Consider the following 47,104-nt stretch of genomic DNA (forward strand, 5'->3'; position numbering starts at 1 on the left):
CCCTCTTGCGCTACGCTTGGCTCTACAACCACCATCTGCCTCAGACTGCCCTCGATGCCCGCACGCCCATGCAGGCCATGAAGGACTGGTATCGGCGAAGATCGGATTTGTTCCAAAAGCGACCCCACAATCATCCGGGACATGACATATAAGCATGGCGTTGCGGGTGTGCGGGAGGAGCAAGGGTAAGTCGGGCTCAACCATACTGCCCAGTCTTGTCCGGTGGAGCTCAGCAAATATATGTCGCTGGACGTTTTGAGTGCCGCAGCCCGTCCGACCCGGGCGAGTTGATACGCGGCTTCCGCTGCGCTTTCGACCCGCCGTTCTGCCAACATTCTCTGGAAGGACGGGAACGCGACTGTCGCGAGAATGGCTAATACCGCGACCGTTATCATCAGCTCTACCAACGTCAGGCCCCGGAATCGGCCTGACGCCGCACTGGGGGGGGGTGGCGGCAGCCATTATTTCTTCCAACACGATGCCGGCGATGGTGTCGCCGCGGCGCCACTGACAACCATGGTGATGGTTGGGCAATCGGTGTCGCTTGCTTGACTGGTACCAGACGCAGGCGTGGCAGTGACGGTGTATCCCGTGGCAGATTGTCCGCTGATGGCGACGGTGTAATAGCCGTCGGGGGAGGCGTTCGACGTGATGCCCAGCGTGGCGAGGTCGCCGGCATAAGCGGGGTTGTTGGCCCGGTACCTTTCCTGCGCCAGTTGCACGCGTGTGATGGCGGCCACGGCGTCGGCGCGGCGCGCCTCGCGAACATAACGGGTATAAGAAGGATACGCAATCGCCGCCAGAATGCCGATGATGGCCACGACGATCATCACTTCGATCAGCGTAAAGCCACGGGCGCGCGTCGGGCGCTCGGCCCGAGAGGGGGTATGGGGGAATAGGGTCGGTTCCATGGCGCAGTATTTTGGTGATTTCAGCTTACTGCGCGCGCGCCACCGCGCGGTGATCGGCGGACCAGCGGCGCGGGGCGCCCGGCGAACGGTGGCTGCCCCGTCGTCGGACTCGTATCGGCGTGTATCGGTGTACTGGGGGCGCTCAGGAGGCGGGATGCGCGGCCTCCCGCTCCCGCAACCGAAAGCGCTGGATCTTGCCGGTGGCGGTCTTGGGCAGCTCGGGTACGAATTCCACGTACCGTGGGTATTTGTAGGGCGCCAGGTGGGCTTTGCAATGGGCCTGGATGTCTTCGACCGTGGCGTGGGCGCCCGGGCGCAGCACGACGAAGGCCTTGGTCTTGGTCAGGCCGTCGGCGTCGGTTTTGCCGATCACGGCGGCTTCCAGCACGGCGGGGTGGCGCACCAGGGTCGCCTCCACTTCGAACGGCGAGACGTAGATGCCGCTGACTTTGAGCATGTCGTCGTTGCGGCCGGCGTAGATGTAGCGGCCGCTGGCGTCGCGCGTGTATTTGTCGCCGGTGCGCGTCCAGGCGCCCTGGAAGGTCTCGCGCGATTTGTCGCGGTTGTTCCAGTACATCAGCGCGGCGCTGGGGCCGCGCACGTACAGGTCGCCGATGTCGATGGAGCCGTCCGGGTTGGCGGGCAGCGGGCGGCCGTCTTCGCCGCGGATTTCCAGCTCGTAGCCGGGCACCGGGGTGCCGCTGGTGCCGTAGACGACGTCGCCGGGGCGGTTGGAGCAGTAGATGTGCAGCATCTCGGTGGAGCCGATGCCGTCGATGATTTCGGCCCCGAAGTGCGCCGTCCAGCGCTCGCCGATGTCGCGCGGCAGCGCCTCGCCGGCGGAGGAGCACAGGCGCAGTGCCACCTGCTCGCGCGGCGGCAGGTCCGGGTGCGCGAGCATGCCGCCGTAGCCGGTGGGCGCGCCGTAGAACACGGTCGGGCGTTGACCCGCCAGCGTGGGCGTGCGCCCGGTCAGGCGGGCGAACACCGCTGGCGGGGTGGGGCGTTCGGCCATCAACACCGCCGAGGCCCCCACGCTGAGCGGAAACGTCAGCGCGTTGCCCAACCCGTAGGCGAAGAACAGCTTGGCCGCCGAAAACACCCGGTCGTCGGCCGTCAGGCCCAGCACGGGGCGGCCGTACAGCTCGGCCGTCCAGTAAAGGTTGGCATGGGTATGCACCGTGCCCTTGGGGCGGCCGGTGGAGCCGGAGGAGTACAGCCAGAAGGCCGGCTCGTCCGCAGCGGTGTCGGCGGGGGCGCCGTCCGCTGCCTGGTGCGCCAGCCAGGCGGGCCACGGATGACAGGGCACGCCGGCCGCGTCGGCGGGCAGCGGGTCGCCGGGGTGCGAGACGACGATGTGCCGCACCTCGTGCGCACCCGCGTCAAGCGCCTGCGTCAGGGTGGGCAGCAGCGGGGCGGACACCAGCACCGCCTGAGCCCGCGCGTGCCGCAGTTGATAGGCGTAGTCGTCGGCGGTCAGCAGCGTGTTGACGGCCACCGGCACCACGCCAGCGTACAGACAGCCCAGAAAGCCCACGATCCAGTCGGCGCTGTCGTGCATCAGCAGCAGCACGCGCTCTTCGCGCCGCAGATCGAGGGCGCGCAGGCCCGCCGCGCAACGGCGCACGCGCTCGGCGAGTTCGCCGTAGGTCACGGTCTCGTGGTCGTCGATGAGGGCCGTGCGTTCGGGCCACGCGGCATTCAGGGTCAGCAGGTGTGCGGCGAAGTTGAATCGTTCGGGCGGCGCCGGGGGCAGGGTGGCGGACATGGCGGGGTCTCCTCGGTCGTGGGGTGGTTGTGCGGGGCACATGCAGCGGCATGCTGTTCAGGCCCCGGGATTGCGGGTATAACTGCACGATCGTGCCTGTGTCGCAGTATGTACTAAACTGCATGTTGTGGTGGATCGATAGACTTGGGGTTTTCCCGATTCGATGCGGTCGATGGCAGGCCGAGCTGCCGATGCAACCCCACGAGAACGACATGTCGCCCACGTCTGACGCCTTGCGCCCGCCCGAACCCCTGACCGAGGTGCGGCCGGATGCGGTGTTGCAGCTCACCCTGCCCGTGGGCACAGAGCCCGAGGCCGACCCGGCCGGGGGTGAGCCGCGGGTGCCGTTTCTGGTGGCGCTGGGCGAGCGTGTGCGCACTCTGCGCTCGCGCCGCGGCATGACGCGCAAGGCGGTGGCTCTGGCGGCCGATGTGTCGGAGCGGCACCTGGCCAACCTGGAGTACGGAGCGGGCAATGCGTCCATCCTGGTGTTGTTGCAGGTGGCGCGGGCCTTGCAGTGCTCGCTGGCGGAGCTGCTGGGCGATGTCAGCACCTCGTCGCCGGAGTGGTTGCTGATCCGCGAGCTGCTGCAGGGCCGCGACGAGGGCGAGCTGCGGCGCGCGCGCCTGAAGCTCGCCGAGCTGTTCGGCTCCACCGGGGTCGATGCCACGGGTCGCCAGTCGCGCATTGCGCTGATCGGTTTGCGCGGCGCGGGCAAGTCCACGCTGGGCCGGCGGCTGGCCGAGGCGCTTGGCTACCCCTTCATCGAACTGAGCCGCGAGATCGAGCAGTTTGCCGGTTGCAGCATCAGCGAAATCCACAACCTGTACGGCGCGACGGCCTACCGGCGCTACGAGCGCCGGGCGCTGGAGGAGGCGATCCAGATCTATCCCGAGGTGGTGATCGCCACGCCCGGCGGCCTGGTGTCGGACTCGACCAATTTCAATCTGTTGCTGCAGCACTGCACGACGGTGTGGCTGAAGGCCGATCCCGTCGATCACATGCGCCGCGTCGCCGCCCAGGGCGACCTGCGCCCCATGGCCGCCAGCGCCGAGGCGATGGAGGACCTCAAACGCATCTTGGCGGGGCGCTCGGCCTTTTATTCCAAGGCGGATTTGACCGTGGACACCAGCGCCCAGCCGCTGGAGGAAACCTTCGTGCGTCTGCGCGACGGCGTGTACGCGCTGCTGCACCGCGACAGCTGACCGGCTCTACGGGTTTGTCCTAGTCCACGGACGCCATGGCGGGGCTTGTGTGGGCGGGGATATGCACTATGATGCGCATCAGGCATGCAGCGAAATGCATGTTGATGCCCCCCGAATGCAGGACCCCGCCATGACCCAGAATCCCAACACCAACCCGGTCGTCGATTACCAGACGCACCCGACCCAGTACCGCCATGTGCGCCTGAGCGTGGAGGGGGTGATCGCCATCCTGGCGCTCGACATCGACGAGGACGGCGGGCTGCGGCCGGGCTACAAGCTCAAGCTCAACAGCTACGACCTGGGTGTAGACATCGAGTTGCACGATGCGCTCAACCGCATCCGCTTCGAGCACCCGCAGGTGCGCACCGTGGTCGTGACGAGCCTGAAGGACCGGGTGTTCTGCTCCGGTGCCAACATCTTCATGCTCGGGCTGTCCAGCCATGCGTGGAAGGTGAATTTCTGCAAATTCACCAACGAGACGCGCAACGGCATGGAAGACTCCAGCCGCCACGATGGCCTGAAGTTTCTGGCGGCGCTCAACGGCGCCTGCGCGGGGGGCGGCTACGAGCTGGCGCTGGCCTGCGACGAGATCCTGCTGGTGGACGACCGCTCGAGCGCCGTGAGCCTGCCCGAGGTGCCGCTGCTGGGCGTGCTGCCCGGCACGGGCGGGCTGACGCGCGTGACCGACAAGCGCAAGGTGCGCCACGATCTGGCCGATATTTTTTGCACCAGCGTCGAAGGGGTGCGCGGCCAGCGTGCGGTGGACTGGCGGCTGGTGGATGCGGTGGCCAAGCCGGCGGTGTTTGCCCAGGCGGTGCGCGAGCGTGCCGAGCGGCTGGCCGCCCAGAGCGACCGTCCGGCCGACGCGCGCGGGGTGGCCTTGCCGCCGCTGCAGCGCACCTGGGGTGCGGACGGCGTGACCTACCGGCACGTCGAGGTCGCAATCGACCGGGCCCGGCGGGTGGCGACGCTGACCGTGCGCGCGCCGGCCGGGCCGCAGCCCACGGACATCGCGGGCATCGAGGCCGCCGGCGCCGACTGGTGGCCGCTGGCCATGGGACGGGAGCTGGACGACGCCATCCTGCACCTGCGCACCAACGAGCTGACCATCGGCACCTGGGTGCTGCGCACCGAGGGCGATGCGGCGGCGGTGCTGGCCTGCGACGACGCGCTGCAGGCGCATGCGGGCCATTGGTTCGTGCGCGCCACGACCGGCTTGCTGCGGCGCACCCTGGCGCGGCTGGACGTGTCGTCGCGCAGCCTGATCGCTTTGCTGGAGCCCGGGTCGTGCTTTGCCGGCACGCTGGCCGAACTGGCCTTTGCGGCCGACCGCAGCTACATGCTGGTGCTGCCCGACGCGCCCGAGCGCGCCCCGCGCCTGACGCTGCACGACGCCAATTTTGGCCGCTACCCCATGGTCAACGACCAGACCCGGTTGCAGCGCCGCTTTTACGACGAGGCTGCGCCGCTGGCCGCGGCCCAGGCGGCGATCGGCCGCGCGCTGGATGGCGACGAGGCCGCCGCGCTGGGGCTGGTGACCGCCGCGCTGGACGACATCGACTGGGCGGACGAAATCCGCCTGGTGCTGGAGGAGCGCGCGGCCATGTCGCCCGATGCGCTGACCGGCCTGGAGGCCAACCTGCGCTTTGGCGGCCGCGAGACCATGCTCACCCGCATTTTTGGCCGCCTGTCGGCGTGGCAGAACTGGATCTTCCAGCGCCCCAATGCGGTGGGCGACAAGGGCGCGCTGAAGGTGTACGGCAAAGGCGACAAGGCCCAGTTCGATTGGAATCGCGTCTGAGGCGCGAGCGCGTTGTGCGGTGGGTTTCCCGGTGGAGCCAGCCGCAACCGAACGACAGTCCACCGCAGAGATCCGCAGCAGGAGCACACCATGTCGAGCATCAACTACAGCGAAAAAATCCCCAACAACGTCAACCTGGCCGAAGACCGCACCTTGCAGCGCGCGCTGGAGCACTGGCAGCCCAACTACCTGCAGTGGTGGCAGGAGATGGGGCCCGACGGCTCGCAGAACTTTGACGTCTATCTGCGCACGGCCGTCAGCGTGGATCCGCAGGGCTGGGCGCAGTTTGGCTACGTCAAGATGCCGGACTACCGCTGGGGCATCTTCCTGAACCCGGCGGAGCAGGGGCGCAAGATCCACTTTGGCGACCATCTGGGGGAGGACGCTTGGCAGGACGTGCCCGGCGAGCACCGGGCCAATCTGCGCCGCATCATCGTCACCCAGGGCGACACCGAGCCGGCGTCGGTGGAGCAGCAGCGCCACCTGGGCCTGACCTGCCCCAGCCAGTACGACCTGCGCAACCTGTTCCAGGTCAACGTGGAGGAGGGGCGCCACCTGTGGGCCATGGTGTACCTGCTGCACAAATACTTTGGCCGCGACGGCCGCGAGGAGGCCGAGGCGCTGCTGGAGCGCCGCTCGGGCGAGGCGGACAACCCGCGCATCCTGCAGGCCTTCAACGAGAAGACGCCCGACTGGCTGAGCTTCTTCATGTTCACCTACTTCACCGACCGCGACGGCAAGTTCCAGCTCTGCGCGCTGTCCGAATCCGCCTTCGACCCGCTGGCGCGCACCACCAAGTTCATGCTGACCGAGGAAGCCCACCACATGTTCGTGGGCGAGTCGGGCGTGGGCCGCGTGATCCAGCGCACCTGCGAGGTGATGAACCAGCTCAAGACCGATGACGTCGGCCGCATCCGCGCCGCGGGGGTGATCGATCTGCCCACCATCCAGCGCTACCTGAACTTCCACTTCAGCGTCACCATCGACCTGTTTGGCGCCGACCAGTCGAGCAATGCCGCGACGTTCTACAGCGCGGGCCTCAAGGGCCGGTTCGAGGAGGGCAAGCGCACCGACGACCACCGCCTCAAGCACGACACCTACCGCATCCTGGACGTGGTGGACGGTCAGCTCGTCGAGAAAGAGGTGCCGATGCTCAACGCCCTCAACGAGGTGCTGCGCGACGACTACATCAAGGATTCGATGGGCGGCGTCGATCGCTGGAACCGCATCATCGAGAAAGCGGGCATCCCCTTCCGCCTGAAGGTGCCGCACAAGGCCTTCCACCGCAACATCGGTACGTTGGCCGGCGTCAAGGTCAGCCCGGATGGCCGCGTGGTCAGCGACGCCGAGTGGAACGAGCGCGTGGCCGAATGGCTGCCCACCGCGGAGGACCGCGCCTACGTCGCCAGCCTGATGGGCCGCGTGGTGGAGCCGGGCAAGTTTGCCAACTGGATCGCGCCGCCGGTCATGGGCATCAACCGCCAGCCGGTCAACTTCGAATACGTGCGGTTCAACTGATGGACGCCCCCGCCACCGTCGTGCAGCAGCACCTGATCGACCCCGAGATCTGCATCCGCTGCAACACCTGCGAAGCGACGTGTCCGATCGGGGCGATCACGCACGACAGCCGCAACTACGTGGTCGATGCGGACAAATGCAACGCCTGTATGGCGTGCGTGCCCCCGTGCCCGACGGGGGCCATCGACAACTGGCGCGTCGTGCCGCGCGCGCGCACCTACACGCTGGCCGAGCAGCTGGGTTGGGACGAGCTGCCCGCCCCGCTGAGCGAGGAGGCGCTGGCGGCGCTGGGCGGGGACGCCCAAGCCGCCGCGGCCGAGGCGCAGGCAGTGGTGGAGCGCGCGGTCCAGGCGTCCGCGGCTTCGGCCACGGTGGAGCCCCAGGCGGCGGCGTTGACGGGGGCGGCGCTTGGGGCGACGCTTGGGGCGACGCTGCCACCGTGGTCGGCCGCTCACCCCTATACCCATCTGTACGGGCCGCGCGCCGCACGCAAGTCGGTGCGCGCCACCTGCGTCGGCAACCTGCGCGTCACCGAGGTTGGCTCCGACTACGACACGCACCACATCGTGCTGGATTTTGGCGACATGCCGTTTCCGGTGCTGGAGGGGCAGTCGATCGGCATCATCCCGCCGGGCACCGACGCGCAGGGCCGGCCGCACCATCCGCGCCAGTACTCGGTGGCCAGTCCCCGCAACGGCGAGCGCCCGGGGCGCAACAACCTGTCGCTGACGGTCAAGCGCGTGCTGGCCGACCCCCAGGGCCACCCCGTGCGCGGGGTCGCATCCAACTACCTGTGCGATCTGCAGGTCGGTGACACGGTGGAGGTGATCGGCCCGTTTGGCAGCAGCTTCCTGATGCCGAACCATCCGAAGAGCCACCTCGTGATGATCTGCACCGGCACCGGCAGTGCGCCGATGCGGGCCATGACCGAGTGGCGCCGCCGCCTGCGCGCCAGCGGCAAGTTCGAGGGCGGCCGGCTGCTGCTGTTCTTCGGCGCGCGCACGCCGCAGGAGCTGCCGTACTTCGGCCCGCTGCAGAAGCTGCCGCGCGACTTCATCGACATCCACTTCGCATTCAGCCGCGTGCCGGGGCAACCCAAGCGCTACGTGCAGGACGCGATGCGCGAGGCGGCGGCGGAACTGGTGCCGTTGCTGCAGGACCCGGATGCGTATTTCTACGTCTGCGGCCTGCGCGCGATGGAAGAGGGCGTGCTGCTGGCGCTGCGCGACATCGCCACCGGCGCCGGGCTGGACTGGGAGGCGCTGGCCGCCGACCTGCGTGAGCGTGGCCGGCTGCACCTGGAGACGTATTGACCGCGACAGCGTCGGGGGCGGGATTTGCGCTACATTGCGCGGCGTGGAGACCCCCTCGACCTCCGTCAGCGATTCCCCCGATGCGGCTGATCGCCCCAGCCTGCGCACCGGCGTGGTGATGCGCCGCGAGCCGGTCCGCGGCCCGATGGCGCGCTGGCAGCCGTGGCGCTGGGTGCTGGCCGACGTGCAGGTGCTGCAGGCACCCGCGGGCTTGGCGACCGCCACGTGGCCAGTAGCGGCCGACGAGGCCGGCCCGGTGCCTCTGGAATCGGCGGCTGGCGCCGCTGTGCCCGCGGGAGCGCAGCACTGGGGCTTTGCCGGCCTGCCGGTGACGCTGCACCCCGAGGATGCGGAGGGCTACCTGCTCAACGTCACCGCGCCGGCGCCGTGCTTCTGGGTGCTGTGGCGCGAGCCGGAGGCCGACGACGGCCTGCCGCAGCCGCTGATCGTCACGTTGAGCTACCACGACGCCGGCCGCTGGCTGGACGCGCAGGAGCGCGTCGACCAGGTGCCGGCCCCGGCGGACGTGGTGGCGTGGCTGGCCGACTACGCCCACCGCCACCACCGGCCGGAGCCCAAGCGCCGCGCCCGGCCGGCGAGCTTTCAGCCGCTGACCGACCGCTTCGGTCAGCCGGCGCGCATCAGCACCGGCGCGACGCGCCGCGGAGGCCCGGCATGAGCGCCGACGGCGAGGGCTTCCTTTCCCGCTGGTCGCGCCGCAAGGCGCAGGCGCGCGCCGGGGTCGTGCCGCCCGAGCCGCTCGATCCGCCCGACCCGGCGACAGTGGCGCCGGTCTCCGCGCCGGTCGCCGGACACGACGCTGCGTCCGAGGCCCGGCCTGCCGCCGCGCCGCCGGGGGATCAGACGGCCCGCGCCGGCGCGCCGGACGGCGCGGCCGCGCCCGCGAACCTGCCTGGCCCCGCCGAGCCGCTGCCGACGCTGCAGGACGCGCTGCGCCTGACGCCCGAGGCCGATTTCCGCCCGTTCGTGCGCCCCGAAGTGGCGCCCGAGGTGCGCAACGCCGCGCTGCGCCGGCTGTTCGCCGACCCGCACTTCAACCAGATGGACGGGCTGGACGTCTACATCGACGACTATTCCCGGCCCGACCCGCTGCCGGCCGCGCTGGCGCGGCGCATGGTGGCGGCGCAGTTCATGCGGCTGTTCGACGAGCCCAAGGAAGCCGCCGGCGACGGCCCCGCCGTCCTGGCGGCAGCCCCTGCCTTGAATGACGGCACCGCGTCCGACCCCGCCCCCGCCGCGGCGCCCGTCGTGGCGCCGCCGTCCGAGCCTGCCCGATGACGATCCTCGCCTGCACCTGCAACCGCACGCAACCGATCGACGAGGCCGCCCTGGCGCGCGCGCTGGGCGAGCCGGTCGCGCTGCACCACGCGCTGTGCCGGCGCGAGGCGGCGGCGTTCCAGCGCGCCGCGCGCGACGATGCGCCGCTGACGGTGGCCTGCACGCAGGAGCAGCGGCTGTTCGCCGAGCTGGCCGAGGCCACCGAGGGCGTGCCGCCGGCCGACGTGCGGCCGATCCGCTTTGTCAACGTGCGCGAGACCGGCGGCTGGTCGCGCGACGCGCGCCACGCCACGCCGAAGATGGCCGCGCTGCTGGCGGCGGCGCGCCTGCCAGATCCGGAGCCGGTGCCGACGGTGCGTTACGACAGCGGCCGCGCGCGGCTGCTGGTGATCGGCCCGCTGGAGGCGGCGCAGGGGCTGGCCGAGCGGCTGGCCGACGTCTGGCAGGTGACGCTGCTGGGCACCGGCGGCGCGCTGGCGCAGGCGCACCGCTTTCCGGTGCTGGCCGGCCGTGTCATGGGCCTCACCGGGTGGCTGGGCGCCTTCACGCTGCGCTGGGTGGACGACAACCCGATCGCGCTGGACCTGTGCACGCGCTGCAACGCCTGCGTCGCCGCCTGCCCGGACGGCGCCATCGGTCTGGACTACCAGGTCGACCTGAACGCCTGCCGCGCGCACCGCGACTGCGTGCGCGTCTGCGAGGCGCCGGGGGCGATCGACTTCGCCCGCGAGGCCGAGCCGCAGCAGGCCGAGTTCGACGCCGTGCTGGACCTGCGGCCGGCGCCGGCCTTCACGCAGCACGCGCCGCCGCAGGGCTACGTGCACCTGCCGCCGGGGCTGGACGCCGAGGCGCGGCTGGCGCGCCTGTGGGTGCTGCGCGAGCTGGTCGGCACGTTCGACAAGCCCCGCTTCTTCCGCTACCAGCAGCGCCTGTGCGCGCACGCCCGCAACGAGAAGGTCGGCTGCCAGGCGTGCGTGGAGGTGTGCTCGGCCAGCGCGATCCGCAGCGACGCCGAGCGCCAGCGCATCGTCATCGAGCCGCACCTGTGCGTCGGCTGCGGCGCCTGCAGCACCGTGTGCCCGAGCGGCGCGCTGACGTTCGCCTACCCCGACCCGGCGCACCAGGGCCGGGCGCTGAAGACGCTGCTGGCCACCCACCGCGCCGCCGGCGGGCGCGACGCCGCGCTGCTGCTGCACAGCCAGGGCGCCGGCCAGCGGCTGCTGGAGGACTGGGGGCGCGCCGCGCGGCTGGACACCGGCGTGCACGGGGTGCCGGCGCGCGTGATCCCGTGGGCGCTGTGGCACACCGCCAGCACGGGGCTGGAGCTGTGGCTGGCGGCGATCGCCTGGGGCGCGAGCCAGGTGTGGCTGCTGCTGACCGACGAGGAGGCGCCGCAGTACGCCGAGGCGCTGCGCGCGCAGATGGCGGTGGCGCAGGCGATCCTGCACGGGCTCGGCTACCGCGGCGAGCACCTGCGCCTGCTGCAGGCGCGCGACGCGCGCGACCTCGCCGCGCTCGATGCGGAGGTGCGCTCGCTGGCGCCGGCGCAGGGCGTGGCGCAGCCGGCGACGTTTGCGGCGCTGGCCGACAAGCGCGCCACGCTGGAGCTGGCGCTGGAGCACCTGATCGCCCACGCCCCGGTGCGCCCGGCCGACGGCGTGGTGGCGCTGCCCGCGGCCGGCGCGCCGCTGGGCACCCTGCAGGTGAACCCCGACGCCTGCACGCTGTGCATGAGCTGCGTCGGCGCCTGCCCGGCCGGCGCGCTGCAGGACAACCCCGCCGCGCCGCAGCTGCGCTTCATCGAGAAGAACTGCGTGCAGTGCGGCCTGTGCGCGCGCACCTGCCCGGAAAAGGCCATCACCCTGCAGCCGCGCCTGTGGCTGGACGCGCGCCGGCGCGAGCCGCGCGTGCTGCACGAGCAGCCGCCGTTTCACTGCGTCCGCTGCGGCAAGCCGTTCGGCACGCTCAAGGGCGTGGAGACGATGCTGGCGCGCCTGAGTGCCCACCCGATGTTCCAGGGCGCGGCGGCCGAGCGGCTCCGGATGTGCGGCGATTGCCGCGTCATCGACCTCCACACCAGCAGCCACGAAGTCAGGATCACCGACCTGTGACGACCCCTCCCATGGCCGAATCCGCCCTGCCGTTTCCCACCCGCGCCTTCGACGAGGAGACCGCGCGCGCCGAGCTGTACGGCCTGCTGGCCGCGCTGCTGGCCGCCCCGCCGGCCGACGAGCTGCTGGCGCGCCTGCGCGTCGCCGTGACCGAGGCGCCGGCGCGCGGCGGCTTCCTCGAGGCGCCGTGGCAGGCGCTGGTGGCGCAGGCGCGCGCGCAGTCGGCCGAGCAGGTGCGCGACGAGTACGAGGCGCTGTTCGGCGGCGTCGGCAAGCCGGAGGTGGTCCTGTACGCCTCGCATTACCTGAGCGGCTTCCTGAACGACAAGCCGCTGGCGGCGCTGCGCGGGGAACTGGCCGCGCTCGGCCTGGCGCGCGCCGAGGGCGTCAGCGAGCCGGAGGACCACCTCGCTTTCCTGTGCGAGGTGATGCGCTTCCTGATCGCCGGCGACGACGCCGAGGTCTGCAACCTGGCGCGCCAGCACGCCTTCTTCGCCGCCCACCTGCACCCGTGGGTGCCGGCGCTGTGCGACGCGCTGCAGGCGCATCCGGCGGCGCGCTTCTACGCCGCGCTGGCGGAGCTGCTGCGCGCCTTCGTGCAGGTGGAGGCGCAGGCCTTCGAGATGGCGTGAGCGCGGCGGCGCGCGCGGGCGGGCACGGCGATGCACGAGGCGAGCCTGGCCGGCAGCGTGCTGCGCATCGTCGAGCAGGCCGCCGCGCGCGAGGGCTTTGCGCGCGTGCTGCGGCTGCGGCTGGCGGTGGGGGCGCTGGCGGCGGTGGACGAGGGCGCGCTGCGCTTCGCGCTGGCGGCCATCGCGCCGGGCACCGTGCTGGACGGCGCGCAGGTGGACGTGGAGACCGTGCCGGGGCGCGGCCGCTGCGCCGCCTGCGGCGCGGAGGGGCCGCTGCCGGCGCTCGGTGCGGCGTGCGCGGCTTCGACTTCGACGTCGTCATCCACGTCGGCGCCGGGGCCTACGTCTGCGGCGAGGAGTCGGCGCTGATCGAGTCGCTGGAGGGCCGCCGCGGCGTGCCGCGCATCCGGCCACCGTTTCCGGTCGAGCGCGGCTACCTCGGCCGGCCGACGGTCGTCAACAACGTCGAGACCTTCGTCGCCGTGGCGCACATCCTGCGCCGCGGCGGCGCTTGGTGGGCGGCGATCGGCACGCTGCAGTCCACCGGCACCAAGCTGCACAGCGTCAGCGGCGACTGCGCGCGCCCCGGCGTGTACGAGTACCCGCTCGGCACGCCGCTTCAGCGCATCCTGGCCGACTGCGGCGCCGCCGACGCGCAGGCGGTGCAGGTCGGCGGCCCATCCGGCACCTGCGTGCCGGCGGCGCAGTTCGGCCGCGCCATCGCCTTCGAGGACCTGCCCAGCGCCGGCGCGCTGATGGTGTTCGACCGCTCGCGCGACCTGTTCGAGGTGGCGCGCCACTTCGCACGCTTCTTCGCGCACGAGAGCTGCGGCCTGTGCACGCCGTGCCGCGTCGGCACCGAGCTGGTGGTGCGCCGGCTCGACAAGCTGGCGCAGGCGCGAGGCGCCGGGCGCGGCTCGGCGTTCGATGTCGAGCGGCTGCGCGAGCTCGACGCGCTGCTGCACGGCGGCACGCACTGCGGGCTGGGCATGTCGGCCTGCAACCCGCTGCGCGACACGCTGGCGCACTTCGCCGGCGCCTACGCGCAGCGCGCCGTGGCGGCGGACTTTCAGCCCGACCTCGACCTGGACGCGCTGCTGGAGCCGACGCGGCGCGCCGGGCACGAGGTGCCGCACCTGTGCTGGGACGCGCGCGTTTCGCCCAGCGCCTCGTGCCGGCTGTGCACCGTGCTGGCCGACGGCCGGCCGGTGGCCGCCTGCGCAACGCCGGCGCAGCCGGGGCAGCGCGTGCAGTGCCACGTGCCGGTGCTGGCGCAGCAGCGGCTGCGGCTGCTGCAGTTGCTGTTCGTCGAGGGGCACCACTTCTGCCCGGGCTGTGAGAAGAGCGGCGCCTGCCGGCTGCAGGCCGCCGCCGCGCGCGCCGGCATGACCGAGCTGCACTTCGAGGCGCTCGACCCCGACCGCCGCGTCGACGCCAGCCACCCGGACGTCTGGTTCGAGCCGGGCCGCTGCATCCTGTGCCAGCTGTGCGTGCGCGCCAGCGACGAGCTGGACGGCAAGCGCGTGTTCGCCATCGGCGGGCGGGGGCTCGGCGCGCACCTGCTGATCGACAGCCCCAGCGGCCGGCTCGGCGACAGCGCGCTGTCGGTGCACGACGCCGCGGCGCACATCTGCCCGGTGGGCGCGCTGCTGCCCAAGCGCGTCGGCTTCGCGCAGCCGATCGGCCGCCGGCCCTTCGACGATGCGGAGACGCGCGGATGAGCCCGCCGCCGACCTCCACGCCCCCGACCGTCGGTGCCGCGCCGCGCAAGTGGCGCGTGGCCACGGTGTCGCTGGCCGGCTGCTTCGGCTGCCACATGTCGCTGCTGGACATCGACGAGCGGCTGTTCGAGCTGATCGAGCGCGTCGAGTTCGACCGCTCGCCGCTGACCGACCTCAAGACCCTGGCGCCCTGCGACCTCGGGCTGGTGGAGGGCGGCCTGTGCAACGCCGAGAACGTCGAGGTGCTGCGGCGCTTCCGCGCCCAGTGCCGCATCCTGGTGGCGGTGGGGGCGTGCGCGATCACCGGCGGGCTGCCGGCGCTGCGCAACCACCTGGACGTCGGCGAGGTGCTGCGCGCCACGTATGGCGAGCGCGTGCCGGACGACCCGGAGCTGCCGCTGCCGCTGGCGCGCGTGCTGCCGGTGCACGAGGTGGTGCGCATCGACCACGCGCTGCCCGGCTGCCCGCCGCCGGCGGATGCGTTCTGGCAGCTGCTGCAGGACCTGATGGCCGGCCGCGCGCCGGCGCTGCACGGGGGGCTGATCCGCTATGACTGACGGCGCCGCCACCACCCCCACGGGCCTGCGCCGCGTGGCGATCGACCCGCTGACGCGCGTGGAGGGCCACGGCAAGGTCACGCTGCTGCTGGACGAGCAGGGCCGCGTGCAGCAGGCGCGGCTGCACATCGTCGAGTTCCGCGGCTTCGAGCAGTTCATCGTCGGCCGGCCGTACTGGGAGGTGCCGGTGCTGGTGCAGCGGCTGTGCGGCATCTGCCCGGTGTCGCACCACCTGGCGGCGTCCAAGGCGCTGGACCGCGTCGTCGGCGGCTGGCCGGTGCCGCCGGCGGCCGACGCCATCCGCCGCCTGATGCACCACGGCCAGATCGTGCAGAGCCACGCGCTGCACTTCTTCCACCTGGCCTCGCCGGACCTGCTGTTCGGCTTCGACGCCGAGCCGGCGCGGCGCCACATCGCCGCGGTGGCACAGGCCTTCCCGGACACGGCGCGCCAGGGCGTGCTGCTGCGCCGCTTCGGGCAGGAGGTGATCCGCGTCACCGCCGGCAAGCGCGTGCACGGCACCGGCTCGGTGCCCGGCGGCGTCAACCGCACCGTGACGCGGCAGGAGCGCGACGCGCTGCGCGCCGAGCTGCCGCAGGTGCTGGACTGGGCCGAGGCGGCGGTCGATCTGGCGCAGCGGCTCACCACCGCGCTGCCGCCCGAGGAGGCGGCGCTGGCCGAGACGCCGGCGGCGCTGCTGTCGCTGGTGGGGCCGGACGGGGCGCTCGAGCTGTACGACGGCGTGCTGCGCGTGCGCGAGGCCGACGGCCGCCTGGCCGAGGACGGCTGGGAGGACCAGCGCTACCGCGAGCTGATCGACGAGGCCGTGCAGCCGTGGAGCTACATGAAGTTCCCGTACCGCCGCGCGCTCGGCCCGCAGCTCGGCTGGTACCGCGTCGGGCCGCTGGCGCGGCTGCAGAACTGCGACTTCATCCCGACCCCGCGCGCCGAGGCGCGCCGGCAGGCCTTCGTCGCCGCGCACGGCGGGCGGCCGGTGCACCGGGTGCTGGCCACGCACTGGGCGCGCATGATCGAGCTGCTGCACGGCGTGGAGATGGTGGCGCGGCTGCTGGACGACGACGCCATCCTCGGCGGGGGGCCGCTGCGGGCGCAGGGGCCGCGCCGGCGCCGCGGCGTCGGCGTCATCGAGGCGCCGCGCGGCACGCTGATCCACGACTACGAGGTCGGCGACGACGACCTGGTGGCGCGCTGCAACCTGATCGTCTCCACCACGCACAACAACACCGCGATGAACGAGGCGGTGCGCGCGGTGGCGCAGCGCTTCCTCGACGGCCGCGCGCTGACCGAGGGGCTGCTCAACCGCATCGAGGTCGCCATCCGCGCCTACGACCCCTGCCTGTCGTGCGCCACGCACGCGCTCGGGCAGATGCCGCTGGCGGTGACGCTGCGCGACGCGCGCGGCGCGCTGCTGGACCACCTGGTGCGCGCGGCCGACGGCAGGCTCGTGCGCGACGAGCCGGCGCACGCCGCCGACGAGCCGGCGTGAGCGCGCCGGCGCCGCTGCTGGTGCTGGGCTGGGGCAACCCCGGCCGCGGCGACGATGCGCTCGGGCCGCTGCTGGTCGAGCGGCTGCTGGCGCAGGCCGCCGACCTGGCGCAGCGCGGCGTGCTGGAGGGGCTGACCGACTTCCAGCTGCAGATCGAGCACGCGCTGGACGTGGCGGGCCGCGAGCACGTGCTGTTCGTCGACGCGGCGCGCGATCTGGCCGAGCCGTTCGCGGTGCGGCCGCTGGCGCCACGCGCCGCGCCGACGCCGTTCACGCACGCGCTGGCGCCCGAGGCGCTGCTGCACGTGGCCGAGCGGCTGCACGGCCGCGCCCCGCCGGCGACGCTGCTGGCGCTGCGCGCGCACCGCTTCGACTTCGGTGCGCAGCCGTCGGACGTGGCGGCGCAGGCGCTGCAGGCCGGGCTGGCGTGGGCGCTTGCCTGGCTGCGCGCTCAGGCCGCCTCGGGCGGCGGCTGCGGGTCGCGCGGCTCGGCGTAGAGCCGCACGCGAAACACCGCCCCCGGCCCGTCGGCGCGGTTGTCCGCCTCCAGCCGGCCGCCGTAGCGCTCCAGCAGCCCCTGGCTGACCCACAGCCCCAGCCCGTGCCCGTCCGGCTTGGTGGTGAAGAACGGCGTGAACAGCCGCGCGCGCACCTCCGGCGGCAGGCCCGGGCCGCGGTCGCGCACCTCCACCCACGCACCCACCGGCGCGCCGTCCTCGACCCAGTCGCCGCTGGCCAGCTCCACCTCGGCGCCGTCGGGGCTGGCCTGCACCGCGTTGACCAGCAGGTTGATGACGACCTGCTGCAGCTCCTGCCGGTTGCACGCCACCGGGGCGGTGGGGCGGTCGTCGCGGCGCAGCCGGATGCCGCGCTGCTGCAGCAGCCGCTCCACCAGCACGACGCAGTCGTCCAGCACCGCCGGCAGCGCCAGCGGCTCCACGTAGCCGGCGAACTCGGTCGGCCGCGCGTGCTGCAGCAGCCGCGTGACGATCAGCCGGATGCGCTCGACCTGCGCGTCGATCAGCGCCAGCTCCGCCTGCACCGGCGCCGCCGCCGGCCCCAGCGTCTCGCGCAGCAGGTCCAGGTTGCCCTGGATGACGGCGATCGGGTTGTTGATCTCGTGCGCCAGCCCGGCGCTGAGCTGCCCGATGGTGGCCAGCCGCTCGCTGCGGATCAGCTGCTGCTGCGCCTGGCGCAGCGCGGCGTGGCTGGCCTGCAGCTCGCGCGTGCGCTCGGCGACGCGGCGGTCCAGCGTCTCGGCCCAGGCGCGCAGGTGCGCGGTCTGCTCGGCCAGCAGGTCCAGCAGGCGGTCCATGTGCTGCGCCAGCGCGCCCAGCTCGTCGCGCGCCGCCACCGGACCGACGCGCGCCGTGGTGTCGCCGCGTTCGATGCGGCGCATCGTGGCGTCCATGCGCTCCACCGGCTCCACCAGCGCCCGCGCGCGCCGCAGCGTCCAGCGCGCCGCCGCCGCCATCACCAGCCCGAACAGCAGCGCCGTGCCGCCCAGCACCCCCCACTTGACCCAGCGCAGCGGCGCCTCCAGGAAGCCGACGTAGAGCATGCCGATGGGCCGGCCCAGGCTGTCGGTCAGCGGCTCGTAGGCGCTGACGTACCAGTCGCGGACGACGAAGGCGCGGTCCAGCCAGGTGCGGCCCTCGCCGAGCACGGCGTCGCGCACCGCCTGCGACACGCGCGTGCCGATGGCGCGCTCGTCGCCGAACAGGCGCACGTTGGTGCTGATGCGCACGTCGTCGAGGAACAGCGTGGCCGTGCCCTGGCTGCCGAACGGCAGCGATCCCTCCGGGTAGACGATGCGGTTGAGGTGGTCGATGAAGTCCAGGTTGCGGTTGAGCAGCAGGCCGCCGTGCAGCACCCAGCCGGGCAGCGGCGCGTCGTCCGGCAGCGGCGCGCTGGCCAGCATCAGCAGCGCGCGCTCCTCCACCGTGCGCGCGGTGGGGGCGGCGTTGCGCGTCGGCACCAGCGCGATGCCCAGCCGCGGCTGCAGGTGCGACGCGAGCGCGGCCACCTGCGCCGGCTCCCACACCACCAGGCGCGCCGCGCTGCCGCGCGCCTGCGCCGGCGGCGCCACGGGGTCGTGCGGCGGGCGCAGCACCAGCACGTCCAGCCCCAGGCGCTGGCGCTCCTGCTCCAGCCACGCCTGCAGCGGTTCGGCGTCGGGCGCGGCCGCCGCCGGCCGGCGCGGGGCCAGCCGTTGCAGCTGGCGGTGCAGCGCGTGCGACTCGGCCACCTCGCGCGTGCCGCCGCCCACCTCCTGCAGCACCTGCTCGAAGTAGCCGCGCGCCACCGCCAGGTCGGCGCGCACCTTGGTCTGCAGCAGCCGGTCGTAGGCCAGCGTCGTCCACGCCGCCAGCACCAGCAGCAAGCCCGCCAGCGCCAGCAGCAGCGGCGCCAGCGCCAGCGTCAGCAGCTGGGCCCGCACCGAGGCGTCCAGCCGCGCGCGCCAGCGTCGCCAGGCGTTCATCGGCCCCGGCCGTCCTGCGCCGCCCACTCGGCCGCGCGCCGCTCCAGCGTGCGCCGCGACACGCCCAGCAGCTGCGCCGCGCGCGTCTTGTCGCCGCCGACCGAATCCAGCACCGCCTGGATGTGGCGGCGCTGCAGCGTCTCCAGGTCCAGCGGCGCCTCGCCAGGGCTGGCGGCCAACGGCTCGCGCAGCGGCGGGTACAGGGCCGAGACGTTGACCTCGCCGAGGATCAGCGAGCGCTCGACCCAGTTGCGCAGCTCGCGCACGTTGCCGGGCCAGCGGTAGCGCTGCAGCAGCGCCATCGCCTCGGCGTCGATCGCGAGCGGGGCCACGCCCAGCGCCGGCGCCAGCGTCTGCACGAAGTGCTGCACCAGCGCCGGGATGTCCTCGAGCCGCTCGCGCAGCGGCGGCAGCGTCACGTCCACCACGCGCAGGCGGAAGTACAGGTCCTCCCGGAAGCGCCCGGCGGCCACCTCGTCGGCCAGCGGCCGGTTGGTGGCGGCGATCACGCGCACGTCCACCGGGACGGTCTGCTGGCTGCCCACGGGGCGGATCTGCCGCTCCTCCAGCACGCGCAGCAGGCTGGCCTGCACCGGCGGCGGCAGGTCGGCCACCTCGTCGAGGAACAGCGTTCCGCCCTGCGCGTAGACGAACAGCCCGTCGTGCCCGCCGTGGCCGCCGGCGGCGTGGCCGAACAGCTCGCGCGCCAGCTGCTCGGCCGACGGCGTGCCGCACTGCACGGCGACGAACGGCCCGCCGGCGCGCGGGCTGCGCGCGTGCAGCGCGCGCGCCACCAGCTCCTTGCCGGTGCCGGACTCGCCCTGGATCAGCACGGTGCTGGGCATCGGCGCGAGGCGCTCGATCGCCGCGCGCACCGCCTGCGTCGCGGCGGCCTCGCCGATCAGCGGCGTGCCCTCCGAGCGCGACGGCCGCACGTGGCGGCGCAGCACGAAGTTCTCGCGCCGCAGCCGCGCACGCTCGTGGCACTGGCGGATGGCGTTGAGGATCTGCGGCACGCGAAAGGGCTTGAGGATGAAGTCCGACGCGCCGGCGCGCAGCGCCTCGATGGCGGTGTCGAGCGAGGCGAACGCCGTGATCAGGATCACCTCGCCGCCGTAGCCCTGCTCGCGCAGCGCCTGCAGCCACTGCACGCCGCTCGTCCCCGGCAGCGCCACGTCCAGGATCACGAGGTCGAAGCGCTGCGCGCGCATCCAGCGCTCGCCTTCCTCGGCGCTGGCGGCGGCGGCGACGAAGCGGCAGCGCGGCGCCAGCGTCTTGATCAGGAAGTTGCGCATGCCCGGCTCGTCGTCGACGACAAGAATGGCCCCCTCGGGCCAACTGCCCTCCTGCCCAGCGGTGGACGGGGGGTCGGTGGGGAGGGGCTCGCGCAGGTCAGCCATGGCGCACCATTGTAAAAAAGCCCTAGCGTTTTGCTCGACTACTGTCGCGTATGGGACAGATCGGACGTGCGACAGGCTGCGCGGGTCCGCGACAAGTTGTCGCCCCGGTGGAGTCGATGCGTCGCGCGCTCCGGGGCGCCCGGGCATCGATCGAACCGTCTTGCCTTCGTGGTTGCGGTGCAGCAAACATCAGCGCATGGTGATGCGCCGATGGAATGCGGCTTGCTTCCAAAATCCCCTCGGCTTGGCTTGGAACGGTCCGCGCCGGCGTGGTCGGGATGGGGGCGGCGCAGCCCTCTGGTCAGATGCGCCGTGGCGCGTTAACGTAGCGGGCACGTACCCTGGATTCCCGACGCCGAGGAGCCCCCCGATGAAGCACGAGCCGACCCCCGTTCTGCCCGGTCGCCGCCGCTGGTTTGCGGCCGCTGGCGCCGTGGGCGCCGCCGCCGCTGCGGTCAGCGTTCTACCCGTCGCCCCCCGTTCCTCCGTCACCGAGGCGCCCACGCCGACCCCGGCCCCGCGCCGCGGCGGCGGCTATCACGCCAGCGCCCACGTACAGCGCTACTACGACACCACCCGCGTCTGACCGTCCCTTTAGGAGACCGGCCATGCTGCTCACCCGCACTTCGCATCGCCCCGCCGCTGGCTCCCGCGGCGAGGGCGCCTTCGTCGACCGCCTGCGCCACGGCTTGTCGCGCGCGCTGCCCACCGTAGACCGGCGCGCTTTCCTGCGCCGCTCCGGCCTGGGCCTGGGCGTGGGGCTCGCCGCCACCCAGCTGACGCTGGTGCAGCGTGCCAAGGCGGCCGACAAAGCCGCCACCGGCGCCGGCACCGGCAAGGTGGAGGTCAAACGCACCGTCTGCACGCACTGCTCGGTCGGCTGTGCCATCGACGCCGTGGTGGAAAACGGCGTCTGGGTGCGGCAGGAGCCGGTGTTCGACTCGCCGATCAACCTGGGCGCGCACTGCGCCAAGGGCGCCTCGGTCCGCGAGCACGGCCACGGCGAGTACCGCCTGCGCTACCCGATGAAGCTGGTCAACGGCAAGTACCAGCGCATCGGCTGGGATCAGGCGCTGGACGAGATCGCGGCACGCATGAAGCAGCTGCGCGACGAGAGCGGCCCGGATGCGCTGTACTTCGTCGGCTCGTCCAAGCACAGCAACGAGCAGGCCTACCTGCTGCGCAAGTTCGTCAGCTTCTGGGGCACGAACAACTGCGACCACCAGGCGCGCATCTGCCACTCGACCACGGTCGCGGGCGTGGCCAACACCTGGGGCTACGGCGCGATGACCAATTCGTACAACGACATGCAATACAGCAAGGTCGCGTTGTACATTGGCTCCAACGCCGCCGAGGCCCACCCGGTGTCGATGCTGCACATGCTGCACGCCAAGGAGCTGGGCTGCAAGATGATCGTGGTCGACCCGCGCTTCACGCGCACCGCGGCCAAGGCCGACGAGTACGTGCGCATCCGCTCCGGCACCGACATCCCGTTCCTGTTCGGCGTGCTCTACCACATCTTCAAGAACGGCTGGGAGGACAAGGCCTACATCCAGGCGCGCGTCTACGGTATGGACAAGGTGCGCGAGGAGGTGCTGGCCCAATGGACGCCCGACAAGGTCGAGGAGGCCTGCGGTGTCAAAGAGGAGCAGGTCTTCAAAGTGGCCAAGATGCTGCACGAAAACCGCCCCGGCACCATCGTGTGGTGCATGGGGCAGACGCAGCACAGCATCGGCAACGCGATGGTGCGCGCCTCGTGCATCCTGCAGCTGGCGCTGGGCAACATCGGCGTCTCCGGTGGCGGGGCCAACATCTTCCGTGGTCACGACAACGTGCAGGGCGCCACCGATGTCGGCCCCAACCCGGACTCGCTGCCGGGGTACTACGGCTTGGCCGCAGGCGCGTGGAAGCACTTCGCCACCGTGTGGGGCGTGGACTACGAGTGGATCAAGTCGCGCTACGCCGAGGGCATGATGGAAAAACCCGGCATCACGGTGTCGCGCTGGATCGACGGCGTGCTGGAGAAAAACGAACTCATCGACCAGGGGCCCAACCTGCGCGGGGTGTTTTTCTGGGGCCATGCGCCCAACTCCCAGACCCGTGGCCTGGAGATGAAAAAGGCCATGGACAAGCTGGACCTGCTGGTGGTGATCGACCCGTACCCGTCGGCCACCGCGGCGATGGCGGCGATGCCGGGCGATCCGGCCGACCTCAACCCCAACCGCGCGGTCTACCTGCTGCCGGCGACCACGCAGTTCGAGACCAGCGGATCGTGTACGGCGTCCAACCGCTCGATCCAGTGGCGCGAGAAGGTCATCGAGCCGCTGTGGGAGAGCCGCAGCGACCACATGATCATGTATCAGCTGGCGCAGCGGCTGGGCTTTGCCAACGAGCTGGTCAAGAACGTCAAGCTGCAGAAGGTCAACGGCATGGACGAGCCGGTGCCCGAGGACATCCTGCGCGAGATCAACCGCGGGGTGTGGACCATCGGCTACACCGGCCAGAGCCCGGAGCGGCTAAAGGCCCACATGCGCCACATGCAGGCCTTCGACGTCAAGACCCTGCGCTGCAAGGGCAAGGTCGTCGACAAGGAGACGGGCTACGACCTGAGCGGCGACTACTTTGGCCTGCCGTGGCCGTGTTTCGGCACGCCCGAGCTCAAGCACCCGGGCTCGCCCAATCTGTACGACACCTCCAAGCATGTGATGGACGGTGGCGGCAACTTCCGCGCCAACTTCGGCGTCGAGCGCGACGGCGTGAGCCTCCTGGCCGAGGACGGCTCGCACTCCAAGGGCGCCGACATCACCACCGGCTACCCGGAGCTGGACCACATCCTGCTCAAGAAACTCGGTTGGTGGGACGAGCTGACCGAAGAAGAGAAAAAGGCCGCCGAGGGCAAGAACTGGAAGACTGACCTGTCGGGCGGCATGATCCGCGTGTTCATGAAGAACCACGGCTGCCACCCGTTCGGCAACGCCAAAGCGCGCGCCGTGGTGTGGAACTTCCCCGACCCGATCCCGCAGCACCGCGAGCCGATCTACGGCAACCGCCCGGACCTGATCGCCAAGTACCCGACGCACGACGACCAGAAGACGCGCTGGCGTCTGCCGATCCTCTACAAGACGCTGCAGCAGAAGAACGTCGAGGACAAGCTGCACGAGAAATTCCCGCTGGTGATGACCTCGGGCCGCCTGGTCGAGTATGAGGGCGGCGGCGAGGAGACGCGCTCCAACCCGTGGCTCGCGGAGCTGCAGCAGGAGATGTTCGTCGAGATCCACCCGGCCGCCGCCGCGCAGCGCGGCATCCGCAACGGCGACCGCGTGTGGGTGACGACGCCGACCGGCGCGCGCATCAACGTGCAGGCGCTGGTGACGCCGCGGGTGGCCGAGGACCATGTGTTCCTGCCGTTCCACTTCTCGGGCCGCTGGCAGGGGCAGGACATGCTGGCGTACTACCCGCAAGGCGCCGCGCCCCTGGTGCGTGGCGAAGCGGCCAACACCGCCACCACCTACGGCTACGACATCGTGACCATGATGCAAGAGACCAAGACCACGATCTGCAACGTGGAACGCGCCTGAGGAGCAGACCATGGCCCGCATGAAATTCATCTGTGACGCCGAGCGCTGCATCGAGTGCAACGGCTGCGTGACCGCGTGCAAGAACGAGCACGAGGTGCCCTGGGGCGTCAACCGCCGCCGCGTCGTCACGCTCAACGACGGCGTGCCGGGCGAGAAGTCGATCTCGGTCGCCTGCATGCACTGCTCCGACGCGCCGTGCATGGCGGTCTGCCCGGTGCAGTGCTTCTACCGCACCGAGGAAGGCGTCGTCCTGCACGACAAGGACATCTGCATCGGCTGCGGCTACTGCAGCTACGCCTGCCCGTTCGGCGCGCCGCAGTTTCCGGGGCAGGGCACGTTTGGCGTGCGCGGCAAGATGGACAAATGCACCTTCTGCGCCGGCGGCCCCGAGGCCAACGGCAGCCAGGCCGAGTTCGAGAAGTACGGCCGCAACCGCCTGGCCGAAGGCAAACTGCCGGCCTGCGCCGAGATGTGTTCCACCAAGGCGCTGCTGGCCGGCGACGGCGACGTGATCGCCGACATCTTCCGCACCCGCGTGCTGCAGCGCGGCAAGGGCGCCGAGGTGTGGGGCTGGGGCACGGCTTACGGCACGCAATCCAAGGCGGGGGCTTGATCATGCGCACGCGTCCCATCACCCTCACCGCCGGTGCAGTCCTCGCCGCGGCCCTGCTGGCCGGCTGCGAGCGGCCGCAGACCGCCACCGGCATCAAATCCGACCAGCCGCCGTACCGTGGCAGCACGGCGCCCGCCTTTGCCGATTCGGGCTGGCAGGCGGGTGACCGCAACGCCTGGGCGCAGCACCTGCGTGCGCGCGCCCAGTACGGCCAGAACGAGTACAGCCGCCCGCCGGGCGGCGCCGCCCAGTGAAGCCGGAGGTGTGGCCATGAGCACGATCCCGATCCCGGCCGCGCGCGCGCTGGCGCGGCTGGCGGCGCTGGCCGCCTCGCTGACAGTGGCCGCTGCGGCGCTGGCGCAGCAGGCCCCGGCGGCCGCACCCGCTCCCGCAGGGGAACCGCGCACGCTGGTGGATGCGGCCAGCCAGCCCGGCTACGCGACGCAGAACAACGCCGAACGCGCCCAGGTGCAGCCCGGCAACAACGCGCCGATGTGGCGGCAGGTGGGGCAGGGCGTGGAGGGCGTGGTCAACTTCCCGTACCGCGAATACGGCGTGCTGATCCAGCCCACCGTGCAGTACCCCGGTTCGGCCGCCACCAACGCCGGCGAGGCGTGGCGCCAGGTGCGCAACCGCGTCATCCTGCCCTACGGCGGCTCGCTGGTGCTGATCGCACTGCTGGCGGTGGCGATCTTCTACTTCACCAAGGGGCCGCTGAAGCTGCACGCGCCCGAGACCGGGCGCAGGATCGAGCGCTTCACGCCGTTCGAGCGCGCGGCGCACTGGGCCAACGCGGCGGCCTTCGTGCTGCTGGCGGTGTCGGGGCTGGTGATGGCGCTGGGCCAGTACGTGCTGCGGCCGGTCGTCGGCGCCACGCTGTTCGGCTGGCTGACCTACGCGCTGAAGAACGTGCACAACTTCGTCGGGCCGCTGTTCGCGGTGTCGCTGGTCATCATCATCGCCACCTTCGTGCGCGACAACCTGCCGCGGCGCGAGGACTGGGCGTGGTTGACGCGCTTCGGCGGCCTGTTCGGCGACCGCGAGGTGCCGTCGCACCGCTTCAACGCTGGCGAGAAGATCGTGTTCTGGGGCGGCGTGTTCGTGCTCGGGCTGGTGGTGGTCGGCTCCGGCCTGGTGCTGGACAAGCTGGTGCCGGGGCTGGAGTATCTGCGTGCGCACATGCAGCTGGCGCACATGATCCACGCCAGCGCCGCGCTGCTGATGGTGGCGCTGTTCATCGGCCACATCTACATGGGCACGGTCGGCACCGAAGGCGCCTACCGGGCGATGAAGACCGGCTACGTCGACGAGACCTGGGCGCGCGAGCACCACCAGCTCTGGTACGAGGACATCCAGGCCGGCCGCATCCCGGCTGAGCGCAGTGCCCCGGCCGCGCAGCCCGTGGCTCCGGCGCGCGCCACCACCTGAGCATTGCAGGAGGGACCGAACCATGCGATCCATCACCCCGACGTGGCGGCTGGCGCTGTTGACGGCCGCGCTGCTGGGCAGCACCGCCGCTTGGGCCAAACTGCCCGCCCCGACCTTGACCGAAGAACAAAAGGCCGCCGCCGAGCTGGCCAAGGCCAAGGCCGCGCATCAGGCCAAGGTCGATGCGTTCAAGACCTGCAAGGCCGCCGAGCGTGCGGCCGAACATTACTTCAAGCAGCATCCGCAGGCGGCCAAGCCGGCGGGGGCGCCGGCGTGTGCCGACCCGGGCCGGTTTGCCGAACCCGGTGCGCCCGCCGCTCCGGCCGGCCCTGCCGCCGCGCCGGCCAAAAAGTCCTGATCCGCCCACTGCCCCATGTGGTTGTCCGAGCCGTCCTCGTTCGGCGCGCCGCTGTCGGCTGCGCCGTGCCCCCCGCGCCTGTCGGCGGCCGCCGCCCCGCTGACGCGCGCGGTGGAGGTGGTCGATGAATTCGGCCAGCGCCGCACGATCCACATCCCGGCCGAGCGCGACCTCACCGTCTACGTCGACAAGCGCGAACTCGTCACGCTGATGACGCTGGGTGCGTACCCGGAATGGCTGGTGCTGGGCTATCTGCGCAACCAGCGGCTGATCGAGTCGCCGGCGCAGGTGGAGTCGATCACCGTCGATTGGGACGTCGGCGCCGCCGCGGTGCGCACGCGCGCCGGGTTGCCGCAACTGGAGGCGCGCACCGCGCAGCGCATTGTCACCACCGGCTGCGGGCAGGGCAGCGTCTTCGCCAGCGTCATGGAGGCGGCCAACGCCATCCAGCTCGACCCCGACGCCCGGCTGCGCCAGTCGCAGCTCTACGCCATCCTGCGCGCGGTGCGCGAGCAGGACTCGGTCTACAAGCGCGCCGGCTCGGTACACGGCTGCGCGCTGTTCCGGGGCGAGGAGCTGCTGATCTTCGTCGAGGACGTCGGCCGCCACAACGCGGTGGACACCATCGCCGGCTGGACCTGGCTGCAGGGCGGCGCGCTGCTGCGCGGCGACGACAAGGTCTTCTACACCACCGGGCGCCTGACCAGTGAGATGATCCTGAAGGCCGCGCAGATGGGCGTGCCCATCGTCGTGTCGCGCAGCGGCATCACGCAAATGGGGCTGGAGGTGGCCGAGCGGCTGGGCCTGTGCGCCATCGGCCGCGCCACCCACACGCGCTTCCTGTGCTACACCCACCCTGAGCGGCTGGTGTGGGATACTCCGCTGCCATGAGTGAAGCCGCCGAACGTCGAGTCCACGTCATCGATCACCCGCTGGTGCAGCACAAGCTGACACTGATGCGGTGCAAAGACACCAGCACCAAGACCTTTCGCCAGCTCATCCACGAACTCAGCGCCCTGCTGGCCTACGAGGTCACGCGCGACATCCCCACCCACGAGGTGACCATCGAAACCCCGCTGGAGTCCACCACCGGCCGCATGATCGACGGCAAGAAGACCGTGCTGGCCTCGATCCTGCGCGCCGGCAACGGCTTTCTGGACGGCATGCTGGAGGTGCTGCCCAGCGCCCGCGTCGGCCACATCGGCCTGTACCGCGACCCGGCCACGCTCAAGCCGGTGGAGTATTACTTCAAGATGCCCTCCGGCATGGAGGAGCGCGACGTCATCGTGCTCGACCCGATGCTGGCCACCGGCAACTCGGCGGTGGCGGCGGTGGACCTGCTCAAGCGCCTGACGCCGCGTTCCATCCGCTTCGTCTGCCTGGTGGCGTGCCCGGAAGGCATCGCCAACTTCCACGCCCACCACCCGGACGTGCCGATCTACACCCCGGCGGTGGACCGCGGCCTGAACGAGCACGGCTACATCGTGCCGGGCCTGGGCGACGCCGGCGACCGCATCTTCGGAACCAAGTGAGGCGTCGCTCGGTCGTACCCGCGTGACGACCCCGACCGACCGCTCCCGCGCCGCCCCATCCGCCTGGACCCTGGGCTGGCGCGCCCTGTGGCGCGACTGGCGCGCCGGCGAGCTGACCGTGCTCGTGCTGGCGATCGCGTTGGCGGTGGCGGCACTGACGGCCGTGGCCTTCTTTGCCGACCGCCTGCAGGCCGGCCTGCAGCGCGACGCGCGCCAACTGCTCGGGGGCGACGTGGTGCTGCGCAGCGACCACCCCGTGCCGCCCGAATACGAAGCCCAGGCCCGGGCCTTGGGGCTGGCGGTCACGCGGCATCTGACCTTCCCGACCATGGCCCGCGCCGACGATGCGGACGGTGGCGAGGCGCGGCTGGTCTCGCTCAAGGCCGTGGCGGCGGGCTACCCGCTGCGCGGCGAACTGCGCACCACGACCGATCCGGAGGACGTGGTCGGACAGGCCGGCCCCGGCACGCCGCCGGCGGGCGAGGCCTGGGTGGATGCCGCCTTGCTGGAGGTGCTGAATCTGCGCCTGGGGCAGCCCTTGTGGCTGGGCGACCGGCCGTTTCGCCTGACCCGCATCGTGGCGCTGGAGCCGGACCGGGGCGCGGGTTTTCTGTCGTTTGCGCCGCGTGTGCTGATTGCCGAGTCCGATCTGGCGGCCACCGGCCTGGTGCAGCCGGCCAGCCGCATCCAGTACCGGCTGGTCGTGGCCGGCGACGCTGCGGCGGTGCGCCGGTTCGAGGCATGGGCCAAGGCCCGTTTGGCGGACACCGGCGAGCGCGGCACCCAGATCGAGAGCTTCGAGTCCGGCCGGCCGGAATTGCAGCAGACCCTGCAGCGGGCCGAGCAATTTTTGAGTCTGGTGGCGCTGCTGGCCGCGCTGCTGGCCGCCGTGGCGGTGGCCGTGGCGGCGCGCCAGTATGCGCTGCGCCATCTGGACGATTGTGCGCTGCTGCGCGTGCTGGGTTTGGCGCAGGCGACGATGGCCCGCGCCTATGCCGTCGCGTTCGGGCTGGCCGGGCTGGCGGCGGCCGCGGTCGGCACGGCCGTCGGGTTTGGCGTGCACTTCGTGTTCGTGTGGTGGCTGTCCGGGTTGATGCAGACCCAGTTGCCGGCGGCGGGGTGGGCCCCGGTGGGACTGGGGCTGGGCGTGGGGCTGGTTTTGATGGCCACCTTTGGGTTGCCGCCGGTCCTGCAACTGGCGCGGGTGCCCCCGCTGCGGGTCATCCGGCGCGACGTGGGCGGCCTGCAGCCGGCCACGCTGGCGGTGTTTGGCGGCGGGGCGCTGGGCTTTGCCGCCCTGTTGCTGGCCGCCAGCCGGGACCTGACGCTGGGGGTCATCGCCGTCGGGGGCTTTGCGGCGGCGGTGGGGATTTTTGCCGCCGTCGCCTGGGGGGCGCTGGGCGCCTTGCGCCTGCTGGTGCGCGAAACCCATGCCCCCCGCTGGCTGGTGCTGGCCACGCGCCAGATCACGGCCCGCCCGGCCTACGCCGTCGTGCAGGTGGCCAGCCTGGCCGTGGGGCTGCTCGCGCTGGTGCTGCTGGTGCTGCTGCGCACCGACCTGATCGACAGTTGGCGCCAAGCCACGCCGCCGGATGCGCCCAATCGCTTCGTCATCAACATCCAGCCCGACCAGGCCGAGCCCTTCCGCGCCCATTTGCAGGCGCAGGGCGTGGACCGCTACGACTGGTACCCCATGGTGCGCGGTCGCCTCGTGGCCATCAACGGCCAGCCCGTGCGGCCGGAACAATTCAACGGCGACCGCGCGCAGCGGCTGGTCGAGCGCGAGTTCAACCTGTCCTACAGCCGCGAGTTGCCGGCGCACAACCCGCTTGCCGCCGGGCGCTGGCAGCCCGACGAAGCGGGGGCCATCAGCATCGAAACCGGTCTGGCCGAGACGCTGGGCCTGCGCCTGGGCGATCGCATGACGTTCGACATCGCGGGCGTGCCGCACGAGGCGCGCATCACCAGCCTGCGCAAAGTGGACTGGGCCTCGATGCATGTGAATTTCTTTGCGCTGTTTCCCGTGCAGTCCATGCCGGCGGAGGTGCCCTACACCTACATCGCCGCGTTTCGCGCGCCGGCCCAGGCCGGGTTCGACCGGCTGCTGTTGCAGCGCTTTCCCAACGTGACCAATGTGGACACCAGCGCCGCCGTCGCCCAGGTGCAGCGTGTGCTGGGGCAGGTGATCCGTGCGGTGGAGTTTTTGTTCGGATTCAGCCTGGCGGCCGGGGTGGTGGTGTTGCTGGCGACGGTGGGGGCCACGCGGGCCGAGCGCGAGCGCGACTACGCCGTGCTGCGTGCGCTGGGGGCCCAGTCCGGTCTGCTGCGCCGGGTGCAGCGCACCGAGCTGCTCGGTGTCGGCGCGCTGGCGGGGGCGCTGGCTTCGGCGGTGGCGGTGGCCGTCGGCTGGGCGCTGGCGCGCTTCGTGTTCGATTTCGACTGGAGCGTCTCCGGCTGGGTGCCGCTGGCCGGGACGGGGGTGGGTGCCGGGCTGGCGCTGCTGGCGGGCTGGTGGACCCTGCGCGGGGTGTTGCGCACGCCCGTGGTGCAGACGCTGCGCCGCGCCGCGCAGTGACCGCCACCCTGCCGCTCAGGCCCGGCCATGGCTGGCCGTGCGCAGCAGCACCACCAGAGCGCCCGCCCCGCCGTCCGCCGGCCGGGCCTGCACAAAGGCCAGCACCTCGCTTTTTTGCACCAACCAGCTGTGTACCCGGCCCTTGAGGACAGGCGTCTTGCCCGGCGAGCCCAGGCCCTTGCCATGCACCACGCGCACACAGCGCAGGCCGTGCTTGTGCGCCTCGCGGATGAAGGCCGCCAGCCGCTCCCGCGCCTCGTCCGTGCGCAGGCCGTGCAGGTCCAGCTCGGCCTGGATGGCCCAGTGGCCCTGCCGCAGGCGGCGGGCCACGTCGGGGCCGATGCCAGGGCGGCGAAAGCTCAGGTGCTCGTCGGTGTGCAGCAGGGTTTCGACGTCGAATTCGTCGCTCAGGGCGGCTTGCATCACCGCACGTTCGTCGGCCTGACGCTGGTGCGGCACCGGCCTCGGGCGCGGCCGTTGCGGCTCGATGCGGCCGTGCGGCGCCAGCCGCTGCACGGGGCCGACGGCGCGCTCGAACAGCAGCCGGTCGCGCTGCGCGCGCTCCTCGGCCTCGCGCCGGGCGGCTTCGGCGGCGGCCCGCGCCGCGGCGGCCTGCGCGGCGCGCTGGGCCATCGCCTTCTGAATTTGCCTCAGGTCGGCCAGCGTTCGCACTTTCATGGCAGCGCCGATTGTCCCGCAAGTCCCGCCAGCGCCGCCGGCGCGCCGTTCAGATCAGCCCGCGCTCGGCCATCGAGGTGCAGCCCGCGCGCGTGACGATGAAATGATCCAGCACCCGGATGTCCAGCAAACCCAGCGCGGCCTTCAGGTTGCGGGTCAGCGCCTCGTCGGCGCGCGAGGGCTCGGCCACGCCGCTGGGGTGGTTGTGGGCCAGGATGATGGCGGCCGCGCCGTGGTGCAGGGCGCGCAAGGCCACCTCGCGCGGATAGACGCTGGTCTGGTCGAGTGTGCCGCGAAACAGCTCCTCCAGCGCGATCAGGCGGTGCTGGCTGTCCAAAAACAGCACGGCAAACACCTCGTGCGCCCGGTCGGCCATGTGCAGCCGCAGCACATCCATCACCGCCGCCGGTGCGTCCAGCACCGGGCGCTCGCGCAGCCGCTCGCTCAAGGCGCGCCGCACCATCTCGGTCACGGCCAGCAGCTCGGCCCGCTTGGCCGGCCCCAGCCCTTTGACGCTGGCCAGTTGCGCCGGCGTCGCCTGCAGCAAGCCGCTTAGGCCGCCCCAGCGGTCCAGCAGCGCCTGGGCAAAGTGCAGCACGGGCTGACCGGCCAGGCCCGTGCGCAGCAGCAGCGCCAACAGTTCCGCATCGGCCAGGGCCTGCGGGCCGCGCGCCAGCAGTTTCTCGCGCGGACGGGCCTCGGGGGGCAATTCACGCACCATGGTTTCCTCCCTGTTTTCTACAATGCGCATTTTCGCGCGCCGCCGTGCGGCCTGACCACCATGCCCGTCGTCCAACCCGGTTCCTTCCTGACCCTGCACTATCGCCTGTCCGGGCCGGACGGCACCGCCTTCATCGACACGTTCGCGGCCCAGCCGGCCACGCTGTCGCTCGGCGCGGGGGAGTTGTCGCCGGCGCTGGAGCAGCGTCTGCTCGGCTTGGCGGAGGGCACCCACACCGTGATCGACCTGCCGGCCGGCGAGGCCTTTGGCGAGCGCCAGCCCGACATGCAGCAGTGGGTGGCGCGCAAGCTGCTCGACGCGCTGGGCGATCCGCACGAGCGCTACGCCCCGGGGGACGTGGTGCAGTTCCCCACCCCCGACGGGCGGGGCAGCTACGCCGGCCTCGTGCGCGAGGTGCGCGACGACGGGGCCGTGTTGTTCGACTTCAACCATCCCCTGGCGGGCCAGCCAGTGCGGTTCGAGGTCCACATCATCGGGGTGCTGTGATGAGCGCCGCCGTCCAGGAGGTGCTGCTGGCCGAGCCGCGCGGCTTTTGCGCGGGGGTGGACCGGGCAATCGAGATCGTCGAGCGCGCGCTGGCCAAGTTTGGCGCGCCCGTCTATGTGCGCCACGAGATCGTGCACAACCGCCACGTCGTCGACGATCTGCGCCAGCGCGGCGCGGTGTTCATCGAGGACTTGGCCGATGTGCCGCCCGGGGCGGTGTTGGTCTTCAGCGCCCACGGCGTCAGCCGCGCCGTGCAGGCCGAGGCCGAGCGCCGGGGCTTTCAGATCTTCGACGCCACCTGTCCGCTGGTCACCAAGGTCCATGTGGAAGTGGCCAAGCTGCGCCGCGAGGGCTACGAGTTCATCCTGATCGGCCATGCGGGCCATCCGGAGGTCGAGGGCACCATGGGCCAGCTCGACGGCGGCATCCACCTCGTCGAGACGGTGGCCGATGTGGCCCGGGTGCAGCCCGCGCAGACCGAGCGCATCGCCGTCGTCACCCAGACGACGCTCAGCGTGGACGATACGGCGGAGATCTTGGCGGCGGTGCGCGCGCGCTTCCCCGCGCTGCGCGAGCCCAAGCAGCAAGACATCTGCTATGCCACGCAAAACCGGCAGGATGCCGTCAAGGCGCTGGCGCGGCAGGTGGATGCCGTCATCGTGGTGGGCAGCCCCACCAGCTCCAACACCAACCGCCTGCGCGAGCTGGCCGAGCGCCTGGGCGTGCCCACCTACATGGTCGACGACGCGTCGGAGCTGCGCGACGAGTGGTTTGCCCGGGCCCCCCGCGTGGGGGTGACGGCCGGTGCGTCCGCCCCGGAAGCGCTGGTGCAAGGCGTGGTGCAGCGCCTCAAATCGTTGGGCGCCACCGCCGTGCGCCGCCTGGACGGGCCGGTGGAGACCATGCGCTTTCCGCTGCCCAAGGGGTTGAAAGCCGATTGACGCCGCCCCGCGGTCAGTGAAAGTCGCGGCTGGCCACCGCCAGCTCGCCCAGCCAGGGGCTGAGGTCTTGCACATGCCCGGCGATCAGGTGGCAGACCGCATGCTCGCCGTCGCCCTGGCGTTGCCATTGGCCCCGGATGGCCAGCAGCCGCCCCTGCAGCAGCGCCTGCCGAAAGCGTGTTTGCACGCGGCGCCAGACGATCACCGGCACCGTGCCGGTTTCGTCTTCCAGTGTCAGGAACAGCACGCCCTGGGCCGTGGCGGGCTTCTGGCGGGCGGTGACCAGTCCGCAGGCCCCCAGCAGGCGGCCGTGGGGCTGGGTCCGCAGCCGCTGCGCGGGCAACCACTGCGCGGCGGGCAGCCGCGGGCGCAGCAGCGCCAGGGGATGGGCGCGCAGGCTCAGGCCGGTGCCGGCGTAGTCCTGCCAGACCTCCTCGCCCAAAGGGGCGGGGGGCGGTTGCCAGTCCGCGTCGTCCGGCCCGTTGCTCTCGTGCGCCCCGTTCATCCCCGCGGGGATCGTCGGGACGGTGGCTGCCCGCTCCAGCGCCAGCGGTGCATGCCAGCCGCTGACGGCCCACCACTGCCGGCGTCGGTGCCCGGCCAGTCCGCGCAGGGCGTCGGCCCGCGCCAGGGCCTGCAGCGCGCTGCGATCCAGGGCGGCGCGGCGTGCCAGGTCGTCCACGTCGGTCCAGGGGCATTCGCGGCGCGCGGCTACGACGCGCCGTCCGGCCGCCTCCCCGAGTCCGTGGACCAGCCGCAGCCCCAGCCGCACCGCGGGGTCCGGGGCGCCGTGGGCGGGCTCCAGCGTGCAGTCCCAGTCGCTGATCCGCACATCCACGGGGTGTACGACCACGCCGTGTCGCCGGGCGTCTTGCACCAGCTGCGCGGGCGCATAAAAGCCCATGGGCTGGGCATTGAGCAGCGCCGCCAGAAAAGCCGCGGGCTCGTGGCACTTCAGCCAGGCGCTGGCCCAGGCCAGCAGCGCAAAACTGGCGGCATGGCTTTCCGGAAAGCCGTAGGCCCCAAAGCCGCGGATCTGGCGCACGATGGCCTGGGCGAAGTCCGGCGCGTAGCCGCGCGCGGCCATGCCGTCGAGCAGGCGCCGCTCGAACCGCTCCAGCTCTCCCCGCCGCCGCCAAGCCCCCATGCTGCGGCGCAGGGCGTCGGCTTCCTCGGCGCTGAAGCCGGCGGCCAGCATGGCGATCTGCATCACCTGCTCCTGAAAAATCGGCACCCCGAGCGTGCGCTCCAGGGCGGGGCGCAGCTCCGCCCGGGGCAGGGCCAGCGGCTCGCCCCGGCGCTGGCGCTCGCGGGCAGCCAGGTAGGGGTGGACCATGCCGCCCTGGATGGGCCCGGGCCGCACGATGGCCACCTGCACCACCAGGTCATAAAAGCAGGCCGGCCGCAGGCGCGGCAGCATGCTCATCTGGGCCCGGCTCTCGATCTGGAATACGCCCACCGTGTCGGCGCGCTGGATCATGGCGAAGGTGGCGTCGTCGTGGGGCGGAATGTCGGCCAGGGTAAACGGGCGGCCGCGCCGCTGGCTGACCAGCCGCAGCGCCCCGTGCAGCGCGGTGAGCATGCCCAGGGCCAGCACGTCCACCTTGAGCAGGCCGAGCGCATCGATGTCGTCTTTGTCCCACTCGATGACGGTGCGTCCCGGCATCGCCGCCGGGACCACCGGCACGGTGTGGGTCAGCGGCTCGCGGGTCAGCACGAAGCCGCCCGTGTGCTGCGAGCGGTGCCGGGGCGCGCCCACCAGGGCCTGGGCCAGATCCAGCCAGCGCCGAACGGCCGGGTCGTCCGGGCGCAGACCGGCGGCTGCCACGGCCTCGGGGGCCAGATCCCGTGGCGCCTGATGGCGGCACTGGCGGGCCAGCGCGTCCACCGCGTCGGGGGCAAATCCCAGCGCCTTGCCCACGTCGCGCAGGGCGCTGCGGCCCTGCCAGCGGATCAGGCTGGCGGCCAGTGCGGCCCGCTCGCGGCCATATTTGGCGTACAGGTACTGGATGACCTCTTCGCGGCGCTGGTGCTCGAAGTCGACGTCGATGTCCGGCGGCTCGGCCCGCGCCCGGCTGATGAAGCGCTCGAACAGCACAGGGTGGCGCGCGGGGTCGACCTCCGTGATGCCCAGGCAGTAGCACACCGCGGAGTTGGCGGCGGAGCCCCGCCCCTGGCACAGAATGCCGCGCTCGCGCGCAAACCGCACGATGTCGTGCACGGTCAGAAAATATTTTTCGTAGGCCAGCTCGCCGATCAAGGCCAGCTCGTGCGCGATCTGGGCCTGCACGGCAGCGGGCGTCCCCTGGGGGTAGCGCTGGCGCGCGCCGGCCTCCACCAGGACGCGCAGGTGCTGCGCGGGCGAGCGGCCTTCGGGCACGATCTCTGGGGGGTATTCGTAGCGCAGCTCGTCCAGCCGGAAGGTGCAGCGCTGCGCAATCGCGCGTGTGGCCTCGATCAAACCCGGGGCAAAGCGGCGCTGCCAACGGGCGGTGGGCCACAGGTGCGCCTCGGCGTTCGCGCTGAGGGCCAATCCACACTCCGCCAGCGGGCGCTGCAGCCGGATCGCGGTCAGGGTGTCGAGCAGGGGCTGCTCGCCGGGGTGGCTCATGCGCACTTCGGGCGCGGCGACGGCGGGCACGCCGGCGCGGGCGGCGGCGGCCAGCAGCCGTCGTTGCCAGGCGGCATCCTCCAGCCGCCCCTCGGCCGTAATGCCCAGCCAGCCCCGGTCCGCCCCTCGCTCGCGCAGCCAGCCCCCCAGGGCGTGCAGGCCGGTGGCCCAGGCGGTGTCGTCGGCCGATGGCAGCGCCCAGGCCCAGGGCACGGCCATGAGCAGGCAGCCGGGCAGGTCGGGGACGTCGTCGATGTCCGTGTGCAGCGGCAGGGCCTGCGGGTCTGCGGCGACGGCGGTGTGGCGTTCCCGGCCGTTTGCCGCAGTGGCTTGGCCCTGGCGCAGCCGGCTGATCCAGGCGCTGAGCTGGCCATAGCCGGCCCGGTCCGCCGCCCAAGCCACCAGCGTGAATCCGCCGCCCGGCAGCACCGGCCAGCGCACCCGCCAGTGGCTGCCCACGAGCAGCGGCAGGCCGCATGCGCGCGCGGCTACGTGGGCCTGCACCACCCCGCCCAGGGTGTTGTCGTCGGTCAGTGCCAGCGCGGCATACCCCAGCGCGTGGGCCTGCCTGACCAAAGTTTCGGGGCTGGCGGCACCGCGCAGGAAGCTGAAGTGGCTCAGCGTGAACAGGGCGGCCGGCGCGGTCATGCGTACACCCCCGCAAGCCGCCACTCCCCCGGGCTGGTTGGGCCGGGCTGGGCGTGGCGGTGCAGCCACCAGCAGCGCCCATCTGCCGAGGTGGCCACGCCCATCTCCCATGCCACCGGGGTGTCCCACCAGCCGGTGGCGATGCGCTGCGGCCCCAGCACCCGCCGCAAGCGCTGGCCCTTCAGGCGCGGGTGCCCGTCGGGGCCGGTGTCCAGCCGCCGTGGCTGTGGCAGCCACCAGGGGGGCTCCCACAGGGTGGCCATGGCGGCCAGGGCGAGCGCAGGGGCCGCAGCCGCATGGTCGCTGCCGCGGCGTCCCTCGGTATCCAGGGGGGCTTGGAGGGCGGCGCGCCATCGCTGACGCCGTGCCGGATCCCAATGGGCGGCGCGCTGCACGGTCTGCACCCGTGCCGGGCCGAGCCGGGCCGACAGTCGTTCCAGCAGCGCCTCCCAGCTCAGGGCATCGTCGGCTGGCCGGTCCGGCAGCAGCGTGGCAGATGCCGGGCTCCACGGGACGACATGGACGGTTTCCAGCCACAGCCCGTCGACCGCGGCATCGAGGCGGGTGCGCGCCAGGGCGTCGTGGAGCTGCGAGCGCAGCAGCCGGGTGTCCCGCGTGGGCCGCCGGTGCCGGAAGTCCAGGGCCGTTGCCGCGGGGCGACCCTGCCAGCCCAGTCGCCAGTGCAACACACCGGCCTGCCGCTGCTGCAGCCAGGCCGTCAACTGGCCCAGCAGCCGCTGGCCCGCGAAGGCCAGGGCGGCGGTCTCGGCGCTGGGGGCAGGCAGCGCCAGGGTCTGGTGAAAGCGTTCCGGTGCCTGCCAGCCGGGCAGGGCGAGCGGTGCCTGACCGTACAACGCGTCCAGCGCCTGCAGCAGGCCCGGCGCGGTGCGGCGCGCCAGCCCCGCGCGCGGGCAGCGGCGCAAGTCCCCCAGTGTGCGCAGCCCCAGGGCGTCCAACACCGGTCGATGCGGCCGGGCGGGGCCCAAGTGGCTGGCGGGCAGCGCATCTAGCCGGGCCGACCAGTCCGGCCCCAGGGCGTGACCGAAGCCGCCGGCCGCGGGGGTGGCGCGGGCGACCGCCAAGGCGGCCAGGGCGGTCGGCGCGGCCCCCAGCCGCCCCCAGCCCAAGGCGGCCCCTTCGTGCCGCAGGCGCCGCAGCAGGGCTGCCCGCCCGCCAAACAGCCGCTGGCTGGCCGACAGCTCCAGCAGCCAGCCGTCCTCGTGCAGTACGGGCTGCGGGCCGTAGCGGGCCAGCCAGGGGCCTGCGGGCTCAAGGGTGGACGAGCCGTAGGCGGGCAGGCAGGCGATCCACAGGGCATTCGGTGGCATGGCGGGTGGGGTCTTCCGGCGGGGATGGGGGCAGCAACCGGCGCAGTGGCAGCGGGGCTTGCAGCCGCACGGGGTGCGCCAGCGGTGGGCCGCGTCGCTTGCGGATGTGCACCGTCAGGCCATCGGCATCGCCCGCGCCGATGTCCAGCCGGAGCGGTGCGGCCGAGGCGGGCAAGCCGTGCGCCCGGTCATGGCTGGCCAGCACCAGCGGGGCCGGCCATGCGCCGGGCCGGGTGCCGTCGCGCTGCGCGGTCGAGGCCGCCAGTTGCAGCCGGCGCACCAGCCCTGCCGTCGGCCGCAGCCAATGCACCCAGCACAGGCTGACGTCGGGGCAGCGCAGCGCCTGCTCGGCCGCCCACAGGGCGTCGGCATCGCCCGTGGGCTGCAGGCGCAGCAGCCGCTCCGGGGCCACCCCCTGGGCGGCCCAGGCGTGGGCGTTGGGCTCCAGCGGCAGGCCGATCAGCACCAGCGGGCCCTGCTGGGCGGCCGTCTGCAGCGCCGGCAGCAGCAGCCGCCAGGGCAGGGTGTCGGCATCCAGCGCGCATTCGACCACGGCACCCAGCGGCCATCCGCCGCCCGGCAGCACGGCGTCCAGCGCCGCCCACCCGGTCGTGTGGGTGGCCAGCGTGACCGGGGCCATCTGGTCGGCCCACCAGACGTCGTGGCGCAGGGGGTTCGGTGCCATACCAATACTGTACAAAAAAACAGTATCCAAGCAAACGCCGTGGGCTCGCGCGGGGGATGGCTGGCGAAGGGTGCCGAGGCGGTGCGAAGGCAAAAAGGGCGCCGGAGGTCGCCGGCAGCCGCCGAACGGTGCGGCAGCCCGCTTGGTGATGGCGGGCGCTCGCCCTACAATGCCCAGCGTGGCCGCTGGATCAGGCCGGTTGGTGTGCAACCGGGTTGGGCAGCCGGCGACGTATCGGCAAGTTTGCTGGGTTCGCGTAAAGGGATTGCATGTCTGGATTTGAGTCGGCCTGGAGTCTGTTCATCGACTTCCTGGCCCAGGGGCTGACCGCAGCCTCGTGGTGGCAGATCGTTCTGTTTACCCTGGTGCTCACGCACATCACCATCGTCAGCGTCACGCTGTTTTTGCACCGCCACCAGGCGCACCGCGCGCTGGACCTGCACCCGGCGGTGTCGCATTTCTTCCGTTTCTGGCTCTGGATGACCACCGGCATGGTCACCAAGGAGTGGGCGGCCATCCACCGCAAGCACCACGCCAAGTGCGAGCAGGAGGGCGATCCGCACAGCCCGCAGGTGTACGGCATCCGCAAGGTGTTCTGGGAGGGCGCCGAGCTCTACCGGGCCGAAGCCAAGAACCAGGAAACCCTGCGCCGCTACGGCCATGGCACGCCGGACGACTGGATCGAGCGCCACCTGTACACCCGGCACTCGCGCCTGGGCGTCAGCCTGATGCTGATCATCGACGTCGCGCTGTTCGGCGCCGCGGGGCTGGCCGTGTGGGCGGTGCAGATGGTGTGGATTCCGTTCTGGGCGGCTGGCGTCATCAACGGCATCGGCCACTACTGGGGTTACCGCAATTTCGAGGCGCCGGACGCCAGCACCAATGTCTCGCCCTGGGGCCTGATCATCGGCGGCGAAGAGCTGCACAACAACCACCACACCTTCCCCACCTCGGCCAAGTTCTCGGTCAAGCCGTACGAGTTCGACATTGGCTGGGTGTACATCCAGGCGCTGGCCAAGCTGGGGCTGGCCAAGCCCAAGAAGGTGCCGCCCAAGCTGGCGTTTGGTGACGCCAAGCCGGTGGCCGATGAGCAGACGCTGGAGGCCATCGTCGCCAACCGCTACGAGGTGATGGCCCGCTATGCGCGCCAGATGCGGGCGGCCATGCAGGCCGAATGGGACACCCTGCGGGCCAAGACGGGCGGCGACGAGTCGCTGTTGAAGCTGGCGCGTCGCTGGCTGCACCGCGACGATGACCAAGTGCCGGCCCCGGTGCGGGCCAAGCTGCAGCAGGTGCTCGGCGCCGCGCCCACCCTGGCCAAAATGCACGCCATGCGCGAGGAGCTGCGCCAACTGTGGTCCAACACCGCCCTGACGCGCGAGCAGATGGCCCGCGAGCTGCAGGCGTGGATTCATCGGGCCGAGCACAGCGGCATCCAGGCCCTGAGCGATTTTGCCCAGCGTTTGCGCGCGGCCCGTCTGGCGCCCGCAGCCGCCTGAACCGGGGGCAGCCATAAAAAAACCGCCAGCGACGCTGGCGGTTTTTTGTTGCGGTGATCGGAAAATCGCTCGAAAGACAGCCGGCCGTGCGGGCCGGCTGGCCGGTCACTTGAGCTTGGTTTCCTTGTACTCGACGTGCTTGCGCGCCACCGGGTCGAACTTCATGAACGCCAGCTTGTCCGGCGTGGTCTTTTTGTTCTTGGTGGTGGTGTAGAAGTGGCCGGTCCCCGCGGTGGATTCCAGCTTGATCTTTTCGCGTCCGCCTTTGGCAGCCATGATGGACTCCTATGTGGTGATCAGGCCTGACCGCGGGCACGCAGGTCGGCCAGGACGGCATCGATGCCGACTTTGTCGATCAGGCGCAGCGCCGCGCCAGAGACGCGCAGACGCACCCAGCGGTTTTCGCTCTCGACCCAGAAACGGCGGGTTTGCAGGTTCGGCAGAAACCGGCGCTTGGTTTTGTTGTTGGCGTGGGAGACGTTGTTCCCCACCATGGGCTTTTTGCCCGTGACTTCGCACACACGTGCCATGTTGGTCACTCCAGTCAGAACAGCCCACCCGGTCGCCCCGGGTCGGCACCTCGTCCGCGTCCTGTGTTGTGCCGCCTGCCACACGTGGAGTGCCCCATCGGGATGGTCTGGACAATACACGGCGTGTGGACGGCTCCGGCTCGCGGACGGCCAATTTGCCGCGGCCGTCTGACCGCAGCAAACCCAACATTATACCGGGTTGCCGATGCTGGAGGTTGCGCCTCGGCTCAAGCGGGCTGCTGTTCCAGGAAGCGCTGCGCATCCAGCGCCGCCATGCAGCCGGTGCCGGCGCTGGTGATGGCCTGGCGGTAGACGTGGTCCTGTACGTCGCCGGCGGCGAATACCCCCGGCACGCTGGTCATCGTCGCCATGCCGTCATGGCCGCCGCGCGTGACGATGTAGCCGTCCTTCATCTCCAGCTGGCCGGCGAAGATCTGCGTGTTGGGGCTGTGGCCGATGGCGATAAAGACGCCTTGCAGCGCCAGCTCCTCGGTGGTGCCGGACTCGACGTGGCGGATGCGCACGCCGGTCACGCCCTTGTCGTCGCCCAGCACCTCGTCGAGCACATGCCAGAGTTTCAGCTCGATCTTGCCCTCGCGCACCTTGTCCATCAGCTTGTCGACCATGATGGCTTCGGCGCGGAAGGTGTCGCGGCGGTGGATCAGCGTGACTTTGCGCGCGATGTTGGCCAGGTACAGCGCCTCCTCCACGGCGGTGTTGCCGCCGCCGACGACGCAGACGTCCTGCCCGCGGTAGAAGAAACCGTCGCAGGTGGCGCAGGCGCTCACGCCCTTGCCCATGAAGGCCTGCTCCGACGGCAGGCCCAGATACTTGGCCGAGGCGCCGGTGGCGATGATCAGCGCGTCGCAGGTGTAGGTGCCGGCGTCGCCGGTGAGCGTGAACGGGCGGCGCGACAGGTCGGCCGTGTGGATGTGGTCGAACACGATCTGCGTCGCGAAGCGCTCGGCGTGCTGCTGGAAGCGCTGCATCAGCTCCGGGCCCTGCACGCCGTGCACGTCGGCCGGCCAGTTGTCCACCTCGGTGGTGGTCATCAGCTGGCCGCCCTGGGCCAGGCCAGTGATCAGCAGCGGCTTGAGGTTGGCGCGCGCGGCATAAATGGCCGCGGTGTAGCCGGCCGGGCCGGAGCCGAGGATGAGGACGTGGGCGTGCGTGGACATGCCGACGATTGTACGGAGGTGCGGGGGTGTCGGGCGCCGCGCTCGGGTTAAGCTCGGGGTTGCCCACCCAGCTTGCCCGTTTGCCCATGAGCCGATCCGTCAATGCCCTCAACGCCGACCTGGCCACCCCGGGGAGGGGCTGGAAGCGATTCGCGCAAGAAATCGGCTTGCTCCTGGGCGCGGTGGTGCTGGCCTTTGCCTTTCTGGCCATGCTCAGCCACGATGCGGCCGATCCGGCCTGGTCCACCTCGGGCACGGGGGTGGGCTACCGCAACTGGGGCGGGCGGCTGGGGGCGTGGGTGTCGGACATCGGCTACTACCTGTTCGGCGCCTCGGTCTGGTGGCTGCTGGCTGCGGGGGCGCGCGCCTGGCTGGCGTCGCTGGCCCGCTGGTTGCGCGCCACGCCCGCACCGCCGCCCGGGCCTGCCTGGTGGCAGACGCCCGCGTGGCGCACGGCGGCGTTCGGCGTGGCCGTGGTGGGGTTGATGTGGGCCAGCTGCGTGCTCGAATGGAGCCGGCTGACCCGCTGGGACGCCTGGGTGCCCGGGCGCATCGCCGGTGGCGTCCTGGGCGAGCTGGCCGGCCCGGTCGCCTTGCGCTGGCTGGGGGACACCGGATCGGCCCTGGTGGCGCTGGGCGTGTGGACGGTGTCGGTGGCGGTGGTGTTTCGATTCTCGTGGGCGCAGGTGGCCGAGCGCATCGGCGCGGCGGTGGACCAGTGGATCGAAGCCCGGCGGGAGCGGCGCGAGGTGGACGAAGATGTGCGCATCGGCCGGCGGGCCGCGCGCGAACGCAGCCGCCAGGAGGCCGAGGCGCGCGCGGCGCATCCCCCGCACGAGCCGCACTTCGACGTGCCGCCGCTGGCGCCCGAGGCCGACGCAGGCCCGCGCGCCGAGGCACCCACGGCGGCACCGCCCGAGCGGGGGGGCACCCGCAGCGCGGCACCCAAGTCCGCCGCCCGGCTGCAGATCGAGCCCACCGTGGCCGAGGTGGAGCCCAGCGCCCGCGCCGTCAAGGAGCGCCAGCAGGCGCTGTTCGCCGACGGCGAGTCGCCGCTGCCGCGGCTGGATCTGCTCGACCCGCCGGCGCGGCAGCCGGCCACCGTGGCGCCCGAGACGCTGGAGATGACCAGCCGGCTGATCGAGAAGAAGCTGGCCGACTTCGGCGTCGAGGTGCAGGTGGTGGCTGCGCAGCCGGGCCCGGTCATCACCCGCTACGAGATCGAGCCCGCCACCGGCGTCAAGGGCTCGCAGATCGTCAATCTGGCCAAGGACCTGGCGCGCTCGCTGTCGCTGGTGTCGATCCGCGTCATCGAGACCATTCCCGGCAAGAGTCTGATGGCGCTGGAGCTGCCCAACGCGCGGCGCCAGACCATCCACCTGAGCGAAATCCTTGGCTCGCAGGTCTACCACGAGGCCCGCAGCCTGCTCACGATGGGGCTGGGCAAGGACATCGCCGGCCATCCGGTGGTGGTGGATCTGGCCCGCATGCCGCACTGTCTGGTGGCGGGCACCACCGGCTCGGGCAAGTCGGTCGGCATCAACGCCATGATCCTGAGCCTGCTCTACAAGGCCGAGCCGAAGGACGTGCGGCTGCTGCTGATCGACCCGAAGATGCTGGAGCTCAGCGTCTACGAGGGCATCCCGCACCTGATCGCGCCGGTCGTCACCGACATGAAGCAGGCCGCCAACGGCCTGAACTGGTGCGTGGCCGAGATGGAAAAGCGCTACCGCCTGATGAGCAAGCTGGGCGTGCGCAACCTGGCCGGCTACAACGCCAAGATCGACGAGGCGGCGCAGCGCGGCGAGTCGATCCCCAACCCCTTCAGCCTGACGCCGGAGGCGCCCGAGCCGCTGGCGCGCCTGCCCTACATCGTGGTGGTCATCGACGAGCTGGCCGACCTGATGATGGTGGTCGGCAAGAAGATCGAGGAGCTGATCGCGCGCTTGGCGCAAAAGGCACGCGCCGCCGGCATCCATCTGATCCTGGCCACCCAGCGGCCCAGCGTCGACGTCATCACCGGCCTCATCAAGGCCAACATCCCGACGCGCATCAGCTTCCAGGTCAGCAGCAAGATCGACAGTCGCACCATCCTCGACCAGATGGGCGCCGAGGCGCTGCTCGGCATGGGCGACATGCTCTACATGCCGGCCGGCACGGGCTTCCCGACCCGGGTGCATGGGGCTTTCGTCAGCGACGACGAGGTGCACCGCGTGGTGGCCTTCCTGAAGGAGCGCTACGGCGAGCCCGACTACGTGGAGGATGTGCTGGAGAGCACGGGCGGCGACGGCTTCGGTGGCGCCGAGAGCGGCGAAGGCGAGGGCGGCGGCGAGAAAGACCCGCTGTACGATCAGGCCGTGGCCATCGTGCTGCAGGACCGCAAGGCCAGCATCAGCTATGTGCAGCGCAAGCTCAAGATCGGCTACAACCGCGCCGCGCGCCTGCTGGAGGACATGGAAAAGGCCGGCCTCGTGAGCGCCTTGACCGCCAGCGGCCAGCGCGACATCCTGGTTGGCGGCCGCACCGAATGAGGCCGGTGTGCCGCCGCACGCCGGCCCCGGCGCAGGCACGGAACCCCGCCACCCCCATCCCTTTCCAAGCAACATGCAACGACGCTTCGCACTGCTCGCCTTGACGGGTTCCGCCCTCGGCTGGTTGCCCCTGTCCGCCCGGGCCCAAACCGAGGGCCTGCGCGAGCTGGAGACCTTTCTGTCCGGCGTGCAGCAGGGCCGCGCCGCATTCACCCAGACCGTGACCGCCCCCCTGCGCGACGGCGAGGCCGTGGCGCGCACGCGCACCAGCCGCGGCGAATTCGAGTTTTTGCGGCCGGACCGTTTTCGCTTTCGCTACACCCAGCCGTTCGAGCAAGTCATCGTGGCGGACGGACAGACGCTGTGGCTGTACGACCCGGACCTCCACCAGGTGACCGCGCGCCGGCAGGCCGATGTGCTGGCCAACACCCCGGCCGCGTTGCTGGCGGCCGCCCCCGATCTGCGTGCCGTGCGTCAGGCGTTCACCCTGTCGGCGGGCGAGTCGCGCGACGGGCTGCAATGGGTGGAAGCCGTGCCCAAGGCGCGCGACGGCCAGGTGCAGCGCATCCGCATCGGATTTCGCCAGGGCCAGCTGGAGGTGCTGGACATCCTGGACAGCTTCGGCCAGCGCTCTGTGATGCGGTTCGGCCCCCTGGACCGTTCGACCCAATTCACGGCGGCGAACTTTCGCTTCCAGCCACCCGCCGGCGCCGAGGTGCTGCGCCAGTGACGGCCGCGCCGGTCCGCATGCCCGGGCGCTGCCCGGGCCGATGCCGCCTCAGCCCCGCAGGGGCAGCGCCGCGCCGATGGCCATGAAGACGCTGCCGCAGGCCTGATTGAAGTGCCGGCCCACGCGGCGCAGCCACGGCGTCAGGCGCGAGGCCGTGCTCGCAATCAGGGTTTCGGTGATCACCTCGATGACGGCAAAGGTGCCGGCCATGATCGCGAACTGCCCCCACAGGCTGCGATGCGGGTCGATGAACTGGGGCAGAAACGCGGCAAAAAACAGCAGCCCTTTGGGGTTGGTGACGGCCGACAGCAGCCCCTGGCGGAACATCGACAGCCCCGAGCGCCGCTGCTGGCTGGGGCGTATGTCCATGCCGATCGGGGGCGCCCGCCAGACCTGGATGCCCAGGTACACCAGATACAGACCGCCCACCCACTTCATGACAGTGAGCCAGACCAGCGACGTCTGCAGCAGCGCCCCGATGCCAAACATCGACAGCGCAATCACCACGACGAAGCCCAGCGCCCCGCCAGCGATGGTGTAGAGCGTGCGCTGCCGCCCGTACAGCGCACCGTGGGTGAGGGCCAGCAGGCCATTGGGCCCGGGCGAGAGCGACAGCCCCAAGGCCGCCAGCGCGTACAGAAGCCAGGTGTCGAAAGCCATGCGGCCATCGTGCCACCGCGTGGTAAGGACGGTCAAGCCGTGGACGCGCCGCGGGGCGCACCTGGGCGACAATCGCCGCATGGCCCCGACACCCCCTGTTCCCCTGGCCGAACGGCTGCGCCCTCGCACGCTCGCGGAGGTGGTCGGCCAGGCGCATCTGCTCAGCCCCGGCATGCCGTTGCGGCTGGCGTTCGAAAGCGGCCGGCCGCACAGCTGCATCCTATGGGGCCCGCCGGGCGTGGGCAAGACGACGCTGGCGCGCCTGATGGCGCAGGCGTTCGACGCCCAGTTCATCGCCATCAGCGCGGTGCTGGGCGGCGTCAAGGACATCCGCGACGCGGTGGAGCGCGCCGAGGCCGCGCGCCACGGGCTGCATCCCCAGCCGACGCTCGTTTTCGTCGACGAGGTGCACCGCTTCAACAAGGCGCAGCAGGACGCCTTCCTGCCGCACGTGGAAAGCGGCCTGTTCACCTTCGTCGGCGCCACCACCGAGAATCCGAGCTTCGAGGTCAATGCCGCGCTGCTGTCGCGCGCCACGGTGTATGTGCTGCAGCCGCTGGCGGAAGCCGACCTGCAGGCGCTGATCGACCGCGCGCAGGAGACCGGCGAAGTCCCGGCCCTGGCCCCCGCGGCGCGGCAGCGCCTGGTGGCCTATGCCGACGGCGACGCGCGCCGGCTGCTCAACACCTTGGAGACGCTCGCCGTTACCGCCCGCGCGCAGGGCCGCGCGGAGGTGGACGAAGCCTGGCTGCTGGCGACGCTGGGCGAGCGGCTGCGCCGCTACGACAAGGGCGGCGACCAGTTCTACGACACCATCAGCGCGCTGCACAAGAGCGTGCGCGGCAGCGACCCCGATGCGGCGCTGTACTGGTTCGTGCGCATGCTGGATGGTGGCGTGGACCCGCGCTACGTCGCGCGCCGGCTGGTGCGCATGGCCACCGAGGACGTCGGGCTGGCCGACCCGCGCGCGCTGCGGCTGGCGCTGGACGCGGCCGAGACCTACGAGCGACTCGGCAGCCCGGAAGGCGAGCTGGCGCTGGCGCAGGCGGTGGTGTACCTGGCCGTGGCGCCGAAGAGCAACGCCGTCTATACCGCCTACAAGGCCGCGCGCACCTTCGTGGCGCGCGACGGCACACGCGCGGTGCCGTTGCACCTGCGCAATGCGCCCACGGCGCTGATGCGCCAGCTCGACCATGGCCGTGGCTACCGCTATGCGCACGACGAGCCGGACGCGTTCGCCGCGGGCGAGCGCTACTTCCCCGACGGCATGGCCGAGCCGCGCTTTTACGAGCCGGTGCCGCGCGGGCTGGAGCTGCGCATCGGCGAAAAGCTCGCCGAGCTGCGCCGGCGCAACGCGGAGGCGCGCGCGGCAGCAGCGGCGGGCGTGCCGCCGGTCGGCGGGTCGCATTAAATCATCTAATTGTCGTGTCCCGGATGATTGGTTAATTGGTTCACGCCGTGGTTTACTCTTGGCCCGAGAGGTCATGCTGGAGCTGAAACGATGCATCTGAGGCTGCACAAGAACGCCACCACGACACCCAGGATCCG

Annotated in this window: 41 protein-coding genes and 2 pseudogenes; 29 read left to right on the plus strand and 14 right to left on the minus strand. The window is 71.8% G+C overall.

The window, feature by feature from the left end; all coding sequences use genetic code 11:
• Nucleotides 1–152 (plus strand): annotated as a pseudogene (locus tag Tfont_RS14820) (IS481 family transposase); the annotation flags it as partial.
• Between the two features lie 207 nt (nucleotides 153–359).
• Here Tfont_RS14820 and Tfont_RS14960 read toward each other — a convergent pair.
• The 3 genes and pseudogenes from Tfont_RS14960 to Tfont_RS10635 form a co-directional block, all read right to left on the minus strand.
• A pseudogene (locus Tfont_RS14960) lies at nucleotides 360–458 on the minus strand (prepilin-type N-terminal cleavage/methylation domain-containing protein); the annotation flags it as partial.
• A gap of 3 nt (nucleotides 459–461) precedes the next feature.
• A complete protein-coding gene (locus tag Tfont_RS10630; protein ID WP_143969414.1) occupies nucleotides 462–911 on the minus strand; it encodes a type IV pilin protein in 450 nt (149 codons plus the stop codon).
• Between the two features lie 142 nt (nucleotides 912–1,053).
• Nucleotides 1,054–2,679, minus strand: a complete 1,626-nt coding sequence (locus tag Tfont_RS10635; protein ID WP_143969415.1) for a benzoate-CoA ligase family protein — start codon at nucleotides 2,677–2,679, stop codon at nucleotides 1,054–1,056.
• A 212-nt stretch (nucleotides 2,680–2,891) separates the two neighbouring features.
• Here Tfont_RS10635 and Tfont_RS10640 point away from each other — a divergent pair, with 212 nt between their 5' ends.
• From Tfont_RS10640 to Tfont_RS10700, 13 genes are all read left to right on the plus strand, one after another.
• Nucleotides 2,892–3,884 carry a helix-turn-helix transcriptional regulator gene (locus Tfont_RS10640; RefSeq protein WP_143969417.1) on the plus strand — a complete coding sequence of 331 codons (993 nt, stop codon included), beginning with the start codon at nucleotides 2,892–2,894 and terminating at the stop codon, nucleotides 3,882–3,884.
• A gap of 130 nt (nucleotides 3,885–4,014) precedes the next feature.
• Nucleotides 4,015–5,685, plus strand: coding sequence for a 2,3-epoxybenzoyl-CoA dihydrolase (boxC, locus tag Tfont_RS10645; protein WP_260682363.1), 1,671 nt, complete (start codon nucleotides 4,015–4,017; stop codon nucleotides 5,683–5,685).
• A gap of 90 nt (nucleotides 5,686–5,775) precedes the next feature.
• A complete protein-coding gene (gene boxB, locus Tfont_RS10650; RefSeq protein ID WP_143969420.1) occupies nucleotides 5,776–7,203 on the plus strand; it encodes a benzoyl-CoA 2,3-epoxidase subunit BoxB in 1,428 nt (475 codons plus the stop codon).
• On the plus strand, nucleotides 7,203–8,516 hold the full coding sequence (gene boxA, locus Tfont_RS10655) for a benzoyl-CoA 2,3-epoxidase subunit BoxA (protein WP_068608670.1): 1,314 nt from the start codon (nucleotides 7,203–7,205) through the stop codon (nucleotides 8,514–8,516). The genes boxB and boxA overlap by 1 nt, the downstream gene beginning before the upstream one ends.
• A 118-nt stretch (nucleotides 8,517–8,634) precedes the next feature.
• Nucleotides 8,635–9,195, plus strand: a complete 561-nt coding sequence (locus tag Tfont_RS10660; protein ID WP_143969453.1) for a DUF3305 domain-containing protein — start codon at nucleotides 8,635–8,637, stop codon at nucleotides 9,193–9,195.
• Entirely contained in the window at nucleotides 9,192–9,815 is a 624-nt protein-coding gene (locus Tfont_RS10665) for a DUF3306 domain-containing protein (RefSeq protein ID WP_143969422.1), read from the plus strand. Before Tfont_RS10660 ends, Tfont_RS10665 begins: the two co-directional genes overlap by 4 nt.
• Nucleotides 9,812–11,926, plus strand: coding sequence for a 4Fe-4S dicluster domain-containing protein (locus Tfont_RS10670; protein WP_143969423.1), 2,115 nt, complete (start codon nucleotides 9,812–9,814; stop codon nucleotides 11,924–11,926). The genes Tfont_RS10665 and Tfont_RS10670 overlap by 4 nt, the downstream gene beginning before the upstream one ends.
• 11 nt (nucleotides 11,927–11,937) lie before the next feature.
• Nucleotides 11,938–12,558 (plus strand): TorD/DmsD family molecular chaperone, encoded by a 621-nt coding sequence (locus Tfont_RS10675; RefSeq protein WP_068608676.1) that lies wholly within the window; start codon nucleotides 11,938–11,940, stop codon nucleotides 12,556–12,558.
• Between the two features lie 30 nt (nucleotides 12,559–12,588).
• Nucleotides 12,589–12,927: a hydrogenase maturation nickel metallochaperone HypA/HybF gene (locus Tfont_RS10680; RefSeq protein WP_143969455.1), complete on the plus strand. Its 339-nt coding sequence runs from the start codon at nucleotides 12,589–12,591 to the stop codon at nucleotides 12,925–12,927.
• Nucleotides 12,852–14,279 (plus strand): NADH-ubiquinone oxidoreductase-F iron-sulfur binding region domain-containing protein, encoded by a 1,428-nt coding sequence (locus tag Tfont_RS14575; protein ID WP_260682364.1) that lies wholly within the window; start codon nucleotides 12,852–12,854, stop codon nucleotides 14,277–14,279. The genes Tfont_RS10680 and Tfont_RS14575 overlap by 76 nt, the downstream gene beginning before the upstream one ends.
• Nucleotides 14,276–14,836 carry an NADH-quinone oxidoreductase subunit B family protein gene (locus tag Tfont_RS10690; protein ID WP_068608679.1) on the plus strand — a complete coding sequence of 187 codons (561 nt, stop codon included), beginning with the start codon at nucleotides 14,276–14,278 and terminating at the stop codon, nucleotides 14,834–14,836. The genes Tfont_RS14575 and Tfont_RS10690 overlap by 4 nt, the downstream gene beginning before the upstream one ends.
• Entirely contained in the window at nucleotides 14,829–16,343 is a 1,515-nt protein-coding gene (locus Tfont_RS10695; protein ID WP_143969425.1) for a Ni/Fe hydrogenase subunit alpha, read from the plus strand. The genes Tfont_RS10690 and Tfont_RS10695 overlap by 8 nt, the downstream gene beginning before the upstream one ends.
• Nucleotides 16,340–16,840 carry a hydrogenase maturation protease gene (locus Tfont_RS10700; protein ID WP_143969427.1) on the plus strand — a complete coding sequence of 167 codons (501 nt, stop codon included), beginning with the start codon at nucleotides 16,340–16,342 and terminating at the stop codon, nucleotides 16,838–16,840. Before Tfont_RS10695 ends, Tfont_RS10700 begins: the two co-directional genes overlap by 4 nt.
• On the opposite strand, the gene Tfont_RS10705 is transcribed toward Tfont_RS10700, so the two are convergent.
• A complete protein-coding gene (locus tag Tfont_RS10705; protein WP_143969428.1) occupies nucleotides 16,795–18,825 on the minus strand; it encodes a sensor histidine kinase in 2,031 nt (676 codons plus the stop codon). The two genes, Tfont_RS10700 and Tfont_RS10705, sit on opposite strands and share 46 nt — an antisense overlap.
• On the minus strand, nucleotides 18,822–20,225 hold the full coding sequence (locus tag Tfont_RS10710) for a sigma-54-dependent transcriptional regulator (protein WP_143969430.1): 1,404 nt from the start codon (nucleotides 20,223–20,225) through the stop codon (nucleotides 18,822–18,824). Before Tfont_RS10710 ends, Tfont_RS10705 begins: the two co-directional genes overlap by 4 nt.
• A gap of 370 nt (nucleotides 20,226–20,595) precedes the next feature.
• Between Tfont_RS10710 and Tfont_RS10715 the strand changes: the two genes are divergently transcribed.
• The 9 genes from Tfont_RS10715 to Tfont_RS10755 are packed head-to-tail and all read left to right on the plus strand — an operon-like array spanning nucleotide 20,596 to nucleotide 30,309.
• Nucleotides 20,596–20,811, plus strand: a complete 216-nt coding sequence (locus Tfont_RS10715) for a hypothetical protein (RefSeq protein ID WP_068608688.1) — start codon at nucleotides 20,596–20,598, stop codon at nucleotides 20,809–20,811.
• A 22-nt stretch (nucleotides 20,812–20,833) separates the two neighbouring features.
• On the plus strand, nucleotides 20,834–23,803 hold the full coding sequence (locus tag Tfont_RS10720) for a formate dehydrogenase subunit alpha (RefSeq protein ID WP_143969431.1): 2,970 nt from the start codon (nucleotides 20,834–20,836) through the stop codon (nucleotides 23,801–23,803).
• Between the two features lie 10 nt (nucleotides 23,804–23,813).
• Complete coding sequence (gene fdh3B / locus Tfont_RS10725) at nucleotides 23,814–24,416, plus strand: formate dehydrogenase FDH3 subunit beta (RefSeq protein WP_068608691.1); 603 nt, start codon at nucleotides 23,814–23,816, stop codon at nucleotides 24,414–24,416.
• A 2-nt stretch (nucleotides 24,417–24,418) separates the two neighbouring features.
• Nucleotides 24,419–24,670 carry a hypothetical protein gene (locus Tfont_RS10730; protein ID WP_068608693.1) on the plus strand — a complete coding sequence of 84 codons (252 nt, stop codon included), beginning with the start codon at nucleotides 24,419–24,421 and terminating at the stop codon, nucleotides 24,668–24,670.
• Between the two features lie 16 nt (nucleotides 24,671–24,686).
• Entirely contained in the window at nucleotides 24,687–25,844 is a 1,158-nt protein-coding gene (locus tag Tfont_RS10735; protein WP_068608695.1) for a formate dehydrogenase subunit gamma, read from the plus strand.
• A 22-nt stretch (nucleotides 25,845–25,866) separates the two neighbouring features.
• On the plus strand, nucleotides 25,867–26,202 hold the full coding sequence (locus Tfont_RS10740; RefSeq protein WP_143969432.1) for a hypothetical protein: 336 nt from the start codon (nucleotides 25,867–25,869) through the stop codon (nucleotides 26,200–26,202).
• Between the two features lie 15 nt (nucleotides 26,203–26,217).
• A complete protein-coding gene (locus Tfont_RS10745) occupies nucleotides 26,218–27,093 on the plus strand; it encodes a formate dehydrogenase accessory sulfurtransferase FdhD (protein ID WP_068608699.1) in 876 nt (291 codons plus the stop codon).
• The gene (gene upp / locus Tfont_RS10750) at nucleotides 27,090–27,734 is read left to right on the plus strand and encodes a uracil phosphoribosyltransferase (protein WP_143969433.1); all 645 of its coding nucleotides are present in this window, start codon (nucleotides 27,090–27,092) and stop codon (nucleotides 27,732–27,734) included. Before Tfont_RS10745 ends, upp begins: the two co-directional genes overlap by 4 nt.
• A 22-nt stretch (nucleotides 27,735–27,756) precedes the next feature.
• The gene (locus tag Tfont_RS10755; protein ID WP_143969435.1) at nucleotides 27,757–30,309 is read left to right on the plus strand and encodes an ABC transporter permease; all 2,553 of its coding nucleotides are present in this window, start codon (nucleotides 27,757–27,759) and stop codon (nucleotides 30,307–30,309) included.
• A gap of 15 nt (nucleotides 30,310–30,324) precedes the next feature.
• Here Tfont_RS10755 and Tfont_RS10760 read toward each other — a convergent pair whose 3' ends face one another.
• Nucleotides 30,325–30,987 carry a Smr/MutS family protein gene (locus Tfont_RS10760; RefSeq protein ID WP_143969436.1) on the minus strand — a complete coding sequence of 221 codons (663 nt, stop codon included), beginning with the start codon at nucleotides 30,985–30,987 and terminating at the stop codon, nucleotides 30,325–30,327.
• A gap of 49 nt (nucleotides 30,988–31,036) precedes the next feature.
• Nucleotides 31,037–31,708 (minus strand): RadC family protein, encoded by a 672-nt coding sequence (gene radC, locus Tfont_RS10765; protein ID WP_068608707.1) that lies wholly within the window; start codon nucleotides 31,706–31,708, stop codon nucleotides 31,037–31,039.
• A gap of 60 nt (nucleotides 31,709–31,768) precedes the next feature.
• Between radC and Tfont_RS10770 the strand changes: the two genes are divergently transcribed.
• Both Tfont_RS10770 and ispH read left to right on the plus strand, forming a co-directional pair.
• Nucleotides 31,769–32,215 (plus strand): FKBP-type peptidyl-prolyl cis-trans isomerase, encoded by a 447-nt coding sequence (locus tag Tfont_RS10770; protein ID WP_068608709.1) that lies wholly within the window; start codon nucleotides 31,769–31,771, stop codon nucleotides 32,213–32,215.
• Nucleotides 32,215–33,156 (plus strand): 4-hydroxy-3-methylbut-2-enyl diphosphate reductase, encoded by a 942-nt coding sequence (ispH, locus tag Tfont_RS10775; protein WP_143969437.1) that lies wholly within the window; start codon nucleotides 32,215–32,217, stop codon nucleotides 33,154–33,156. The genes Tfont_RS10770 and ispH overlap by 1 nt, the downstream gene beginning before the upstream one ends.
• A gap of 13 nt (nucleotides 33,157–33,169) precedes the next feature.
• Here the strand turns inward: ispH and Tfont_RS10780 are convergent, their stop codons facing one another.
• Genes Tfont_RS10780 through Tfont_RS10790 form a run of 3 tightly spaced genes read right to left on the minus strand, consistent with a single transcriptional unit; the run spans nucleotide 33,170 to nucleotide 38,428 of the window.
• Entirely contained in the window at nucleotides 33,170–36,415 is a 3,246-nt protein-coding gene (locus tag Tfont_RS10780) for an error-prone DNA polymerase (protein WP_143969439.1), read from the minus strand.
• Nucleotides 36,412–37,743, minus strand: coding sequence for a DNA polymerase Y subunit UmuC family protein (locus tag Tfont_RS10785; protein ID WP_143969441.1), 1,332 nt, complete (start codon nucleotides 37,741–37,743; stop codon nucleotides 36,412–36,414). Before Tfont_RS10785 ends, Tfont_RS10780 begins: the two co-directional genes overlap by 4 nt.
• On the minus strand, nucleotides 37,685–38,428 hold the full coding sequence (locus Tfont_RS10790) for a hypothetical protein (RefSeq protein WP_143969442.1): 744 nt from the start codon (nucleotides 38,426–38,428) through the stop codon (nucleotides 37,685–37,687). The genes Tfont_RS10785 and Tfont_RS10790 overlap by 59 nt, the downstream gene beginning before the upstream one ends.
• A 269-nt stretch (nucleotides 38,429–38,697) precedes the next feature.
• Between Tfont_RS10790 and Tfont_RS10795 the strand changes: the two genes are divergently transcribed.
• Entirely contained in the window at nucleotides 38,698–39,927 is a 1,230-nt protein-coding gene (locus Tfont_RS10795) for a DesA family fatty acid desaturase (RefSeq protein ID WP_143969444.1), read from the plus strand.
• Between the two features lie 105 nt (nucleotides 39,928–40,032).
• Here Tfont_RS10795 and rpmG read toward each other — a convergent pair whose 3' ends face one another.
• From rpmG to trxB, 3 genes are all read right to left on the minus strand, one after another.
• Nucleotides 40,033–40,203, minus strand: a complete 171-nt coding sequence (gene rpmG / locus Tfont_RS10800; RefSeq protein ID WP_068608721.1) for a 50S ribosomal protein L33 — start codon at nucleotides 40,201–40,203, stop codon at nucleotides 40,033–40,035.
• Nucleotides 40,204–40,223: 20 nt separating this feature from the next.
• Nucleotides 40,224–40,457 (minus strand): 50S ribosomal protein L28, encoded by a 234-nt coding sequence (rpmB, locus tag Tfont_RS10805; RefSeq protein ID WP_043698877.1) that lies wholly within the window; start codon nucleotides 40,455–40,457, stop codon nucleotides 40,224–40,226.
• A gap of 227 nt (nucleotides 40,458–40,684) precedes the next feature.
• Nucleotides 40,685–41,635, minus strand: coding sequence for a thioredoxin-disulfide reductase (gene trxB, locus Tfont_RS10810; RefSeq protein WP_143969446.1), 951 nt, complete (start codon nucleotides 41,633–41,635; stop codon nucleotides 40,685–40,687).
• A gap of 86 nt (nucleotides 41,636–41,721) precedes the next feature.
• Between trxB and Tfont_RS10815 the strand changes: the two genes are divergently transcribed.
• Together Tfont_RS10815 and lolA are read left to right on the plus strand one after the other, a co-directional pair.
• A complete protein-coding gene (locus Tfont_RS10815; protein ID WP_143969447.1) occupies nucleotides 41,722–44,166 on the plus strand; it encodes a DNA translocase FtsK in 2,445 nt (814 codons plus the stop codon).
• A gap of 73 nt (nucleotides 44,167–44,239) precedes the next feature.
• The gene (gene lolA, locus Tfont_RS10820; protein WP_143969448.1) at nucleotides 44,240–44,896 is read left to right on the plus strand and encodes an outer membrane lipoprotein chaperone LolA; all 657 of its coding nucleotides are present in this window, start codon (nucleotides 44,240–44,242) and stop codon (nucleotides 44,894–44,896) included.
• A 48-nt stretch (nucleotides 44,897–44,944) separates the two neighbouring features.
• On the opposite strand, the gene Tfont_RS10825 is transcribed toward lolA, so the two are convergent.
• A complete protein-coding gene (locus Tfont_RS10825) occupies nucleotides 44,945–45,556 on the minus strand; it encodes a LysE family translocator (protein ID WP_143969450.1) in 612 nt (203 codons plus the stop codon).
• A gap of 79 nt (nucleotides 45,557–45,635) precedes the next feature.
• On the opposite strand from Tfont_RS10825, the gene Tfont_RS10830 reads away from it, so the two are divergent.
• Nucleotides 45,636–46,967 carry a replication-associated recombination protein A gene (locus Tfont_RS10830; RefSeq protein ID WP_143969451.1) on the plus strand — a complete coding sequence of 444 codons (1,332 nt, stop codon included), beginning with the start codon at nucleotides 45,636–45,638 and terminating at the stop codon, nucleotides 46,965–46,967.
• Nucleotides 46,968–47,104 lie beyond the last annotated feature (137 nt).

Origin of the sequence: Tepidimonas fonticaldi (assembly GCF_007556755.1) — a bacterium.
GTDB lineage: Bacteria > Pseudomonadota > Gammaproteobacteria > Burkholderiales > Burkholderiaceae_C > Tepidimonas > Tepidimonas fonticaldi.

Excerpts from the sequence above, each read along its gene's own strand:
- Tfont_RS10795 (WP_143969444.1), top strand. The coding sequence starts at position 38,698 with ATGTCTGGATTTGAGTCGGCCTGGAGTCTGTTCATCGACTTCCTGGCC.
- Tfont_RS10735 (WP_068608695.1), top strand. The coding sequence starts at position 24,687 with ATGAGCACGATCCCGATCCCGGCCGCGCGCGCGCTGGCGCGGCTGGCG.
- Tfont_RS10785 (WP_143969441.1), bottom strand. The coding sequence starts at position 37,743 with ATGCCACCGAATGCCCTGTGGATCGCCTGCCTGCCCGCCTACGGCTCG.
- upp (WP_143969433.1), top strand. The coding sequence starts at position 27,090 with ATGAGTGAAGCCGCCGAACGTCGAGTCCACGTCATCGATCACCCGCTG.
- radC (WP_068608707.1), bottom strand. The coding sequence starts at position 31,708 with ATGGTGCGTGAATTGCCCCCCGAGGCCCGTCCGCGCGAGAAACTGCTG.
- Tfont_RS10665 (WP_143969422.1), top strand. The coding sequence starts at position 9,192 with ATGAGCGCCGACGGCGAGGGCTTCCTTTCCCGCTGGTCGCGCCGCAAG.
- Tfont_RS10760 (WP_143969436.1), bottom strand. The coding sequence starts at position 30,987 with ATGAAAGTGCGAACGCTGGCCGACCTGAGGCAAATTCAGAAGGCGATG.
- Tfont_RS10745 (WP_068608699.1), top strand. The coding sequence starts at position 26,218 with ATGTGGTTGTCCGAGCCGTCCTCGTTCGGCGCGCCGCTGTCGGCTGCG.
- boxB (WP_143969420.1), top strand. The coding sequence starts at position 5,776 with ATGTCGAGCATCAACTACAGCGAAAAAATCCCCAACAACGTCAACCTG.
- rpmG (WP_068608721.1), bottom strand. The coding sequence starts at position 40,203 with ATGGCTGCCAAAGGCGGACGCGAAAAGATCAAGCTGGAATCCACCGCG.
- boxC (WP_260682363.1), top strand. The coding sequence starts at position 4,015 with ATGACCCAGAATCCCAACACCAACCCGGTCGTCGATTACCAGACGCAC.
- Tfont_RS10730 (WP_068608693.1), top strand. The coding sequence starts at position 24,419 with ATGCGCACGCGTCCCATCACCCTCACCGCCGGTGCAGTCCTCGCCGCG.
- Tfont_RS10635 (WP_143969415.1), bottom strand. The coding sequence starts at position 2,679 with ATGTCCGCCACCCTGCCCCCGGCGCCGCCCGAACGATTCAACTTCGCC.
- lolA (WP_143969448.1), top strand. The coding sequence starts at position 44,240 with ATGCAACGACGCTTCGCACTGCTCGCCTTGACGGGTTCCGCCCTCGGC.
- rpmB (WP_043698877.1), bottom strand. The coding sequence starts at position 40,457 with ATGGCACGTGTGTGCGAAGTCACGGGCAAAAAGCCCATGGTGGGGAAC.
- Tfont_RS10660 (WP_143969453.1), top strand. The coding sequence starts at position 8,635 with ATGCGCCGCGAGCCGGTCCGCGGCCCGATGGCGCGCTGGCAGCCGTGG.
- Tfont_RS10695 (WP_143969425.1), top strand. The coding sequence starts at position 14,829 with ATGACTGACGGCGCCGCCACCACCCCCACGGGCCTGCGCCGCGTGGCG.
- Tfont_RS10815 (WP_143969447.1), top strand. The coding sequence starts at position 41,722 with ATGAGCCGATCCGTCAATGCCCTCAACGCCGACCTGGCCACCCCGGGG.
- Tfont_RS10770 (WP_068608709.1), top strand. The coding sequence starts at position 31,769 with ATGCCCGTCGTCCAACCCGGTTCCTTCCTGACCCTGCACTATCGCCTG.
- Tfont_RS10830 (WP_143969451.1), top strand. The coding sequence starts at position 45,636 with ATGGCCCCGACACCCCCTGTTCCCCTGGCCGAACGGCTGCGCCCTCGC.
- Tfont_RS10825 (WP_143969450.1), bottom strand. The coding sequence starts at position 45,556 with ATGGCTTTCGACACCTGGCTTCTGTACGCGCTGGCGGCCTTGGGGCTG.
- Tfont_RS10710 (WP_143969430.1), bottom strand. The coding sequence starts at position 20,225 with ATGGCTGACCTGCGCGAGCCCCTCCCCACCGACCCCCCGTCCACCGCT.
- Tfont_RS10780 (WP_143969439.1), bottom strand. The coding sequence starts at position 36,415 with ATGACCGCGCCGGCCGCCCTGTTCACGCTGAGCCACTTCAGCTTCCTG.
- Tfont_RS10740 (WP_143969432.1), top strand. The coding sequence starts at position 25,867 with ATGCGATCCATCACCCCGACGTGGCGGCTGGCGCTGTTGACGGCCGCG.
- Tfont_RS10670 (WP_143969423.1), top strand. The coding sequence starts at position 9,812 with ATGACGATCCTCGCCTGCACCTGCAACCGCACGCAACCGATCGACGAG.
- Tfont_RS10640 (WP_143969417.1), top strand. The coding sequence starts at position 2,892 with ATGTCGCCCACGTCTGACGCCTTGCGCCCGCCCGAACCCCTGACCGAG.
- Tfont_RS10715 (WP_068608688.1), top strand. The coding sequence starts at position 20,596 with ATGAAGCACGAGCCGACCCCCGTTCTGCCCGGTCGCCGCCGCTGGTTT.
- Tfont_RS10690 (WP_068608679.1), top strand. The coding sequence starts at position 14,276 with ATGAGCCCGCCGCCGACCTCCACGCCCCCGACCGTCGGTGCCGCGCCG.
- Tfont_RS10705 (WP_143969428.1), bottom strand. The coding sequence starts at position 18,825 with ATGAACGCCTGGCGACGCTGGCGCGCGCGGCTGGACGCCTCGGTGCGG.
- Tfont_RS10680 (WP_143969455.1), top strand. The coding sequence starts at position 12,589 with ATGCACGAGGCGAGCCTGGCCGGCAGCGTGCTGCGCATCGTCGAGCAG.
- Tfont_RS10720 (WP_143969431.1), top strand. The coding sequence starts at position 20,834 with ATGCTGCTCACCCGCACTTCGCATCGCCCCGCCGCTGGCTCCCGCGGC.
- ispH (WP_143969437.1), top strand. The coding sequence starts at position 32,215 with ATGAGCGCCGCCGTCCAGGAGGTGCTGCTGGCCGAGCCGCGCGGCTTT.
- Tfont_RS10790 (WP_143969442.1), bottom strand. The coding sequence starts at position 38,428 with ATGGCACCGAACCCCCTGCGCCACGACGTCTGGTGGGCCGACCAGATG.
- boxA (WP_068608670.1), top strand. The coding sequence starts at position 7,203 with ATGGACGCCCCCGCCACCGTCGTGCAGCAGCACCTGATCGACCCCGAG.
- Tfont_RS10675 (WP_068608676.1), top strand. The coding sequence starts at position 11,938 with ATGGCCGAATCCGCCCTGCCGTTTCCCACCCGCGCCTTCGACGAGGAG.
- trxB (WP_143969446.1), bottom strand. The coding sequence starts at position 41,635 with ATGTCCACGCACGCCCACGTCCTCATCCTCGGCTCCGGCCCGGCCGGC.
- Tfont_RS10630 (WP_143969414.1), bottom strand. The coding sequence starts at position 911 with ATGGAACCGACCCTATTCCCCCATACCCCCTCTCGGGCCGAGCGCCCG.
- fdh3B (WP_068608691.1), top strand. The coding sequence starts at position 23,814 with ATGGCCCGCATGAAATTCATCTGTGACGCCGAGCGCTGCATCGAGTGC.